This window comes from Streptomyces sp. NPDC050738 (genome assembly GCF_040654175.1).
Taxonomy (GTDB): domain Bacteria; phylum Actinomycetota; class Actinomycetes; order Streptomycetales; family Streptomycetaceae; genus Streptomyces.
This window is the reverse complement of record NZ_JBFAHN010000001.1, coordinates 282,740-338,187: the sequence shown is the minus strand read 5'-3', so window position 1 is coordinate 338,187 and position 55,448 is coordinate 282,740. Positions and strand designations below refer to the sequence as shown.

General features: G+C 71.3%; 56 protein-coding genes (2 of these 56 running past the window's edge). 37 read left to right on the top strand and 19 right to left on the bottom strand.

Going from position 1 to position 55,448, the window contains the following annotated elements; genetic code table 11:
* Positions 1-915, bottom strand: the 5' portion of a protein-coding gene (locus AB0H78_RS01555) for a nucleotide sugar dehydrogenase (RefSeq protein WP_363232158.1). Its footprint begins 360 nt before the window's first position; 915 of the gene's 1,275 nt are visible here — the first part of the coding sequence; it begins with the start codon at positions 913-915; the stop codon falls past the left edge of the window.
* A gap of 145 nt (positions 916-1,060) precedes the next feature.
* Here AB0H78_RS01555 and AB0H78_RS01550 point away from each other — a divergent pair, with 145 nt between their 5' ends.
* Genes AB0H78_RS01550 through AB0H78_RS01525 form a run of 6 tightly spaced genes read left to right on the top strand, consistent with a single transcriptional unit; the run spans position 1,061 to position 6,881 of the window.
* Entirely contained in the window at positions 1,061-2,119 is a 1,059-nt protein-coding gene (locus AB0H78_RS01550) for an NAD-dependent epimerase/dehydratase family protein (protein WP_363232157.1), read from the top strand.
* 12 nt (positions 2,120-2,131) lie between these two features.
* Positions 2,132-3,148, top strand: coding sequence for an MraY family glycosyltransferase (locus AB0H78_RS01545; protein ID WP_363232156.1), 1,017 nt, complete (start codon positions 2,132-2,134; stop codon positions 3,146-3,148).
* Positions 3,145-3,951 carry a WecB/TagA/CpsF family glycosyltransferase gene (locus AB0H78_RS01540; RefSeq protein WP_363232155.1) on the top strand — a complete coding sequence of 269 codons (807 nt, stop codon included), beginning with the start codon at positions 3,145-3,147 and terminating at the stop codon, positions 3,949-3,951. The genes AB0H78_RS01545 and AB0H78_RS01540 overlap by 4 nt, the downstream gene beginning before the upstream one ends.
* A complete protein-coding gene (locus AB0H78_RS01535) occupies positions 3,948-4,730 on the top strand; it encodes an FkbM family methyltransferase (RefSeq protein WP_363232154.1) in 783 nt (260 codons plus the stop codon). The genes AB0H78_RS01540 and AB0H78_RS01535 overlap by 4 nt, the downstream gene beginning before the upstream one ends.
* Positions 4,727-5,863, top strand: coding sequence for a glycosyltransferase family 4 protein (locus AB0H78_RS01530; protein WP_363232153.1), 1,137 nt, complete (start codon positions 4,727-4,729; stop codon positions 5,861-5,863). Before AB0H78_RS01535 ends, AB0H78_RS01530 begins: the two co-directional genes overlap by 4 nt.
* The gene (locus AB0H78_RS01525) at positions 5,841-6,881 is read left to right on the top strand and encodes an LCP family protein (protein WP_363232151.1); all 1,041 of its coding nucleotides are present in this window, start codon (positions 5,841-5,843) and stop codon (positions 6,879-6,881) included. The genes AB0H78_RS01530 and AB0H78_RS01525 overlap by 23 nt, the downstream gene beginning before the upstream one ends.
* Here AB0H78_RS01525 and AB0H78_RS01520 read toward each other — a convergent pair.
* The 7 genes from AB0H78_RS01520 to AB0H78_RS01490 are packed head-to-tail and all read right to left on the bottom strand — an operon-like array spanning position 6,839 to position 14,818.
* Positions 6,839-7,891 carry a hypothetical protein gene (locus tag AB0H78_RS01520; protein ID WP_363232150.1) on the bottom strand — a complete coding sequence of 351 codons (1,053 nt, stop codon included), beginning with the start codon at positions 7,889-7,891 and terminating at the stop codon, positions 6,839-6,841. The two genes, AB0H78_RS01525 and AB0H78_RS01520, sit on opposite strands and share 43 nt — an antisense overlap.
* 18 nt (positions 7,892-7,909) lie before the next feature.
* Positions 7,910-9,073, bottom strand: coding sequence for a glycosyltransferase family 4 protein (locus AB0H78_RS01515; protein WP_363232149.1), 1,164 nt, complete (start codon positions 9,071-9,073; stop codon positions 7,910-7,912).
* 7 nt (positions 9,074-9,080) lie between these two features.
* On the bottom strand, positions 9,081-10,547 hold the full coding sequence (locus AB0H78_RS01510; RefSeq protein WP_363232148.1) for an oligosaccharide flippase family protein: 1,467 nt from the start codon (positions 10,545-10,547) through the stop codon (positions 9,081-9,083).
* A complete protein-coding gene (locus AB0H78_RS01505; RefSeq protein ID WP_363232147.1) occupies positions 10,544-11,617 on the bottom strand; it encodes a hypothetical protein in 1,074 nt (357 codons plus the stop codon). Before AB0H78_RS01505 ends, AB0H78_RS01510 begins: the two co-directional genes overlap by 4 nt.
* On the bottom strand, positions 11,614-12,609 hold the full coding sequence (gmd, locus tag AB0H78_RS01500; RefSeq protein ID WP_363232146.1) for a GDP-mannose 4,6-dehydratase: 996 nt from the start codon (positions 12,607-12,609) through the stop codon (positions 11,614-11,616). The genes AB0H78_RS01505 and gmd overlap by 4 nt, the downstream gene beginning before the upstream one ends.
* Entirely contained in the window at positions 12,585-14,015 is a 1,431-nt protein-coding gene (locus tag AB0H78_RS01495; protein ID WP_363232145.1) for an O-antigen ligase family protein, read from the bottom strand. Before AB0H78_RS01495 ends, gmd begins: the two co-directional genes overlap by 25 nt.
* Positions 14,012-14,818, bottom strand: coding sequence for a glycosyltransferase family 2 protein (locus AB0H78_RS01490; protein WP_363232691.1), 807 nt, complete (start codon positions 14,816-14,818; stop codon positions 14,012-14,014). Before AB0H78_RS01490 ends, AB0H78_RS01495 begins: the two co-directional genes overlap by 4 nt.
* 135 nt (positions 14,819-14,953) lie before the next feature.
* On the opposite strand from AB0H78_RS01490, the gene AB0H78_RS01485 reads away from it, so the two are divergent.
* The 7 genes from AB0H78_RS01485 to AB0H78_RS01455 all read left to right on the top strand — a co-directional run bounded on the left by AB0H78_RS01485 (position 14,954) and on the right by AB0H78_RS01455 (position 22,158).
* A complete protein-coding gene (locus AB0H78_RS01485; protein ID WP_363232144.1) occupies positions 14,954-16,393 on the top strand; it encodes a polysaccharide biosynthesis tyrosine autokinase in 1,440 nt (479 codons plus the stop codon).
* Positions 16,390-17,337: a GDP-L-fucose synthase gene (locus tag AB0H78_RS01480; RefSeq protein WP_363232143.1), complete on the top strand. Its 948-nt coding sequence runs from the start codon at positions 16,390-16,392 to the stop codon at positions 17,335-17,337. Before AB0H78_RS01485 ends, AB0H78_RS01480 begins: the two co-directional genes overlap by 4 nt.
* The gene (locus tag AB0H78_RS01475) at positions 17,310-17,822 is read left to right on the top strand and encodes a hypothetical protein (RefSeq protein WP_363232142.1); all 513 of its coding nucleotides are present in this window, start codon (positions 17,310-17,312) and stop codon (positions 17,820-17,822) included. The genes AB0H78_RS01480 and AB0H78_RS01475 overlap by 28 nt, the downstream gene beginning before the upstream one ends.
* Before the next feature lie 118 nt (positions 17,823-17,940).
* Complete coding sequence (gene dnaK / locus AB0H78_RS01470) at positions 17,941-19,800, top strand: molecular chaperone DnaK (RefSeq protein WP_363232141.1); 1,860 nt, start codon at positions 17,941-17,943, stop codon at positions 19,798-19,800.
* Positions 19,797-20,471 (top strand): nucleotide exchange factor GrpE, encoded by a 675-nt coding sequence (gene grpE / locus AB0H78_RS01465; protein WP_363232140.1) that lies wholly within the window; start codon positions 19,797-19,799, stop codon positions 20,469-20,471. The genes dnaK and grpE overlap by 4 nt, the downstream gene beginning before the upstream one ends.
* Before the next feature lie 42 nt (positions 20,472-20,513).
* Positions 20,514-21,710, top strand: coding sequence for a molecular chaperone DnaJ (gene dnaJ, locus AB0H78_RS01460; protein WP_363232139.1), 1,197 nt, complete (start codon positions 20,514-20,516; stop codon positions 21,708-21,710).
* 1 nt (position 21,711) lies between these two features.
* The gene (locus AB0H78_RS01455) at positions 21,712-22,158 is read left to right on the top strand and encodes a helix-turn-helix domain-containing protein (protein ID WP_363232138.1); all 447 of its coding nucleotides are present in this window, start codon (positions 21,712-21,714) and stop codon (positions 22,156-22,158) included.
* 74 nt (positions 22,159-22,232) lie between these two features.
* Here AB0H78_RS01455 and AB0H78_RS01450 read toward each other — a convergent pair whose 3' ends face one another.
* Positions 22,233-23,891, bottom strand: coding sequence for a PA14 domain-containing protein (locus AB0H78_RS01450; protein ID WP_363232137.1), 1,659 nt, complete (start codon positions 23,889-23,891; stop codon positions 22,233-22,235).
* 111 nt (positions 23,892-24,002) lie between these two features.
* On the opposite strand from AB0H78_RS01450, the gene AB0H78_RS01445 reads away from it, so the two are divergent.
* Positions 24,003-24,662, top strand: a complete 660-nt coding sequence (locus tag AB0H78_RS01445; protein WP_363232690.1) for a DUF4232 domain-containing protein — start codon at positions 24,003-24,005, stop codon at positions 24,660-24,662.
* A 167-nt stretch (positions 24,663-24,829) separates the two neighbouring features.
* Positions 24,830-25,981 (top strand): substrate-binding domain-containing protein, encoded by a 1,152-nt coding sequence (locus AB0H78_RS01440; protein WP_363232136.1) that lies wholly within the window; start codon positions 24,830-24,832, stop codon positions 25,979-25,981.
* Positions 25,982-25,990: 9 nt separating this feature from the next.
* Here the strand turns inward: AB0H78_RS01440 and AB0H78_RS01435 are convergent, their stop codons facing one another.
* Positions 25,991-26,950, bottom strand: coding sequence for an NADP-dependent oxidoreductase (locus AB0H78_RS01435; protein ID WP_363232135.1), 960 nt, complete (start codon positions 26,948-26,950; stop codon positions 25,991-25,993).
* A gap of 71 nt (positions 26,951-27,021) precedes the next feature.
* On the opposite strand from AB0H78_RS01435, the gene AB0H78_RS01430 reads away from it, so the two are divergent.
* Positions 27,022-28,017 carry a helix-turn-helix domain-containing protein gene (locus AB0H78_RS01430; RefSeq protein WP_363232134.1) on the top strand — a complete coding sequence of 332 codons (996 nt, stop codon included), beginning with the start codon at positions 27,022-27,024 and terminating at the stop codon, positions 28,015-28,017.
* Between the two features lie 2 nt (positions 28,018-28,019).
* Here the strand turns inward: AB0H78_RS01430 and AB0H78_RS01425 are convergent, their stop codons facing one another.
* Positions 28,020-28,916, bottom strand: a complete 897-nt coding sequence (locus AB0H78_RS01425) for a sigma-70 family RNA polymerase sigma factor (protein WP_363232133.1) — start codon at positions 28,914-28,916, stop codon at positions 28,020-28,022.
* 84 nt (positions 28,917-29,000) lie between these two features.
* Here AB0H78_RS01425 and AB0H78_RS01420 point away from each other — a divergent pair, with 84 nt between their 5' ends.
* Together AB0H78_RS01420 and AB0H78_RS01415 are read left to right on the top strand one after the other, a co-directional pair.
* Positions 29,001-29,453 carry a carboxymuconolactone decarboxylase family protein gene (locus tag AB0H78_RS01420; protein ID WP_363232132.1) on the top strand — a complete coding sequence of 151 codons (453 nt, stop codon included), beginning with the start codon at positions 29,001-29,003 and terminating at the stop codon, positions 29,451-29,453.
* A gap of 31 nt (positions 29,454-29,484) precedes the next feature.
* A complete protein-coding gene (locus AB0H78_RS01415; protein WP_363232131.1) occupies positions 29,485-30,195 on the top strand; it encodes an N-acyl homoserine lactonase family protein in 711 nt (236 codons plus the stop codon).
* A gap of 8 nt (positions 30,196-30,203) precedes the next feature.
* Here AB0H78_RS01415 and AB0H78_RS01410 read toward each other — a convergent pair whose 3' ends face one another.
* The 3 genes from AB0H78_RS01410 to AB0H78_RS01400 are packed head-to-tail and all read right to left on the bottom strand — an operon-like array spanning position 30,204 to position 32,105.
* Positions 30,204-30,455, bottom strand: coding sequence for a hypothetical protein (locus AB0H78_RS01410; protein WP_363232130.1), 252 nt, complete (start codon positions 30,453-30,455; stop codon positions 30,204-30,206).
* Positions 30,452-31,582, bottom strand: a complete 1,131-nt coding sequence (locus AB0H78_RS01405; RefSeq protein WP_363232129.1) for a hypothetical protein — start codon at positions 31,580-31,582, stop codon at positions 30,452-30,454. Before AB0H78_RS01405 ends, AB0H78_RS01410 begins: the two co-directional genes overlap by 4 nt.
* A 22-nt stretch (positions 31,583-31,604) precedes the next feature.
* Positions 31,605-32,105 carry a hypothetical protein gene (locus AB0H78_RS01400; protein ID WP_363232128.1) on the bottom strand — a complete coding sequence of 167 codons (501 nt, stop codon included), beginning with the start codon at positions 32,103-32,105 and terminating at the stop codon, positions 31,605-31,607.
* Positions 32,106-32,222: 117 nt separating this feature from the next.
* Here AB0H78_RS01400 and AB0H78_RS01395 point away from each other — a divergent pair, with 117 nt between their 5' ends.
* Positions 32,223-33,368: a histidine kinase gene (locus tag AB0H78_RS01395; protein ID WP_363232127.1), complete on the top strand. Its 1,146-nt coding sequence runs from the start codon at positions 32,223-32,225 to the stop codon at positions 33,366-33,368.
* Positions 33,365-34,048 carry a response regulator transcription factor gene (locus tag AB0H78_RS01390; RefSeq protein WP_363232126.1) on the top strand — a complete coding sequence of 228 codons (684 nt, stop codon included), beginning with the start codon at positions 33,365-33,367 and terminating at the stop codon, positions 34,046-34,048. Before AB0H78_RS01395 ends, AB0H78_RS01390 begins: the two co-directional genes overlap by 4 nt.
* A 12-nt stretch (positions 34,049-34,060) precedes the next feature.
* Here AB0H78_RS01390 and AB0H78_RS01385 read toward each other — a convergent pair whose 3' ends face one another.
* Both AB0H78_RS01385 and AB0H78_RS01380 read right to left on the bottom strand, forming a co-directional pair.
* Positions 34,061-34,441: a DUF4234 domain-containing protein gene (locus AB0H78_RS01385; protein ID WP_363232124.1), complete on the bottom strand. Its 381-nt coding sequence runs from the start codon at positions 34,439-34,441 to the stop codon at positions 34,061-34,063.
* Between the two features lie 120 nt (positions 34,442-34,561).
* The gene (locus AB0H78_RS01380; RefSeq protein WP_363232123.1) at positions 34,562-35,545 is read right to left on the bottom strand and encodes a helix-turn-helix transcriptional regulator; all 984 of its coding nucleotides are present in this window, start codon (positions 35,543-35,545) and stop codon (positions 34,562-34,564) included.
* A 139-nt stretch (positions 35,546-35,684) separates the two neighbouring features.
* On the opposite strand from AB0H78_RS01380, the gene AB0H78_RS01375 reads away from it, so the two are divergent.
* Together AB0H78_RS01375 and AB0H78_RS01370 are read left to right on the top strand one after the other, a co-directional pair.
* Positions 35,685-35,882 (top strand): hypothetical protein, encoded by a 198-nt coding sequence (locus tag AB0H78_RS01375; protein WP_363232122.1) that lies wholly within the window; start codon positions 35,685-35,687, stop codon positions 35,880-35,882.
* 1 nt (position 35,883) lies between these two features.
* On the top strand, positions 35,884-36,204 hold the full coding sequence (locus AB0H78_RS01370; RefSeq protein WP_363232121.1) for a (2Fe-2S)-binding protein: 321 nt from the start codon (positions 35,884-35,886) through the stop codon (positions 36,202-36,204).
* A 92-nt stretch (positions 36,205-36,296) separates the two neighbouring features.
* Here AB0H78_RS01370 and AB0H78_RS01365 read toward each other — a convergent pair whose 3' ends face one another.
* Positions 36,297-36,674, bottom strand: a complete 378-nt coding sequence (locus tag AB0H78_RS01365; RefSeq protein ID WP_363232120.1) for a TIGR03618 family F420-dependent PPOX class oxidoreductase — start codon at positions 36,672-36,674, stop codon at positions 36,297-36,299.
* A gap of 113 nt (positions 36,675-36,787) precedes the next feature.
* Between AB0H78_RS01365 and clpB the strand changes: the two genes are divergently transcribed.
* Positions 36,788-39,382: an ATP-dependent chaperone ClpB gene (gene clpB / locus AB0H78_RS01360; RefSeq protein ID WP_363232119.1), complete on the top strand. Its 2,595-nt coding sequence runs from the start codon at positions 36,788-36,790 to the stop codon at positions 39,380-39,382.
* Positions 39,383-39,607: 225 nt separating this feature from the next.
* Positions 39,608-40,147 carry a YbjN domain-containing protein gene (locus tag AB0H78_RS01355; RefSeq protein WP_363232118.1) on the top strand — a complete coding sequence of 180 codons (540 nt, stop codon included), beginning with the start codon at positions 39,608-39,610 and terminating at the stop codon, positions 40,145-40,147.
* Between the two features lie 6 nt (positions 40,148-40,153).
* Here the strand turns inward: AB0H78_RS01355 and AB0H78_RS01350 are convergent, their stop codons facing one another.
* Positions 40,154-41,257 carry a hypothetical protein gene (locus AB0H78_RS01350; RefSeq protein WP_363232689.1) on the bottom strand — a complete coding sequence of 368 codons (1,104 nt, stop codon included), beginning with the start codon at positions 41,255-41,257 and terminating at the stop codon, positions 40,154-40,156.
* 183 nt (positions 41,258-41,440) lie between these two features.
* Positions 41,441-42,619 carry a pyridoxal phosphate-dependent aminotransferase gene (locus AB0H78_RS01345; RefSeq protein ID WP_363232117.1) on the bottom strand — a complete coding sequence of 393 codons (1,179 nt, stop codon included), beginning with the start codon at positions 42,617-42,619 and terminating at the stop codon, positions 41,441-41,443.
* 777 nt (positions 42,620-43,396) lie between these two features.
* Between AB0H78_RS01345 and AB0H78_RS01340 the strand changes: the two genes are divergently transcribed.
* The 13 genes from AB0H78_RS01340 to AB0H78_RS01280 form a co-directional block, all read left to right on the top strand.
* Entirely contained in the window at positions 43,397-43,933 is a 537-nt protein-coding gene (locus AB0H78_RS01340) for a DUF2617 family protein (RefSeq protein WP_363232116.1), read from the top strand.
* 36 nt (positions 43,934-43,969) lie between these two features.
* Positions 43,970-45,526, top strand: a complete 1,557-nt coding sequence (locus AB0H78_RS01335) for a polyamine aminopropyltransferase (RefSeq protein WP_363232115.1) — start codon at positions 43,970-43,972, stop codon at positions 45,524-45,526.
* Between the two features lie 41 nt (positions 45,527-45,567).
* Entirely contained in the window at positions 45,568-46,344 is a 777-nt protein-coding gene (locus AB0H78_RS01330) for an SRPBCC family protein (protein ID WP_363232114.1), read from the top strand.
* 13 nt (positions 46,345-46,357) lie between these two features.
* Positions 46,358-47,146, top strand: a complete 789-nt coding sequence (locus AB0H78_RS01325) for an aldose 1-epimerase (RefSeq protein WP_363232113.1) — start codon at positions 46,358-46,360, stop codon at positions 47,144-47,146.
* Positions 47,147-47,156: 10 nt separating this feature from the next.
* Positions 47,157-47,705, top strand: a complete 549-nt coding sequence (gene pyrE / locus AB0H78_RS01320) for an orotate phosphoribosyltransferase (RefSeq protein WP_363232112.1) — start codon at positions 47,157-47,159, stop codon at positions 47,703-47,705.
* 186 nt (positions 47,706-47,891) lie between these two features.
* Positions 47,892-48,914 (top strand): class II fructose-bisphosphate aldolase, encoded by a 1,023-nt coding sequence (gene fbaA / locus AB0H78_RS01315; protein ID WP_363232111.1) that lies wholly within the window; start codon positions 47,892-47,894, stop codon positions 48,912-48,914.
* A gap of 84 nt (positions 48,915-48,998) precedes the next feature.
* Positions 48,999-50,150 (top strand): MalY/PatB family protein, encoded by a 1,152-nt coding sequence (locus AB0H78_RS01310; RefSeq protein ID WP_363232110.1) that lies wholly within the window; start codon positions 48,999-49,001, stop codon positions 50,148-50,150.
* 40 nt (positions 50,151-50,190) lie between these two features.
* Positions 50,191-50,607 carry a DUF3151 domain-containing protein gene (locus AB0H78_RS01305; protein WP_363232109.1) on the top strand — a complete coding sequence of 139 codons (417 nt, stop codon included), beginning with the start codon at positions 50,191-50,193 and terminating at the stop codon, positions 50,605-50,607.
* A gap of 133 nt (positions 50,608-50,740) precedes the next feature.
* Positions 50,741-51,604, top strand: coding sequence for a DUF3152 domain-containing protein (locus AB0H78_RS01300; protein WP_363232108.1), 864 nt, complete (start codon positions 50,741-50,743; stop codon positions 51,602-51,604).
* 118 nt (positions 51,605-51,722) lie between these two features.
* Entirely contained in the window at positions 51,723-52,541 is an 819-nt protein-coding gene (locus AB0H78_RS01295; protein WP_363232688.1) for a tryptophan 2,3-dioxygenase family protein, read from the top strand.
* Entirely contained in the window at positions 52,534-53,697 is a 1,164-nt protein-coding gene (gene kynU / locus AB0H78_RS01290) for a kynureninase (protein WP_363232107.1), read from the top strand. The genes AB0H78_RS01295 and kynU overlap by 8 nt, the downstream gene beginning before the upstream one ends.
* Before the next feature lie 56 nt (positions 53,698-53,753).
* Positions 53,754-54,587, top strand: coding sequence for an alpha/beta hydrolase (locus AB0H78_RS01285; protein WP_363232106.1), 834 nt, complete (start codon positions 53,754-53,756; stop codon positions 54,585-54,587).
* Positions 54,588-54,706: 119 nt separating this feature from the next.
* A protein-coding gene (locus tag AB0H78_RS01280; RefSeq protein WP_363232687.1) for a histidine kinase crosses the window boundary here: on the top strand, positions 54,707-55,448 show its 5' portion. 533 nt of this gene lie beyond the right edge of the window; the window shows 742 of its 1,275 coding nt (coding positions 1-742); its start codon is at positions 54,707-54,709; the stop codon falls past the right edge of the window.

Here is a 55,448-nt window from a genome sequence, read left to right as displayed (position 1 = left end):
CGCGGGCATGTGCTCGTTGATCTCGTTGGCGAGCGAGACGAACTTGACGTCGTGGTCGAGCTGGCGCCGCACCTGCCACGACAGATACGACGGATCCACCGGCAGGCAGTGCCCGCCGACGCCCGGCCCCGGCAGGAACGGCATGAAGCCGAAGGGCTTCGTCGCGGCCGCCTCCACCGCCTCCCAGATGTCGATGCCGAGCGGCCGTGCGCACATCGCCAGCTCGTTGACGAGGGCGATGTTGACGTGCCGGAAGGTGTTTTCAAGGAGCTTGGTGAGCTCGGCGGTGCGCAGCGAGGAGACCGGGACGGTCCGCTGCACGATCCGGTCGTAGAAGGCCTCGACCGCCTCCAGTGCGTGGTCGTCGATCCCGGAGACGACCTTCGGGGTGTTCTCCAGACCCCAGCGCGCGTTGCCCGGGTCGATCCGCTCCGGGCTGTAACCCAGGTGGAATCCGCCGGGCCCCGCCGGCAGCCCGCTGCCCTTCTCCAGGAGCGGGAGCAGGATCTCCTCGGTCGTGCCGGGATACGTCGTCGACTCCAGGACCACCGTCGCGCCGGGCGTCAGGAGCGGGGCGAGCGAGCGGCCCGCGCTCTCCACGTAACTCAGGTCGGGCACCCCGTCCCGCAGCGGCGTCGGCACGGTGATGACGCAGACGTCCAGGCCCGCGGCGTCGGCGTACGCGGTGGAGACCCGCAGCCGGCCGGAGTCGAGCACCGCGAGCAGCCGCTCGTCGCCGATGTCCTCGATGTACGACTGCCCGGCGCCCAGTTGCTTGACGCGCTGTTCGTCGGTGTCCAGGCCGGTGACCCGGAACCCGGCCTCCGCCGCCCGGACGGCCAGCGGCAGTCCGACGTAACCCAGTCCGACGACGGCCAGATGCTGCGGGGCGGTGGCCGAGATTGCTGCGCTCATGCGGTGGTTCCCCGATCACGAGAAGCGTTCGTGTTATTCGCCACATATTGGGACATAACGAACTACGTTGTGGAGGGCTCGAGCCAGATGCCGCCCTGGCATCACCCCGATACCGCAACAAGAGCCGCAACCGAACGGGTGGCGTATGAATCCCTCGACCTCTACCTCGACCTACCTGGTCACCGGTGGCGCCGGCTTCATCGGGTCGCACCTCACCGACGCGCTCCTCGCGCAGGGCCACACCGTGGTCGTGCTCGACGACCTGTCGACCGGATCCAGGGCCAACCTCGAAGACGCCTGGCCCGACCCGCGCCTGCGCTTCATCCGCGGCTCCGTCCTCGACGAGCGCCTCGTCGACGAACTGACCGGCCGCTGCGACCGGGTGGTCCACCTCGCGGCCGCCGTCGGCGTCAGGCTGATCGTCGAGCAGCCGCTGACGTCCTTCCGCACGAACGTCCGCGGCACCGAGAACGTCATCGAGGCGGCGCACCGCCACGGCCGCCCGATCCTGCTCGCCTCCACCTCGGAGATCTACGGAAAGAACTCGGCGGGCCCGCTCACCGAGACCTCCGACCGCATCCTCGGCGCGACCTCCGTCGCCCGCTGGTCGTACTCCACCGCCAAGGCCGTCGACGAGATCCTCGCCTTCGCCTACCACCGCGAACTGGGCCTGCCCACCACGGTGGTGCGGCTCTTCAACACGGTCGGACCGCGCCAGTCCCCGGCGTACGGCATGGTCGTGCCGCGCCTGGTCCGCCAGGCCGTGGCGGGCGAGCCGCTGACGGTGCACGGCGACGGCACCCAGCGCCGCTGCTTCGCGCATGTCGCCGACGTGGTGGACGCGCTGCTGCGGCTCCTGGGCGAACCTGCGGCCGCGGGCTCCGCCTTCAACATCGGCACGGCCGAGGAGACGAGCATCGCCGACCTCGCCGCGCGCATCGTGCGGCGCAGCGGGTCGCCGTCGCCCGTCGATCTGGTGCCGTACGCGAAGGCCTATCCGACCGGCTTCGAGGACATGGAGCGCCGGCTCCCCGACACCGCGCGGCTGCGGGCCCTCACCGGCTGGCGGCCGCGCCGCACGCTCGACGACATCCTCGACGCGACGATCGCCGAAGCGCGGGCGGAGCGCACCGTGCCCTCCCCGGGGACCCCTCCCGGACCTCCGTCCGGACAACCGGCCGCGCCCGAACGCGCCCTGGCCTGACGGGTTTTGGGCATGTTGTACGGACTCGTGGCCGTCGCCGCCGCACTCTTCCTCGCCGCCCTCCTCACCGAGGGCCTGCGCGCGCTCGCCGTGCGCACCCAGGTCCTGGACCGTCCCGGCGGCCACAAGAGCCACACCCGCCCCACCCCGCACTTCGGCGGGGTCGCCGTGGTGACGGCCACGCTGACCGTCGCCCTGACCGGCCCGTGGGACCTTCCCGTGCCGCTGGTCCTGGCGGGCTGCGCCGTCGCAGCGCTCGGGCTCGTCGACGATCTGCGGCCGCTGGGGGCGCGGGTGCGGCTCGTCGTCGAGACGGGCGCCGCGGGCGTCGTCGCGTACGACATCGGGCTGACCCTCCTCACCGGTGCGCTGGCCGTCTGTTGGATCGTCTTCGTCACCAACGCCTTCAACCTGCTGGACAATTCGGATGGGGCGATGGGTGCGGTCGGCGCCGTCACCGCGCTGGGTCTGGCGCTCTGCGCGCTCGCCGAGGACCGCACCGGGCTCGCCGTGCTGCTCTGTCTGCTGGCTGCCGCGCTCGGCGGATTCCTGGTCCACAACTGGCACCCGGCGCGGATCTTCCTCGGCGACTGCGGTTCGCTCTTCACCGGTTTCGTGCTGGCCTCGGCCGCCGTCGCGGTGCACACCGCGTCGACCGCGGCACAGGCCGCAGGGTCCCTGCTCACCCTGACCCTGGTGGTCACCGCCGACACCGCGCTGGTCGTCGCCTCCCGCCGCCGCGCGGGCCGGCCGCTGCTGCACGGCGGCACCGACCACATCGCCCACCGGCTCCGCAGGCTCGGACTGACCCCGCAGGGCGCGGCGGTCGCGCTGGCTCTGGCCGCGGCGGCCGGGACGGGTGCGGGGATCCTCATCCACCGCGGGGCGCTGCCGCCGTCGGCGGCGCTGGTGTTCGCCGCCGGTGCGCTGCTCGCCGTCGTACGGCTGCTGAAGGTGCGCGTGTACGGGCCGGTGCGGCCCCGGACGTCGACCGCCCCGGCCATCGAGATCGCGGAGGTCCAGGCATGACCCACGCCACCGTCACCACCGTCGCCTGCGCGGGAATCCCCGTCACGGCGACCACCCCCGCCCTGGCCGCCGCCGAGCTGGTCGACCTGGCGGTACGCGGCGAGGCGGCCGACGTACACCTCTGCAACGCCTACACCCTGGCCCTCGCCGACAGCGACCGTGCCCTGCACCGGCTGCTGCGCGCATCGACGCTGAACCTGCCCGACGGCCAGGGCGTGGTGTGGGCCAACCGCATTGCGCACCGGGGGAGTTCACTGCCCCGGATGCGGGTCTACGGGCCCGACCTCCTCCTCGACGTGTTCCGCGAGGGCTGCCCCGCCGGCGTACGCCACTACCTCCTCGGCTCCACCCCCGAGGTCCTGGACCGGCTCGCCGCCGCACTGCGCGCCCGCTTCCCCACGGCCCGGATCGTTGGCGTCGAGTCCCCGCCCTTCCGCGAACTCACCGCTGTGGAGCGGTACTCGCAGCTGGAGCGGATCCGCGACAGCGGCGCACAGATCGTCTGGCTCGGCCTCGGCACCCCCAAGCAGGACCACGAGGCGGCCCGCCTCGCCGCCGCGCACCCCGCCGTGTACGTCGCGATCGGCGCGGCCTTCGACTTCATCTCCGGCAACAAGACCCAGGCCCCGCTGTGGATGCAGCACCACGGCCTCGAGTGGCTCTTCCGGCTCTGCAGCGAACCGCGCCGGCTGTGGCGCCGGGTGCTGTGGGGCCACCCCAGATTCATCTGGGCGGTCTGCAAAGGAACACGAACAGGCACACGGACAGGCACACGAGAAGGCACACGAAAGGGACGCGGATGACCACTCTTCTCCACCGGGTACGGAGCACGGCGCAGCGCTTCGGCATCGACATCTCCCGCTACCCGGCGTCCTGGGCGGGTCCCCAACTGGTCCAGTTGCTCAGACGGTTCGAGATCGACCTCGTGCTCGACGTCGGCGCGCACGCGGGCGGCTACGGCACGATGCTGCGCCGGTCGGGATTCAACGGCCGCATCGTCTCCTTCGAGCCCCTCAGCCGGCCGCGCGCCGAGCTGCGCCACGTCTCGGCCGAGGACCCCCACTGGACGGTTCTGCCGTACGCGCTCGGCGCCGAGAGGGGCACAGCGACCATGAACGTCGCGGGCAACGCGGGCGCCAGCAGCTCGGTCCTGCCCATGCTGGCCCGCCACCGCGCCGCCGCACCGCATGCTTCGTACACTGGTGAACAGCCCGCCGAGATGCACCGGCTCGACGAGCTGTGGGAGCAGATCGTCGCACCCGGCGAGCGGGTCTTCCTGAAGATGGACGTGCAGGGTTACGAGGACCGGGTGCTGCGCGGTGCGGGGGAGCGCGCCGCCGAGTGCTCGGGCATCCAGAGCGAGACGTCGCTCGTCCCGCTGTACGAGGGCGGGCTGCTCTTCAACGACGCGCTGGAGCAGATGCAGTCCCGGCTCGGGATGACGCTGATGTCGGTCGTCCCCGGCTTCACCGACCCGCGGACCGGACAGATGCTCCAGTGCGACATCGTCCTCTTCCGCGAGGACCGCGAGGACCGGGCCGCCCGTGAGGAAGCGCTGCCCGCCGCGAGGTCCGCACGGTGAAGCACGCCGTGATCGTCCAGCAGTACGTACCCGGCTACCGGATCGCGTTCTACCAGCATCTGCGGCGTGAACTCGCCGCGCGTGACGTCGAGTTGACGGTCGCTCACGGCCGCCCCTGGGGCAAGGACGTGAGCCGGGGCGACCAGCACGGGCTGCCCGGCGCGGTCGAACTCCCGCAGCGCACCTTCAGCTTCGGTGGGCGGCATCTCGTACGGCGCAGGCTCGGCGAGCTCGCCCACGACTGCGACGCCCTGATCGTCGGCCAGTCGCTGCACAGCCTGGAGAGCTACCGTCCGCTGCTGCGCCCCGGCGGGCCGCCCGTCGGGCTCTGGGGTCATGGATCCACGTACACCCGCACGCCCTCCGCGCCGCTGCGGGCCGCGAAACGGCTGCTCACCAACCGGGCCCGTTGGTTCTTCGCGTACACGGAGCAGGGCGCCCGGCATGTGATCGGCGAGGGGTTTCCCGAGCGGCGCGTCACGGTCGTGCGCAACGCCGTCGACACCGCGTCCCTGGCCGCCGCGTGCGGTGCGGTGACCCCGGACGAGCAGGCCGCGCTGCGGGCCGATCACGGGCTGACCGAGGGGCGTACCGCGCTGTACGTCGGAGGCCTCGACCAGGCCAAGCGCATCCCGTTCCTGCTCGCAGCGGCCCGGGCGGCGGCCGGACAGCTGCCCGGATTCCGGCTGCTGGTCGCGGGGGACGGCGCCCAGCGGACGCTCGTCGAGGCGGCTGAGCGGGCGGGTGGCCCCGTCCGGTACGTCGGCACGGCGACCGACGCCGAGAAGGCGCGGCTCGGGTCGGTCGCCGACGTGCTGATGGTGCCGGGCGCCGTGGGCCTGGTCGCGGTCGACTCCTTCGCACTCGGTGCGCCCGTCGTCACGACCCGACAGGCCGCCCACGGGCCGGAGTTCGAGTACCTGGAGGACGGCCGCAACGCCCTGATCGTGGACGGCGGCGACCCCGGCGCGTACGCCGATGCCCTCACCGGACTGCTCACCCGCCCCGAACGCCTGTGGGCGATGAGCGCGAACTGCCGTGCGGACGCGGCCCGTTACACCGTCGAGGAGATGGCCCGCAGATTCGCCGACGGAGTGGAAGGACTCACCTATGCACGACGCAGCACCCTCTGATCCCTCTGGACCCTCCGAGCCCTCTGGGACCGCACCCGACCCACAACGACGCGCGCAGCGCCGCAAGCGGATCCGGCTGGCCGCCATCGCCACCACGCTGCTCCTGGCCGCCGCGGCCGGCACCGGCTGGCTGTTGTACGAGCGCATCGACGGCGGGATCCGCACCGACGACGCCACCACCCGCGCGCTCGAAGAGGTCGCGGCAGACCGCCCACAGCACGGCCCCGGGCGGGCCCAGAACATCCTCCTGCTCGGCTCCGACGCGGAGGCGGGCGTCGGCAGCGAACGCGCCGACACCACCATGCTGCTCCACACGTCCCCGCACAGCGGCCGCTCGGCGCTGATGAGCGTGCCGCGCGACCTGCTGGTCGACATCCCCAGCTGCCGTACGCCCGGAGGCGGCCGCAGCGAGGCTCAACGCGCCCAGTTCAACTGGGCGTTCCAGTTCGGCGGGACGGCCTGCACGATCCGTACGTTCGAGAAGCTCACCGGGATCCGCGTCGATCACCATGCGGTGGTGGAGTTCTCCGGATTCAAGCGGATGGTGGACGCCGTCGGCGGGGTCGAGATGGACATCGACCAGCCCGTGCACGACCCGGAGAGCGGCATCACCCTGAAGCCGGGACACCAACGCCTCGACGGGGCGCAGGCACTGGTGTACGTACGGACCCGGCTGGGCGTCGGTGACGGGAGCGACACCCAGCGGATGGGCCGGCAGCAGCGGTTCATGCGCGCCCTGATGGACCGGTCCCTGAACGTGAGGACGCTCTCCAACCCGACGCACGCCTACCCGCTGCTGCGCGCGGCCGCGTCCTCGCTGACCTGCGACCCCGGACTCGACTCGCTCCGGGAGCTGTACGGGCTCGCGCGCCGGTCGTCGGGCGTCTCCGCGTCGGCCACCCGCTTCCTCACCCTGCCCCGGCAGGCGGCGGAGGGCGACACGGACCGCGACGAGCTCGTACAGCCCGAGGCGCGTCAGCTCTTCGCGAAGCTCCGCTCGGACCGTCCCGTCGCGTAGTCCTCGCCGAAGGCGGCCCAGGGGTCGGCGGGCGGTGCGGGGAGCGGGATGTGGGGGCCGAGCATGTGCAGGAGCGCCTGGGTCTCGGTGAGGCTCTCGGCCGCCCATCGGCTCAATTGCGCCGCCGTGTCCAGGAGTTCGCCCGGGTCCTGGGTGAGCAGGTCGCGGACCCGGTCCGCCGCGGCGCGCGGGCTGTCCATGAGGTGCAGCCCGCGGTCGGGTCCTGGCAGCCAGTCGAGGCCTGGATGGCGGGAGCCCACGTGGGGGCGGCCCGCGCACAGGGCGATGGGCAGGCGGTCGGAGAAGTAGCCGGTGTGGTCGCGGTAGCGGTTCCAGCCGACGGTGATCAGGGCCTGGCGCATCACGGCGAGCTGATCGTGGAAGGGGACGGGTCCTCGTGCGGCGGGGCCGCGCCAGCCCGACCCGTACAGCGAGATCCGTGTTCCCGGCAGTTGCTGCAACTCCCGTGCCAGTGCGTATCGTTCGCGGTCCCCCGGGATGAGTTCGACGCCGAGGTACGTCAGCCTTTTGCCGATGAGCGCGACGCCGTTCGGCGGGTGGTCGCGGTGGTCGTCGATGAAGTGCCGGGGCGCGGTGTTGGGCACGTAGCGCACGGGCCTCTTGCAGGCGCGCCTGAGCAGCGCCGCCTGCGGGCCCATGGCCACGCTGTACACCTCGTCCGCGCACCGCATCCAGGCCAGGTTCCGCTCGCGCAGCGGTTTGGTGATCCCGCCCCAGGCATCTCCCTCCCAGACGACCAGTGGGGGCGTGCCCGCCTCCCACAGCCAGTCGAGGACTTCGCGGCGGGACCAGCGATAGGACTGCGGGGACTGGACGAAGAGCAGGTCGGGCTGCTCGCAGTGGGGGAGCTTGTCCCCGGCGGCCGGGACCACGCACTCGTAGCGGATCAGGCCTTGTTCTTCGAGGTCGCGGAACGCGCGGGCGAAGCGGGTGCGCGGGTTGAGCGGGGTGGGCTCGTTGCTGACGTGCAGGACTAGTGGGGCGTCCATCGGGCGACTCCTGGTGGGTCAGGCGGTGGGCGGGAGGTGGGCTTCGAACCAGCTGACGTACGCCGCCGCTGTGGCCTGGAGCGGGAAGTGCGCCCGCACGCGCTCGGCCCCGGCGGCGCCAAGTGCCGTGCGGCGGACGGGATCCAGGGCGAGGGCGGTCATCGCGGCGGCGATCTGCGGAGGCCTGGTGATGTCCACGAGTTCGCCGCAGTCGCCGACGACCCAGGGCACCGCCCCGCTCGAGCGCCCGGCGACGACCGGGATGCCGATGCCCATGGCCTCCGCGCAGATCATCGAGAAGGACTCGACGCGGGACGGGTGGACCAGGACATGGACCTCGGCGGCCAGCCGGTCGAGCATCTCGGTGCGCGGGAGCGGGCCCGCGAACTCGACGTTCCCGGTCAGGCCGCGGTGCTCGGCCCAGGCGTGCGCCGGGCCCTGCGGGCCGTGTCCGTCGCCGAGGAGGAGCAGGCGGGCGCGGGGCAGTCGGTCGCGTACGAGGGCGAAGGCCCGGAGCAGCGCGCCGGTGTTCTTCAGCCGGCCCCAGCCCTGGGCCGCCGACGCGAAGAGCGGGGTGTCGGCGGGGGGCGGGGCCGTGGTGGTGGGGAGTTCGTCGGAGCGGATCGCGTTCGGGATGAGTTCGATGGGGGTGCGGAGGGCGAGGCAGCGTCTCAAGTGGGTGGCAACGTAAGGGCTGTTGGCGCTGACCGCGGTGGCTCGGTGTACTGCGGGTACGGCCATGGAGTGGCGCAGCCAGCGGTAGGCGGAGCGCATCTCCCAGGCGCAGCGCAAGGGGGCGTCGCGGGCGGTGACGAGGGCGGGGCGGCCTGAGGCGATCGCCGCGAGGGCGAACTCGTAGGTCCAGTGGGCGCTGATGACGTCGGCGGGGTGCGCGCGCATCGCGGCGGTCAGGGCGTGGCGTTCGGCGCGGAAGAGGTCGAGGGCGCGGTGGCGGGCGCGCGGGCGCTGGGGGGAGAGGGAGAGGCGCAGGTGCTCGCCGTCGTAGAACCGTGGCGCGGTGATCTCGCTGCTGAGCGCGTACACGGTGAGGTGGTGGCCCTGCTCCAGCCAGGTCCGTGCGAGCCAGCCGGTGGAGGGGCCGCTGTGGACGGCGGGCAGGCGGTCGGGCAGCCAGGGGGCGAGCGGCGCCAGGTCGACGGGGCCTGCGAGGCCGATGTGCATGGGTTCCTCACGGGTGGGGGTGGGGGTGGGAGTGGGTTCCTGTCGGGGCTCCGGGCCGGGCGCGTCGGGTGCGTGCCATCGCCAGGAGGGGGACGTGGTCGCGGAAGTGCGTACAGAGCGCACCGACCGAGATCAGGAGGGCCGCCGCAGAGGTGAGACGGCCGTGCGTGGCCAGCCGCGCCACCACCGCCAGGGCTGTCCCCAGCGCCGCGTGCACCGCGTGCGCTCCGAGGAGCCGGCCGACCGCGACCGTGCGCGTCCTGTGCCAGTGGGCGAGTTGGAGCGCGTGGCCCGCCAGGGGGGCCGTGAGCGTGGCCGCCGCGATCAGGGCGAGGTCGGCGCGAGTCCAGGCCGCCGCCAGGGTGGCGGCGGCCGCGGCGATCGCGGTGAGCTGCGTACGCAGGAGGGCGCCGGTGTCCTTCCGTACGGTGTCGACGGAGTTGCCGGTGGAGCAGAGCATCGCGCAGGCCGCCCCGGCCGCCAGTACGGGCACGAGCTGCGCGGCCTGGGTCCAGGCGGGGCCCAGGAGGAGCAGCAGGAGGGCGGGGCCCGCCCCTGCCAGGGCGCCGAGGCCGATGAGGCCGGCGGCGGAGGCTGCGCAGAGGACGTCGTACACAGCCTGTGGAGGAACACGCGCGGCGGCCAGGGTGGGGGTGACCGCCCGGTTCAGGCCCTGGGCGAGGACGGTCAGCGGGATGCCGGTGAGGAGGGCCGCGCGCGAGTAGTGGCCGGTGGCGGTGGCGCCGAGGGTGGTGGCGGCCAGCCAGAGCGGGGCGTTGTTGGTGGCCGACTGGACCAGGCCGTAGCCGGTGAAGAAGGTCGACGTGGCGAGGAGTTCGCGCGTGGACACCCCTTCGCCGGGCGGCAGTTGGGCGCGCCGGAGCGGGCGGGCCGCCGCCAGTGCGGTGAGGGCGGCGCCGAGCGGGAGCACAGCGGCGATCGCGTACGGGGTCCAGCCGGCGAGCAGCAGCGAGAGGCCGAGCGCGGAGCCGCCGATCTGGCCGCCCAGTTCGGCGCGGACGGCCGCACCGGGGAGGCCGGCTCTGCGCAGGGCGGCGACCGCGACCAGGGCCGCGGGCTGCACCAGGAACTGGAGGGCCAGGATCTGCAGCATGCCTGCCGTCTGGGGGCTGTTCCAGAGGGAGTTGAGCACGGGGACCGCGAGCTGGGCCGCCAGGCAGCAGGCCAGGCCCGCGAGCGCGGCCAGGGCGAGGGTGGAGCGCAGGAGGGGTGCGGTGAGGCGCTCGGCGCGCAGGACGCAGGTGGCGGGGCCCGAGTTGGCCAGATAGCCGAGCAGGACGGTGACGCTGCTGGCGGCGGCGTACGCACCGAAGGCGGCGGGGTCGAGGAGGCGTGCGGTGATCGCGGTGCAGCCGAGCTGGACGGCCATGGCGGCGGCGGAGCCCGCGTAATTCCAGGTGAGGCCGTGCAGGACGGTGTGGCGGGGGGCGGCCGTGCCGGCGGTGACGGTCATACGCGGGCTGCCGGGGCGTCGGCGAAGTGGTGCCAGGGGTCGGCTGGCGGGGCGGGGATGCCGAGCGGGCCGGTGAGCATGTGGCGCAGGGCGTTCTCGTTGGTGAGGCGGTCCTGGACCCACTCCCTGGCCGCCAGTCCCGCACGGTGCAGTTGGCCGGGATCTGAGGAGAGCAACTCCCTTGTGCGTGACGCGAGTTCACCCGGGGTCGCGACTTGGTGCAGGCCGTGCTCCGGGCCCGGCAGCCACGGCGCGTCCAGGACGCGGGAGGTGACGTGGACCCGGCCCGCGTACAGGCTGATCGGGAGCCGGTTGGAGAAGAAGCCGGGGTGGCGGCGGAAGTGGTCCCAGTTGAAGGAGAGGCGTGCGGTGCGGATGGTGTGCACCTGCCGGTCGAAGGGGAGCGGGCCCAGCGCCCCGGCACCGCGCCAGCCCGCGCCGTACACCGCGGTCCGTACCCCGCGCAGCCTGCGCACCGCCGCGACCGCGCGCCTGCGGTCGCGGGCGTCGTCGACGCGCTCGAAGAGGCCGAGGCGTACGTAACTGCCGCCGATGTGCACGGTGTCGTACGCCGCGGACTCCAGGTCCGGCACGGGTGCGTCCGTGCACAGATGGCCGGGGACGGTGTTCGGGATGTAGCGCACGGGGGCGCGCGTGTGCCGGGCGAACAGGGCGGCCTGCTCGCCGAGCGCCACGCTGAACGCCGCGTCCGCGTGCGCCAGCCAGGCCGCGGTGCCGGCCGGCAGCGGTTTGCGGCCGCCCCAGGCATCGCCCTCCCAGAGCACGACGTGCGGGGATCCCGCGGCGCGCAGGAGGGCCGCGACGTCGTCGGGCAGCCAGGGGAAGGAGCCGGGCGACTGGACGAGGACGACGTCGGGGCGGGTGGCCGCGGCGATACGGGTCAGGGCGCGCAGCGCCGGTTCGCGGCCCATCGGGAGCAGGGCGAGGGGCACGGCGGCGGTGTGGCGGAGCTCGCCCGCGGCGGCGAGCGCGGCGAAGGCGGGGCCGAAGCTCGGACGGGGGCCCGCGGCGCGGTCGTTGGAGAGCTGCAGGACGAGCGGCGGGGTCACCGGACCGCCTCCGCCTCCGCGTGGAGCTCCGCGTCCGTCATGATGCGGGCCAGTTCCGGGGCGAGGACGGTCGGGCGCCAGCCCAGCTCGCGGTCCGCCTTCGACGCGTCGCCGATCAGGTCGGGGACCTCGGAGGGCCTCAAGTACCGCTCGTCGAACCGGACATGGCGTTCCCAGTCCAGGCCCGCGCGCTCGAAGCAGAAGGTGAGGAAGTCGCGGACGCTGCAGCTGGTGCCGGTGGCGACCACGTAGTCGTCGGGGGTGGCGGTCTGGAGCATGCGCCACATCGCGTCGACGTACTCGGGCGCGTACCCCCAGTCGCGGCGCGCCTCCAGATTGCCCAGGTGCAGGAACTCCTGCTCGCCGCGCGCGATCCGGGCGGCCGCGCGGGCGATCTTGCGGGTCACGAAGGTCTCGCCGCGGCGCGGGGACTCGTGGTTGAAGAGGATGCCGTTGACGGCGTGAATGCCGTACGCCTCACGGTAGTTGCGGGTGATCCAGTACGCGTAGACCTTGGCGGCGGCGTACGGGGAGCGGGGGTGGAAGGGGGTCCGCTCGTCCTGGGGCGGGGCGCTCGTGCCGAACATCTCGGAGCTGGACGCCTGGTAGAAGCGGCAGGGCAGGCCGGTCATGCGGATGGCTTCGAGGAGGCGGGTGGTGCCCAACCCCGTTGTCGTACCGGTGAATTCGGGCTCGTCGAAAGAGACGCGGACGTGCGACTGGGCGGCCAGGTGGTAGACCTCGTCGGGCTGGATGCGCTCCAGGAGCGTGGCGATGCGCGAGCCGTCGGCGAGGTCCCCGTAGTGCAGGTGGAGGCGGGCGTCCGGGTCGTGCGGGTCCTGGTAGAGGTGGTCGATGCGGGTGGTGGAGAAGGTGGAGGAGCGGCGCATCAGGCCGTGCACCACGTAGCCCTTGGAGAGCAGGAGTTCGGCCAGGTACGAGCCGTCCTGGCCGGTGATGCCGGTGATCAGCGCTGTGCGGGTGGCGGGCATGGTGACTCCTGGTCCGGAGGGGCGGGGGTTGAGCCGTGGAGCAGTACGCACCACACGACGGTGAGCAGCAGGACCGTGGCCGAGAGCCCCCCGAGACCACGCAGCGGGGACTCCGAGGTGCAGTGCACGAGGAGCAGCGCGACCAGCGCCGTGGACAGGCCGCGGGTGGCCGGCGAGGTGCGGCGGGCCTGCACCACGAGGGCGGTGAGCAGCAGGAGGAGGCCGGTGAGACCGATCAGGCCCGAGTCGCCGAGGGTCTGCATCAGCTGGTTGTGCGCCTGGCCGATCCAAGAGTCGGCGGTGCCGAACAGGGTCCGGCGGTGGGCGGGGCCGAAGAGGCCGGGCCCGTAGCCGAGGAGCGGGTCGCGCGCGAACTCCGCGTAGGCGAGGGACCAGGCGCGGGTGCGGCCGTTCAGCTGGGCGTAGTCGCGGCCGGTGGCGGCCTGGGCGAGTGCGGTCTGTGCGGGGGCCGTCGTCAGGAGCAGCAGGCCGGCGGCGCCTGCCGCCAGGAGGGCGAGCAGGGCACGGGCGGGGACCCGGCGCCAGGCGGTGTGCAGGAGAAGGACGGTGCCCGCGCAGAGCCAGGCGGTACGGGACTGGGTCAGCACGACGGCGGTCAGGGCGGTCGCCGCGTGCACCGGCCAGGCGCGTCCCCGGGCCACGGGGGCGACTTCGAGGAGGAATGCGGCGGCGGCGAGCGGGCCCAGCAGGTTGGGGTTGGGCGACAGGCCCATCAACTGCCCCCATTCCAGGCCGAGATAGTCGCGGCTACGGGCCCCGGCGACGGGCTGGAGGAAGGCCCAGGCCGGGGCGGTGACAGCGGCGATCAGGCTGCCCCACACGTAACAGCGCAGCACGACGCGCAGGATGCGCAGTACGCGGGCGAAGGGCAGCCGGGGGGAGAGGTGGAGCGCGGCGAAGAGCAGCGGGGCGAAGGCGGCCGTGACGACCAGCCCGCCGTGCCGCCCGAACAGCCCGGACAGGACGGGGCCCAGCGCGAACGCGGCGGCCGCCAGGGCGAGATGCCTGCCGGGCAGCGCGCCCACCGTCCCGTCGGTGGCCCGCGTGCCCAGCCGGAGCAGCACGGCGACGGCCGCGAGACCGGCGACCAGCAGGAGCACCCCCTGGGAGAGGGCCAGCGCGCCGCTGCCGAGCAGGGGCGCGGCGAGATCCGCGTCGGTGGTCGTCGCCGTGAAGTGCGGAAAGAGCGGTGCGACGGCGGTGGTCCCGAGCCCGACGGCCCACAGCAGCGCGACGCCGATACGGACACCGGCTCCGGACGTACCGGCCCGCGCGGCCCCGGCCCCGGCGACCGCGACCGCCGCGCCGTACCCGGGCGCTGCCCGCACGCTCCGGGCCCGCACGCTCCCGGTCCGGGCAGGGCCGGGCGGCGGCAGGGTCGTCACCGCCCCACCGCCGCCCGCGCCGCCGTCTTCACGTACGGCGAGAGCATCAGCACCGGCGCCCGCACCCCGGTGTGCCGCGCGCAGTACACCCACCACTGGCGCGGCGGCAGTTCGCGCTGCGAGGTGACGCGGCGCAGCGCCTCGCGTACGCCGATGCCCGGCTCGCGGGAGCCGGTCAGCGGGGGGTTGCGGTCGCAGGTGCCGATGTGGCGCGGGGTGACGTAGGCGGGGATGCCGGCGCGGCGGGCGCGGTGGCCGTGGTCGTAGTCGCCCATGCCGTGGCGGAAGACCTTGTCGATGTCGCCGATGCGGTCGCGCACCGAGCGGGGGACCAGGACGACGTTTCCGTTGTACGTGTCGCAGGGCTCGGGCCGGCCGGTCGGCTCGACCAGGGCGAGGGTGCGGCCCGTGCGGCCGGAGTAGGTGGTGGCGGGGGAGCCGTGGGCCCTCGTCGCGCCCACGATCACCGCGTCCCCGCCGACCTCGGCCGCCGTGTCCAGGAGGACGGCGACGGCGTCCGCGTCGAGCACCACGTCGTCGTTGAGCCAGAGTTGGTGGTCCCAGTGCGGGGAGCCCGACATCCTGCTGTTGCGGCTGGCCAGGCGCATGCCGTGGCCCCAGTAGACGTGTGGGCCCGTCTCCATGACGTCGACGCCGGGGTGCGCCGCGCGGACCGCCCCCGCCGTGCCGTCGCCGCTGCCCGCGTCGACGAGGTGGGTGCGGACCACCGCCGAGGTGCCGCGCTGCGCGGCCAGGGCGGTGAGCGCGGAGAGGGTCTTCTCGCGCCGGTTGTGGCTGGTCATCAGTACGGCGATCTGGGGTGGTTCCACGCGGGACTCCTCGGCTCGACGAGCGCTTCATCATTGCCGGACAAATGCCATATATGTGTCTAGCCTGGCCGGGCGCGCTCCCCCGAACGACCCGATGAGGTGCACAGCTTGGAACTCCGGAGCATTCTGCGAGCGCTGGCCCGCAGCTGGCCCGCCGTCGTCGCCTGTGTCCTGCTCGGCGTCGCCGCCGGGTGGGCGGCCACCGCCATGACCACGCCCGTCTACCAGGCGCAGGTCCAGCTCTTCGTCTCGGCCCGCGCGGGCGGCGGCGGCGACGGACCGGGCAACGACACCGCCCAGCTCCAGCAGGGCAGCAGCTTCTCGCTGGCACGCGTCCAGTCGTACGCCGCGATCGTGACGAGCCGTCAGGTCACCGCCCCCGTCGTCAACGCCCTCCACCTCGACGCGACCCCCGAGCAGCTGGCGGGCCGCATCACCGCGGAGGCGCCGCTGGGCACCGTCCTCATCGACATCACCGTCGGCGACACCGACCCCCGACGGGCCGCCGAGACCGCGGACGCGGTGGCCGTGCGCTTCGCCGACGTCGTGGAGCGGCTCGAGACCCCGGACGGCTCGGAGAAGTCGGCGGTGAAACTCGGCGTCACCCAGACCGCCGCCGTCCCCACCACCCCCGTCAGCCCGCGCCCCGGCCTCAACCTCGCCGCCGGGCTGCTCGCCGGGCTGCTGCTCGGCGCCGGGACCGCGCTGCTGCGCGAGATCCTCGACACCACCTTCAAGTCGGCCGACGCGCTGGCCGAGAGCACGGGTCTGGCACCGCTCGGATCGATTCCGTACGAGAAGCAGGACGACGGCCTGCCGCTGACCGCGGTCGTCACCGGGCACACCGCGCGCGCCGAGGCCTTCCGCCACCTGCGGACCAATCTGCAGTTCGCGCAGTTCGCCCAGGGCGACGACAGGCCCCGGGTCGTCGTCGTCACCAGCTCGCTGCCGGGCGAGGGCAAGACCAGCACGGCCACCGGCCTGGCGCTCTCGATCGCCGAGACCGGCACCTCCGTCTGTCTGGTCGACGCCGACCTGCGGCGGCCGTGCGTGGCCCGCACCTTCGGGCTCGTCCAGGACGCGGGGCTGACCAGCGTGCTCATCGGCCAGGCGCGGGCCGAGGACGTCATGCAGCAGGCCGCAGGGCGTCTCGCCGTACTGACCAGCGGGCCGATCCCGCCCAACCCCACCGAGCTGCTCGCCTCGGAGCGGATGGGCGAGATCCTGCGCGAACTCGCCGACCTCTACGAGATCGTCATCGTCGACACCGCCCCGCTCCTGCCCGTCGCCGACACCGTGGGCCTCGCGCCGCTCGCCCAGGGCGCGATCCTGGTCGTACGGGCGGGAAAGACGCCCCGCGACCGGGTCAATGCCGCGGCCGACGCCCTGCGCACGGTCGGCGGGCGCACGCTGGGGACGGTCTTCTCCATGGCGCCGCTCTCCAAGCGCGCCGGATACGGCTACGGCTACGGCGACCCCACGGCCGACCAGCAGCTCGCCACCCCGCCGCGCCCGCGCGCGGAGTCCGTCCAGGAGGAGGCGAAGTGACCCGCCGCCCACTGGACCGCCACGCCCGCGTCCATGTCGCGGGCCACCGCGGCCTGGTCGGCTCGGCCGTCGTACGGGAGCTGGGGCGCGAGGGCTTCACCGACCTGCTCCTGCGCACCTCCGCCGAGCTCGACCTGCGCGACCGCGACGCGGTCCGCGCCCTGTACGCCGCCGAGCGCCCGGCCGTCGTGATCCTCGCGGCCGCCCGCGTCGGCGGCATCGCGGCCAACGCCGCGCGCCCCGTCGACTTCCTCTCCGACAACCTCCGCATCCAGCTGAACGTCCTGGACGCGGCCCGCGAGTACGGCGTCGAGCGGCTCCTCCTCCTCGGCTCCAGCTGCATCTACCCCAAGCACGCCCCCCAGCCGATCCCCGAATCGGCGCTGCTCACGGGTGCGCTGGAGCCCACCAACGACGCGTACGCCATTGCCAAGATCGCCGGCATCCTGCACATCCAGGCGCTGCGCCGCCAGTACGGCCTCCCGTACATCTCCGCGATGCCCACCAACCTCTACGGCCCGCACGACAACCTCGACCCGCGCACCTCGCACGTCCTCCCGGCGATGCTCCGCCGCACCCACGAGGCGCACCTGGGCGGGGCGCCGTCGATCACCCACTGGGGCAGCGGCACCCCGCGCCGCGAGTTCCTGCACACCGACGACCTGGCACGGGCCTGCCTCTTCCTACTGGAGCAGTACGACGGCGACGACCCGGTCAACGTCGGCACCGGCGAGGACCTGGCCCTGAGCGAGCTCGCCTCCCTGGTCGCCGGGGTCGTGGGCTATCGCGGGACCATCACCTGGGACACCACCAAGCCGGACGGCACCCCGCGCAAACTGCTCGATGTGACCCGCATCAGCGCTCTCGGCTGGAAGCCGGAGATCTCCCTGCGCGACGGCATCGAGGAGACGTACGCATGGCTGAAGACCGTGACCGCGAACTGACCGTTCTCTTTGTCTGTACGGGCAACATGCACCGCTCCGTCCTCGCCGAGCGCCTGCTCGCGCCGAAGCTGCCCGGGGCCCGGGTGCACAGCGCGGGCACCGAGGCCGACGAGCGGGTGGGAATGGATCCCGCCACCCGGTCTGTTCTCCGTCAACTGGGCGGTGAAGGCGGGGAGTTCACCTCGCGCAGGCTGACCGCGGCGATGGTGGCCGGGGCGGACCTCGTACTCGGGATGGAGCGCGAGCACCGCGAGGCGGCGGTACGGCTCTCGCCCGTGTCGCTGCGGCGGTGCTTCACGTTGAAGGAGTTCCTGAGGCTCGGCGGGGACGCGGGGCAGCGGGGCGCGGTGGCGCCCGTGCCGGCGTCGGTGGACGGGATCACCGATCCGTGGGGGCAGCCGTACGACGTCCTCCAGGCCTGCGCCGAGGACCTCGACCAGCTGACCGGCGAGGTGGCCACCCTCCTGACCAGGGGGAATGACTAGTTGCGCATAAGGCGTGGATAAAAGTTGAGTGGGGTCGACTCAGCTCTGTTGACGCGCTGGGATCTCTCATGCATCCTTGAGTCAGTTCCACTCAAGTCAGTCTGTTGGAGGATTCACCATGGCACGTGCGGTCGGCATCGACCTGGGCACCACTAACTCCGTCGTCAGTGTTCTTGAAGGCGGCGAGCCCACCGTCATCACCAACGCAGAGGGCGCCAGGACCACGCCGTCCGTCGTCGCCTTCGCCAAGAACGGCGAGGTGCTCGTCGGCGAGGTCGCCAAGCGCCAGGCAGTCACGAACGTCGACAGGACGATCCGTTCCGTCAAGCGCCACATGGGCACCGACTGGAAGATCGACCTCGACGGCAAGAGCTTCAACCCGCAGCAGATGAGCGCCTTCATCCTGCAGAAGCTCAAGCGCGACGCCGAGGCGTACCTGGGCGAGAAGGTGGCCGACGCGGTCATCACCGTCCCGGCGTACTTCAACGACTCGGAGCGCCAGGCGACGAAGGAGGCCGGCGAGATCGCGGGCCTCAACGTCCTGCGCATCGTCAACGAGCCGACCGCCGCAGCCCTGGCGTACGGCCTCGACAAGGACGACCAGACGATCCTCGTCTTCGACCTCGGTGGCGGCACCTTCGACGTGTCCCTCCTGGAGATCGGTGACGGCGTCGTCGAGGTGAAGGCCACCAACGGTGACAACCACCTCGGTGGTGACGACTGGGACCAGCGCGTCGTCGACTACCTGGTGAAGCAGTTCGCCAACGGTCACGGCGTGGACCTCGCCAAGGACAAGATGGCTCTCCAGCGTCTCCGCGAGGCCGCGGAGAAGGCGAAGATCGAGCTGTCCTCGTCCACCGAGACGACGATCAACCTGCCCTACATCACGGCGTCCGCCGAGGGCCCGCTGCACCTGGACGAGAAGCTCACGCGCGCCCAGTTCCAGCAGCTCACGGCCGACCTTCTGGACCGGTGCAAGTCGCCGTTCCACAACGTCATCAAGGACGCGGGCATCGCGCTCAGCGAGATCGACCACGTCGTTCTCGTCGGTGGCTCGACCCGTATGCCGGCCGTCGCCGAGCTCGTCAAGGAGCTCACCGGTGGCCAGGACGCCAACAAGGGCGTCAACCCGGACGAGGTCGTCGCCATCGGCGCAGCCCTTCAGGCCGGTGTGCTCAAGGGTGAGGTCAAGGACGTCCTGCTCCTCGACGTGACCCCGCTGTCCCTCGGTATCGAGACCAAGGGAGGGATCATGACCAAGCTCATCGAGCGCAACACCACGATCCCGACCAAGCGTTCCGAGATCTTCACGACGGCCGAGGACAACCAGCCGTCCGTCCAGATCCAGGTCTACCAGGGCGAGCGCGAGATCGCGGCGTACAACAAGAAGCTCGGGATGTTCGAGCTGACCGGTCTGCCGCCGGCCCCGCGCGGTGTCCCGCAGATCGAGGTCGCCTTCGACATCGACGCCAACGGCATCATGCACGTCACGGCCAAGGACCTCGGCACGGGCAAGGAGCAGAAGATGACCGTCACCGGTGGCTCCTCGCTGCCGAAGGACGAGGTCAACCGGATGCGCGAAGAGGCCGAGCAGTACGCGGACGAGGACCACAAGCGCCGCGAGGCCGCCGAGTCCCGTAACCAGGGCGAGCAGCTCGTCTACCAGACCGAGAAGTTCATCGCGGACAACGCGGACAAGGTCCCGGGCGACGTCAAGACCGAGGTCGAGGAGGCCCTCACCGAGCTGAAGGAGAAGCTCAAGGGTGAGGACACCGCCGAGATCCGTACGGCCACCGAGAAGGTCGCCGCCGTCTCGCAGAAGCTCGGCCAGGCGATGTACGCCAACGCCGACCAGGGTGCCGCCGCTGCCGGTGACGCCCCGGGCGCCGAGCAGGCCGCCGACGCCGCGGACGACGTCGTCGACGCCGAGATCGTGGACGACGAGAAGCCCGACTTCGGCAAGGGTGGCGCCGCATGACCGAGGAGACTCCGGGCTTCGACGAGAAGCCCGACGTCCCCTCCGGCGCCAACCCCTCGGACGCCGAGCCGAACGCTGCCGAGTCCGACACCGACTCCGTGAACGCGGAGAAGGAGTCGGGCCCGGCGGCCCCGGCCGGGGACGCAGCACAGGACATCGCTCTGACTGCCCAGCTGGACCAGGTGCGTACCGCGCTCAACGAGCGCACCGCGGACCTCCAGCGACTGCAGGCGGAGTACCAGAACTACCGCCGCCGTGTGGAGCGGGACCGGGTCACGGTCAAGGAGCTCGCTGTCGCGACGCTCCTGTCCGAGCTCCTTCCGACCCTCGACGACATCGGCCGCGCCCGTGAACACGGCGAGCTGGTGGGCGGCTTCAAGTCGGTCGCCGAGTCGCTGGAGACGGTCATCGCCAAGATGGGCCTCCAGCAGTTCGGCAAGGAGGGCGAGCCCTTCGACCCGACGATCCACGAAGCCCTGATGCACTCGTACGCGCCCGACGTCACCGAGACGACGTGCGTCGCGATCCTGCAGCCGGGGTATCGCTTCGGGGAGCGCACCATCCGTCCCGCGCGCGTCGCGGTGGCGGAGCCCCAGCCGGGTTCTCCGGCCAAGGACGAAGCGGCGTCCGCGTCGTCCGACGAGGACACCAATGGCCCCGAAGAGGGCTGACAGCACAGCGGTATCGGTCGACCGGAAGGAGGGACGTCGCTGATGAGTACCAAGGACTTCGTTGAGAAGGACTACTACAAGGTCCTCGGCGTCCCGAAGGACGCCACCGAGGCCGAGATCAAGAAGGCGTACCGGAAGCTCGCCCGCGAGTTCCACCCGGACGCCAACAAGGGCAATGCCGAGGCGGAAGACCGCTTCAAGGAGATCTCCGAGGCGAACGACATCCTCGGGGACCCCAAGAAGCGCAAGGAGTACGACGAAGCGCGTGCTCTCTTCGGCAACGGCGGGTTCAGGCCCGGCCCGGGCGCCGGCGGCGGCTCCTTCAACTTCGACCTGGGCGACCTCTTCGGAGGCGCCCAGGGCGGGGCCGGACAGGGGCAGGGCCAGGGCGCGGGCGGCTTCGGCGGCGGACTCGGGGACGTGTTCGGGGGCCTCTTCAACCGGGGCGGCGCGGGTACGGGCCAGCGGGTCCAGCCGCGCCGCGGCCAGGACATCGAGTCCGAGGTGACGCTCAGCTTCACCGAGGCGGTGGACGGGGCGACGGTCCCGCTCCGGATGTCCTCGCAGGCTCCCTGCAAGGCGTGTTCGGGCACCGGCGACAAGAACGGCACACCCCGCGTGTGCCCGACCTGCGTCGGCACCGGCCAGGTCTCGCGCGGCTCCGGCGGCGGCTTCTCGCTCACCGACCCGTGCGTGGACTGCAAGGGCCGCGGCCTCATCGCCGAGAACCCCTGCGACGTCTGCAAGGGCTCGGGCCGCGCCAAGTCGTCTCGTACGATGCAGGTCCGCATCCCCGCCGGTGTCACCGACAACCAGCGGATCCGGCTGCGCGGCAAGGGCACTCCGGGTGAACGGGGCGGCCCGGCGGGCGACTTGTACGTCGTCGTCCATGTCGACTCCCACCCGGTCTTCGGCCGCAAGGGCGACAACCTCACTGTCACGGTGCCCGTCACCTTCACGGAGGCGGCGCTCGGCGGCGAGATCAAGGTCCCCACGCTGGGCGGCCCCCCGGTCACGCTGAAACTCCCGGCCGGCACCCCCAACGGGCGCACGATGCGCGCCCGCGGCAAGGGCGCCGTACGCAAGGACGGCACCCGCGGGGACCTGCTGGTCACCGTCGAGGTCGCCGTACCCGCCGAGCTGGACGACAAGGCGCGCGAAGCGCTGGAGTCGTACCGCGAGGCGACCGCGGATACCGATCCGCGGGCGGAGCTGTTCGAGGCCGCGAAGGGAGCATGAGATGGACGGCCGACGACGCAACCCCTATGAACTGACCGACGAGTCACCGGTGTACGTCATCTCGGTCGCCGCTCAGCTCTCGGGTCTGCACCCGCAGACCCTCCGCCAGTACGACCGTCTCGGCCTGGTCTCCCCCGGCCGCACGGCCGGGCGGGGCCGGCGCTATTCGGCCCGCGACATCGAACTGCTGCGCGCCGTGCAGCAGTTGTCGCAGGACGAGGGCATCAACCTGGCGGGCATCAAGCGCATCATCGAGCTGGAGAACCAGGTCGCGGCCCTGCAGGCGAGGGTGGCCGAACTGTCCTCCGCCGTCGAGGGTGCGGCGGCGGCGATGCAGCAGCGCGAGGCGCAGGTGCACGCGTCCTACAGGCGGGACCTGGTCCCGTACCAGGACGTGCAGCAGGCGAGCGCGCTGGTGGTGTGGCGGCCCAAGAGGCCCAAGGATTAGCGCGGATCACCGTGCGTCATGCACGCGGAAAGGGCCGGAGAGTCTCTCGACTCTCCGGCCCTTTCGCGTATCGCTCAGCGGTTGACCATGAACTCCAGCCCGCTGCCCTGCGCGCCGCTGCGCCCATAGACGTCCACGGCGAAGACGGAGATCATGCAGGGACCGTTGTACGGGGGAGTCCAGGTGATGGTGGACGTCGTCGCCATCCCACCGAGCCCACTGTCGCCGCAGGCACCGGAGATGTTCCAGGCGTACCCGCGCAGCAACCGCTTCTCGTCGCCTGCACCGGGCTTGACCGTGACGGTGATCGGCGAACGGGTGGTCCCCGACGAGACCAGCGTCAGCCGCGGCGGGAGCGGCCCGGTCGCGGTGGCCGGGGTGAGGCGGTCGACGGTGGCCGCGGGGGAGGGCACGGACTCGGCCCCCTGCTGGTCGACGGCGGCGACGTAGTAGTACGCACTGCCCTGCGGGGCGGAGCGGTCGTCGTACGACGTGTCCGATGCCCCGGCACTGCCCAGGAGGGTCCAGGCGCCCGTGGCGCTGGTCCGGCGATAGACGCGGAAGCCGGTGACCGCCGTGTCGGGGTCCGCCGCCGGCGTCCAGACGAGGTGGGTGAGCGCGTCGACGGGCTCGCCCTGTACCGCGGACGGGGCGGGTGCGGTGGATGCCCCGGGGCGTGTGACGGTCACGGGGTCGGAGACCGGGGAGATGTTCCCCGCGCCGTCGATCGCGTGCACGGTGTACGTGTAGGCCGTCCCGGCGTCGGCGACGGTGTCCGCGTAGGACGTGCCGAGGACGAGCGCGGGCCCGTCAGGATCAGGCTGTCCGGAGGGCGCCGCCCAGACCTCGTAGTGATGGACGTCCGTCGAGGAGGCCCGCCAGGTGAGGGAGTTGCCGGCGGTCGTGCCCAGCGCGGACAGGCCGAGCACCCGGTCGGGCGCGGTCTTGTCGACGGTGGCGACGGGCAGGTCCGCGGTGCCGGTGGATTCGCGGCCGGCTTTGTCGTAGGCGCGGGCCTCGTAGTAGAAGACCTGGCCGGTGGCGGGTGTGGCGTCGGCGTACGAGGTGGCGGTGGTCTGCGCGACCCTCGTGTACGTCGTCGTGCCCTGGAGACGGCGGTACACGCGGTAGCCCGCGAGGTCCATCTCCGGGCTCTTGGCCCAACTGACCGTCGCCTTGCGGGTGGTGGTGCTGTACACCGCCTTGATGCCCGCCGGGGTGAGCGGCGCCGTCGTGTCGTACGTCGCCGAAGTCCTGGGCGCGTAGGTGAACTTGACGTTCGCGTTGCCCGTCCAGGCTGCGAAGTCGATGCGGAGGGTGTGCTTGCCCTTGGGGATCGTGAGGTTGAGCGTCTTCCTCTGGGTCGTCGAGACGTTCTTCCAGAGGTCGATCTTGCGTACACCGTCGAGGTAGACCCGGATCCCGTCCTGCGACTCGGCCGTGAAGGCGAAGGGGCCGCCGGAGCCGAAGTCGCGCGACAGGGACCAGCGCATGGACCAGTTGTCCTTCGCGATGCCCGAAAGGGGCGAGCCCGAGCCGTAGTTCTGGTTGATCGCGTCGTCGCAGTCGGTCTTCTTCGGGGTGCCGGAGAGGCTCGTGTTCGCGTAGAAGGTCCGCGTGAAGTAGTTCGGCTTGCACGTCACGGTCGCGGCCTCGGCGGCAGCCGGCAGTGCGAGTCCGCCGGCGACGGTGACGCCCGCCGTCAGCAGGGCGGTGCGCAGACGCATGGTCATAGAGGGAGGGCTGCTCTCGGCTGGTCTCTGTGGCACCAGGGTGTGGGGGGAGCGCCGGAGGTGATCTTTTCATGGGGGTGGAGGGGCGGCAATGGAATGATCGGGGGCGTGATGATTTCGATACGGCGGTCCGTGCCCGCCCTCGCCGCTCTCGCGGTGCTCACCGCGGCAGGGGCGACGGCCTGTACACCCCCCGGCGAAGGGGTGCCGACGGCGGACGAATCGGGTGGGCGTCCCTCGGCCTCGGCCACGGACTTCCGGGTGCATGCCGATCCGCTGCCGACGGGTCCCGACGGGAAGCCCACGCTTCCGCAGGCCTCCAGGGACACCTCGCCAGGTGCGGCGGGCGTCGACTGCACGGGGAAGCAGGGGCTGGTCATCACGCCGGAGCGGGTGAACGCCGCGATGGGATTGCGTGCCATGGGATTCACGCTCACCAACTGCGGTGGCCGTCCGCTCGCCCTGAACGGCTACCCGGACCTGCGCATCCTGGACGCGGACCGCAAGCCGGTCACCCCGGCCGCGACGCCTTCGCCGTACGAGAAGAAGCCCGCCCCCGTCACCCTGCTCTCCGGTGAGAGCGCCTCGTCGTCGGTGGTCTGGCGGAACACGGTGACGGATGCGACCGTGACCGCCACCGTCGGCCGCTATCTGCGGATCGCCCCGGCGGCCGGGGACGCGGCGCAGACCGTGAGTTCCGGCGAGCTCATCGACCTGGGCAACACCGGGAAGGCGCAGGTCACTCCGTGGGTGCGGCAGCGCGCACGGTGAGAGCGGGCGGAGCGGGAGGTTCCACTCGGCGCCGTCGTCACACGGGAAGCACGGAATGTTCTTTTCTGTCTCGTTAAGTGGCTGCCTCTTGACGGTGGCGTGAAGGCGGCGTTGGCTTTCAGCCACCTGGGTCGCAGCGCTGCGCCCTTGTCCGGAAGGCACGTGTTGTGAACACCCGTAACACCCCTCAGAACCACCATGTCCGTCTGCGTCGTACGGCCATAGCCCTGGTCTCCTCGGCGGCGGCCCTCTCCCTGTCCGCCTGCTCGGCCATCGACGCGTTCGGTGACGGCGGCAAGGGCACGGCCGGTCCCACGAAGGGAAACGATGTCACGGTGGGTCTGCTCCTTCCGGAGACGGAGAACTCGCGTTACGAGAAGTTCGACTACCCCATCATCAAGAAGCAGGTCGCGAAGCTGACCGACGGCCAGGGGAAGGTCGAGTACGCCAACGCCGCGTCGGACGAGAAGAAGCAGAAGAGCCAGCTCCAGCGCATGATCGACGACAAGGTCGACGCGATCCTGCTCGACGCGGTGAACTCCAAGTCCATCGCGAGCGGCGTGAAGGCGGCCCAGGACGCGGGCATCCCCGTCATCGCGTACGACCGGCTGGCCGAGGGGCCGATCGACGCGTACGTCTCGTTCGACAACGAGCTGGTCGGCGAGGCGCAGGGCGGGGCGATCCTGAAGGCGCTGGGCTCCCATGCGTCCAGCAGCAAGGTCGTGATGATGAACGGCTCGCCCTCCGACCCGAACGCGGCCCAGTTCAAGCAGGGCGCCCTCTCCGAACTCCAGGGCAGCGTCCAGATCGTGAAGTCGTACGACACCAAGGACTGGAAGGCGGAGAACGCCGCGGCCAACATGAAGAAGGCGATCGCCCTCGTCGGTGCGCATGACATCGATGCCGTGTACGCCGCCAACGATGGCCTGGCGGGCGCCGTGATCAACGCCCTGAAGGACGCGGGCGTCGACGAGATCCCGCCGGTCACCGGCCAGGACGCGGAACTCGCGGGCGTGCAGCGGGTCATCTCGGGCGAGCAGTACATGACCGTCTACAAGCCGTATCCGGACGAGGCGTCCGCCGCCGCCGAGATGGCCGTGCTCAAGGCGCAGGGCCGGAACTTCGAGTTCGAGGCACTCGCCGCCGACACGATCGACAGCCCCACGAAGAAGGGCGTCCTCTACCGGATGATCCCCGTGGTCACCCTGACGAAGGCCAACGTCAAGACCACCGTGGTCGCCGACGGCATCTACACGGTCAAGCAGATCTGCACGGCGAAGTTCGCGACGGACTGCACGGAGATCGGCCTGCGGAAGTAGCCCGCACGCTCAGGCCACCGTGAGGACGATCTTGCCTGTCGTACGGCCCGACTCGCCGATCTCATGCGCCTTCGCCGCCTGCGCGAGCGGCAGCACCGTGTCGATCGCGACGCGGAGGCTGCCCGCCTCGACGAGCGCGGTGATCTCGTCGAGGCCGGCGTGGTCGGGCTCGACGATCGTGAAGACGGCGCGCTTGCCCGAACGGGCGGCCACCGGGGCCAGTTCGACCTCCGCCGGTGACGCGATCGAGAGCACGAGGCCGCCGGGGCGCAGCGTTTCGAGGGAGCGCGGGCCGTACTCCCCGCCGATCGCGTCCAGCACGATGTCGATGTCGGCGACGGCGGTCTCGAACCGCGTCCGCGTGTAGTCGATCACCTCGTCGGCGCCGAGCGCGCGCACGAAGTCGTGCTTGGCGGCGCGGGCGGTGCCGATGACGTACGCCCCGCGCGCCTTCGCGATCTGCACGGCGACGTGTCCGACGCCGCCCGCCGCCGCGTGGATCAGGACGCGCTGCCCCGGCTGTACGTCGGCCGCGTCCACCAGCGTCTGCCAGGCGGTGAGCGCCACGACGGGCAGGGCGGCGGCCTCCACATGGGAGATCCCGGCGGGCTTGCGGGCGAGGTGGCGGGCGGGGGAGACGACGAACTCCGCGTAGGCGCCCGCGGCCCGGGGCAGCAGCGGCATGCCGTACACCTCGTCGCCCACCGTGAACGTGCTGACGCCGAGGCCGACTTCCTCCACCGTCCCCGAGACGTCCCAGCCGAGCGGCACGGGCGCACCACCCGTCAGCCCGCCGGTGGCCCGGTGCCACCAGTCGGTCGGGTTGACGCCGGCCGCGTGGACGCGGACCAGGACCTCGGAGGGGCCGGGTGCGGGGCGCTCCACCTCGACGAGGCGCAGGACTTCGGGGCCGCCCAGGGTCTCCTGGCGGATGGCGTTCATGGTGGGGGCGGTCTGTGTGGTGGTCATGTGGATCAGCCTGGACGAACGGACACGCACATTCGAGTGGCCGGATGGCCACAGTGTGGAAGGATCTGGCCATGGCCAGCTCACCGCACCGCGTCGTCGTCCTCGCCCTCGAAGGTGTCTATCCCTTCGAACTGTCCATCCCGGTAAGGATCTTCGGTACGGCGGAGGCCCCGGACGGCTCTCCGCTGTACGAGGTGATCACCTGCAGCGTCGACGGAGCCCCGGTCCGCACCAGCGCCGACTTCACGATCAACGTCGAGCACGGCGCCGAAGCGATCGCGACCGCGGACACCCTGGTGATCCCGCCCTTCGAGTGCGGCATCGGCGACGAGGAGCGCGACTGGCTCCCCGCACCGGTCGCGGCGGCCCTGGCGGGCCTGCGTCCGGGTGCGCGCACCGTCTCGATCTGCACGGCGTCGTACGTCCTGGCCGCCGCGGGTCTGCTCGACGGACGCCCGGCGACCACCCACTGGAACGAGGCGCCCCACTTCCAGCGCGCCTTCCCCCAGGTGAAGGTCGACGCCGGCGTCCTGTTCATCGACGACGGCGACGTCCTGACGGCGGCCGGCGTCGCCGCGGGCGTCGACCTCTGCATGCACCTGCTGCGCCGCGACCACGGCTCGGAGGTCGCGAACCGGGTGGCCAGGCTCTGTGTCGTACCGCCGTGGCGCGAGGGCGGCCAGGCCCAGTACATCGAACGCCCGCTGCCCGAACCGGCCGCCGCGACGACGACGGCGACCCGGGCCTGGGCACTCGGCGAGCTCCAACGCCCCATCGCCCTGGGCGAATTGGCGGCACACGCGCGCATGTCCGTCCGTACCTTCACGCGCCGGTTCCGCGAAGAGGTCGGCATGACCCCCGGCCAGTGGCTCACCCAGCAGCGGGTGGAGCGGGCCCGCCGCCTCCTGGAGACGACGGACCTGGGCGTCGACCGGGTGGCGGACGAGTCAGGCTTCGGTACGGCGGCCTCGATGCGCCAGCATCTGGTGGCGGCCATCGGGGTGTCCCCGATGGCGTACCGGCAGACGTTCCGTGCGGCGGGAGACCGTACGGCGGTGGCGCGTTGAGCTCAGTCGGCGGGGAGTGACGCGGCGATCGCCGCGAGGCGCTCCGGGTCCGCGACGAGGTTGATCTGGACGACCTTGCCGCCGGACACCGTGAACGCCATGAGCGCGCTCGGACGGCCCTTGACCGTCGCGAAGAGACCGACCTCGCCGTTGATGAGGACCAGGCGCGAGTACGGCGCGTTGCGCGAGAAGGTGACGGCACCGCTCGCCACGGCGGTCGCTCCCCGTACGAGACGGGACAGGGCACCCGCACCGGCGTCCACCCGGAAGACGATGTCCGGGTCCAGGACCGAGACCAGCGCCTCGAAGTCCCCGTCGCGGGCGGCCGCCATGAACGCCTCGACGACCTCGCGCTGGAGCGCCTGGTCCGGCTCGGGGACCGGCGCCGAGCCCTCCACCTTGCGGCGGGCGCGGCTGGCGAGCTGACGGGTGGTGGCCGGGGTGCGGTCCACGATGGCGGCGATGTCGTCGAAGGGGACGGCGAACATGTCGTGGAGTACGAAGGCGAGCCGCTCGGCCGCCGGCAGGGTGTCCAGGACCACGAGGAGCGCCAGGCCGACCGCGTCCGCCTGGATGACCTCCTGCTCCGGGTCGACGACCGCCGTGTGCGCCGGATCGAGGCGGCTGACCGACGCAGGGTCGGGGATGTGGGTGTCCAGGAGGTCCTCGCGGCGGGCCTTGCGCGTACGCAGCATGTCCAGGCAGACGCGGCCGACGACCGTCGTGAGCCAGCCGCCGAGGTTCTGCACGGCGGAGAGGTCGGTGCGCTCGGCCCTGAACCACGACTCCTGGACCGCGTCCTCGGCCTCGGCGACCGAGCCGAGCATGCGGTAGGCGACCGCCCTGAGATGGGTGCGGTTCTCCTCGAAGCGCTCGGCCAGAAGATTCTTCTCGTCCACTGTCACATTCCCCCGTCGCGATCCGTCAGTGCTGTGTACGGACGAAAACAGACTGTTCGGAAAGCTTACGAAGGAGTACCGATCATGAAGGCACGAATGACGAACCCGGCCCAGGTCGTTCCCGGCGCGATGACCGCCATCCTGGACCTGGTGAAGGCGATCGAGAAGAGCGCGGGATCCGGGGTCGTGATGGAGCTCGTGCACATGCGCGTCTCCCAGATCAACGGATGCAGCGCCTGCGTCGTCGGAGGTATTCCCGGCGCCAAGAAGGCCGGGGTGACCGAGGACCAGCTGCACGCGGTCGCCGTCTGGCGCGAGGCCCCGTACTTCAGCGACGCCGAGCGCGCGGCCCTGGAGCTGGCCGAGTCCGCGACCCGACTGGCAGACAGTGCGGGCGTTCCCGACGACGTCTGGGACGCGGCCGCCGACCACTTCACCGAGGACGAGCTCGCCGCGATCATCCTGATGATCGGCCTGACGAACCTCTTCAACCGGCTCAACGCCACGACCCGGCAGGTCGCGGGCGCCACCTGGTAGGCGGGCGGGGCCGGTTGGCAGTATGGGGCGGATGGTGACCTTCAGCGAACCACCCCCTGTACGCCGGCTGGATCTGGGGTACTTCGTACGCCCCGCTTCCGAAACGGGAAGCGGGGAGCCGCGCGTCGAGCCGGTCCTGGCATATCTCGTACGGCACGAGGACGGCCTCCTGCTCTTCGACACGGGGATCGGGGACGCCGGCCCGGAGGCAGAAGCCCACTACCGCCCGCACCGCAGACCTCTTCAGGAGGCCCTGGCGACAGCCGGCGTGGACGTCGCGGACATCACCCAGGTCGTCAACTGCCACCTCCACTTCGACCACTGCGGCGCCAACCCGCTCTTCCCCGCCACCCCCGTGTTCGTCCAGCGCGAGGAGCTGGCCACGGCCCGGCTCGGGGAGTACACCGCCGGCCAACTGGTCGAGTTTCGCGGGGTGTTGTACGAGGAGCTCGACGGCGAAGCCGAGATCCTGCCGGGTGTCCTGATCCTCCCGACCCCCGGCCACACCGCGGGCCACCAGTCCCTCGCGGTACGCGCCCCCGACGGCACGGTGGTGCTCGCCGGGCAGGCCCACGACTTCGCCTCGCACTTCGCCTCGGCCCAGCTGGCCCGCCGTGCCGCCCTGGAGGGGGTGGCGGGCCAGCTGCCCGGGTATCCCGGCTGGCTGGACCGTATCGCCGCGCTCGACCCGCGCCGCGTGCTCTTCGCCCACGACAACTCGGTCTGGGAACCGGCCGGTTGAGGTTGAGGTCAGGGCTCGCAGGTGCGGGACTGGCCCGAGCAGAGGTGGTCCTCGTCCGGGGGCGGGTCGTCGAGGCTGTTCCAGCCCACGACGGCGGCGTACACGGCCCAGAGGATGAAGGCGCTGCAGGACAGCATCATCACCCACAGGGCGGCCTTCTTGGCCGTGGCCGTACGGCGGGACGCGTGCACCTCCGGGCGCGGATCGGACCCGGATTCCGTACGACGCCCCAGGTGACGTCCGGTGTGGCGCTTGCTCATGCCGTCGTCGTCATCTCGTCCGAGCTGCCCACGACATCGAAGTCCCGTGCGGTGCCGACGGTGTTGAGGTGGGCGATGTCCGCCTGCTCAAGGTCGGTGTTGAAGGGCTTGGGAAGCCCCGAGTGCTGGGTGCGCCGGTGCTCGCTCGGGGTGCCCCAGTCGTACCGCTTCTGCACCTCGACGTGGTACGTGATCGTGTCCCCGTGCTTCTCGCCGACCGTGCGGTACTGCATGTGGTTGAGCGCGTAGTACCAGTCCATGCTCTTGTCGCCGTCCGCCGGGTCGGGCGCGGTCGACTGCCACTCGGTGGTGAAGGGACCGTCCGGACGCTTGCGCACATCGGAGTCGAGGGTCTTGTCGACATCCTTCTGGAAGGCCGGGATGTCCTTCATCATCTGCTGCGGCTCGACCTCGACGGTCTTTCCGCTGCCGTCGAGATAGTGCTGCACCAGACCCGCCGCGTTGACCATGCCCTTGGCGTTGAGAGCCGCGCCCATGTTGTTGAGCTGGTTGTGGACCTTGCGGTCGTGGGCGGTGGCGTCCTGGCTGTCGAAGGCGCGGTTCTCGGTCTCGAAGTTGTCCGTCGTACCGAAGATCACCTTGAGGCTCAGCGTCAGCCACTCGTCGTCCGCGGCCGCCTTCTTCAGCAGGGCCTTGGCCTGCTCCTCGATGGAGTGGGCGGTCTTCGCGCGGTCGTCGGCCACCCGCACCGACTCGGGATCGGAGGGGTCGGTGAGCGACGACCAGGCGACCGAGCCGTCGTCGTTGATGGTGATGCCCTTCTCCTGCCCCTGCCGCCGCAGCTCCAGGGCCGCCTTCTGGTGCCCCGCAAGTCCCTTGACCCCGCCGGTGCTTCCCGCGGCCCCGTCCGCCTCCTCGTCGATGAACTTCCGCAGCGCCTTGACCTCCTGGTCGAGCGCTCCGAGGTCCATGTGCACGCGGCCGCAGTACGCCTCGGCCGCATCCCCGCCCTCCCCCTTCCAGGTCTCCTCCCGCAGCGGCTTCAGGACCTGGTCGCCGAAGCCGTCCTGGGCGTCGGCCACCACCCGGTGTATCTGCTCCCAGAGCTGCGCGAACTTCTCCAGGCCCGCGACATCGAGTTCGATGAGCCGGTTGAACGTCACCATGAGGTTGCTGTCCCTGTCCTCTTCAGCCGCGGAAGTACGCGGCGTTGGTGGTCTCGAGGTCGTCGTACGCGTCCGCGCAGACACGGAAGTTGTCCGCGCCGCGGTGCAGCCGGTCGCGTATCAGCTGGTTGATGTCCTCCCAGCGGCCCTGCATCTCGTCGATGCTGGACGCGAAGTCCCATCCCTTGGCCGACCATCCGAGCGCCTTCGCCGCGTCCGCCGCCGGACCGATCAGCCGGGCGAGCGCCTCGGCCACCTGGTCGCAGTCGGACGCCCTGTGCCGCAGCCAGTTGGGGTCCACCCACAGGTCGGGGTCCACCTCCCACTCCGGCCTGGGCGTGGGCGAAGGGTTGGGGGAGGGGGACGGCGTGGGTGACGGTGTGTCGTCACCGCTCCCGCCGCCGCCCGGCGGGGACGGGGGCGGGGTGAGGCCCGGCGACGGGGTCGGCGAAGGGCCCGAGGTGATGCCCACCTGGCTCACCGGCCCCGATACGTCGAGGCGTTGGTGCGGTACGTCGGTCATGGAGCCCCCGTGGTTGGTGTGTTCACGATCAACTCCACGGTACGACGCCTCGTCAGCCCCCGGTCGTACGCCCTCGGGCTCATGTCCCGCCGCAGGCCAGAGGGTTACTGTCGCACCATGGTGATGAGACGCGGGGAGCTGGGCCGCATACGGACCGCGCTGTCCTGGTGCGGGGCGCTCCTCTGCGCGCCGCTCATGCTCGTCGTGGTGCCACCGAGCCCGCACGAGCGGGCCGACGGCGTGGTGGCGCTCGCGGCGGGCGCCCTCACGGCCCTGTGCCTCGGGCTGCTGCGGCGCAGGCCGCTGGCCGCGCTGGTGTTCCTGCTCCTCGGGTCGGCCGTCGCGGCGGCTTCGCACCCCTCGTGGCCGGTCACCTACCTCCTGCTGTTCGTGGACGTCTCCGTCGTCGGCTACATCGTGGCGACCAGGCCGCGGCAGAACGGGGCGGTGGCCGCCGTGCTCACCCTGCTCGTGCAGATCTTCGACACCGCGTACGTTCCGATCGGCCTGAGCTCTGCCGCGATTCCCGCACTCGCGGTCCTCGCCGCCTGGCTGCTCGGGAACTCCTTCCGCGAGCGCCGCGAGCACGCGGCGGAACTGGCATCGCGGTCGGCGGTACAGGCGGTCACCGACGAACGGCTGCGTATCGCAAGGGAGTTGCACGACATGATCGCGCACAGCATCGGGGTGATCGCCATCCAGGCGGGGGTCGGCAGCCGGGTCATCGACACCCAGCCGGCCGAGGCCCGCAACGCGCTCACCACCATCGAGACCACCAGCCGCGAGACCCTGGCGGGCCTGCGCCGCACGCTGGGCGCCCTGCGCCGTACGGACTCCGGTACGGACACCGCCCCGCTCGACCCCACCCCCGGCCTCGCGGAACTGGACCGGCTGGTCGCCTCCACGCGGGACGCGGGGGTGCGCGCGGCCGTCGACTGGCAGGGCGAGCGGCACCGGCTGCCCGCCGACATCGACCTGGCCGCGTTCCGCATCGTCCAGGAGGCGCTGACCAATGTCGTACGGCACGCGGGCACCCAGGAGTGCCGCGTGACGATAGACGTGCGCGATCCGGAAGCCCTGGCCCTCGCGGTCGTCGACGAAGGAAAGGGAGGCCTCGTGGCCGCTGGCGGCTTCGGCCTGATCGGTATGCGCGAGCGAGTGGCGCTGCTGGCGGGGGAGTTCACGGCGGGCCCCCGTGCCGAGGGCGGCTTCCGGGTGGCCGTACGGCTGCCGCTGCCCGCCGGGACGGAGGCGGCCCGATGACGGCGACCGCGCCCATTCCCCTGCCCATCCGTATCGTCCTCGCCGACGACCAGCCCCTGGTCCGTTCCGGCCTGCGCGTGCTGATCAACGACACCGCGGGGATCGAGGTGGCAGGCGAGGCGGGCACCGGCGCGGAAGCGGTCGAACTGGCGGCGTCGCTCGCCCCGGACGTCGTGATGATGGACATCCGTATGCCCGGCATGGACGGCATCGAGGCCACCCGGCGGATCACGGCGGCGGGCGCGCGTCCGCACGTCCTGGTCCTGACGACCTTCGACGACGACGAGTACGTCTATGCGGCCCTGCGCGCCGGAGCCTCCGGCTTCCTGGTCAAGGACATGGCCCTGGAGGAGATCATCGGAGCGATCCGGGTGGTCGCCGCGGGTGATGCCCTGATCGCCCCGAGCGTCACGCGACGCCTGATCGGCGAATTCGCCTCACGTCCCGAACCGGCGCCACCCGTACGGGAGTTGGCGGCCATCACGGAGCGCGAGCGCGAGGTGCTCGGTCTGGTGGGCCGCGGTCTGTCGAACCAGGAGATCGCCGCCCGGCTGCACATCACCGTCGCCACGACGAAGTCGCACGTGGCGAGGCTGTTCACGAAGCTGGACGCACGTGACCGCGTCCAGCTCGTGATCATCGCGTACGAGACGGGGCTGGCGGCCCCGCCGAGGGGATGACGGCTGCCGGGCTCAGACGCGGGCGTCCCAGATGGTGTTGAGCTTGCCCTGGTAGTACAGCGGCATCAGGCCGAAGACGAAGAGGAGCAGCACACCGACGCCACCGGAGCAGTCGGAGGTGACACCGGCCGCGCCCTGCGCCTGGGCGATGCGGGAGCCGGTCCTCGCGACGGAGACGAACGGCGGGACGATCAGGATGGAGCCGAGCGTCACGGCGAGCAGGGCCTTGCCCGGGCTGACCTCGATCGTCGGGTCGATCTCCTTCACCTGCTTGTTGACCTTGTAGTACCAGACCATCCAGTAGATGCCGAACGTGATGAGCGTGAGCAGCCAGACCCCGACGGGGCTGGAGCTCTTGCCCGCGGGCGCCTGGGTGTGGGTGTCGGTGGACATGGATCTCCCCGGTAGCGGTGGTGCTGAAGTTCCCTCTGAGGTGGGGGGAGGGGGATTCAGGAGCGTACGGGGTGTCAGATGTGATGAGGGTGTGAAGGCCGTTACGGATCCATCACGAAATCAGGAGCCGCTCTCCTGCGCCAGGATTCCGGACTGGGCGATGAGATAGCCGAGTTGGGCGCGGCTGCCGCTGCCCAGCACCGCGGCGAGTTTGGCGATGTGGGCGCGGCAGGTCCGTACGTTCATGCCCAGCCGGCGCGCTATCGCCTCGTCGACGTGCCCCTCGATGAGGAGCTTGGCGATGGAGTGCTGGATGTCGGTGATGCCGTCGGGGGCGGTCTCGTAGGGGGCGCCGGCGCTCAGGGGGACCGCGCGGCCCCACATGAACTCGAAGACCTTGATGAGGTAGCGGACAAGGCTCGGGTGGCGGACTTCGAGCGCGACCTGCTGGTCTTCGCGTACGGCGATGAAGGCGACCGTCTCGTCGCAGATGACGAGCCGCTCGACGAGCTCGTCGATCGTGCGGTACTCGACCTTGCCGTTGGAGAGCTGGTCGACGTAGGCCAGCTTCTTCGGGTTGTACCGGGCGGTGTGCTGGTAGAGCGTCCGTATGCGCACGCCGCGCTCGATCAGCGGCCGGTCGCGCTCCAGGCCCAGCAGGAGGCTGCGTTCGGAGATGTGGAAGCTCGGCTGGACGGTGAGCATTTCCGTCTGGCACTGGATCGTGGACAGGTTGAGCGCCGCGTTGATCCGTTCGCTGCCTTCGAGGACGGTGATGGAGTGGGCGGAGGCCGCGTCCTGTGCGCTGAGGTTCATGAAAGGCTCGAAAGCATCGGCCAGTTGGATGGACAACCGCCTGCGCTCCGTGATTTCACGTTCTATGGGGTTGAGCCGTCGCGCGAGGGCGACCGACGGCGGGACCGGGCAGAGCCAGTTCGGGTCGGCGGGGTCGGCGTGCAAAAGGGCGGAATCCAGCAGGCAGGGGGCAGATTTCACGTCCACGCGGGCGACCCGACCGGTGCGCAGGGCGTGCGCGTAGAGCCGACTGCCCTCGTCGCACAGATCGGTTGCTGCATGGGGATGTATCGCTTTGGCCTGATTCATTGTGAAATCTCCACCCCCCAGGGTCCTGCAGGTGCAGGAACATGATGCATCGATTGTGTGGCCATGACGTGCCTGAATAAGCCATCGTCTTACTCAGTGAGCGGGGGAAGGGGACCTTCAAGTGAGGACGAAGTCGACTATGGGTAAGAAACTGCTTCGCCTGGCGCCTGCCGCCGCTTTCGCAGCCCTACTGGCCTTCGGGGCTCTGGGTGGCCTCTCCAACGCGAAGAGTGATGTTCGCGCCGACAGCTCGTGGCCGTCGATCGGCGCGTCCACCAACGGCGCCGACGACAGCTCTTGGCCCGTGGCCCCGTCGGGCGACGGGTCCGGGAACTGAGATGACGACACCACCCGACGACAGAACCTTCCGTCGGGAAATGGCGACCGCCTACCGTTCCGGCTGGCACTTCATCGATCTGGGTTCGGCCATTCCCCACCGCGGCGACTCGCTGATGGTCACCCTGTTCGGCGAGCCGATCCTGGTCGTGCGCGAAGAGGACGAGGACGTCAGGGCCTACCGATGTCTCCGCAAGCCCAGGGGCGCCCCACAGCCCGTGCGCTGCGCCATCCGGTACGGCATGGTCTTCGTCAATCTCGACCGGCGCGACCACCAGCTCATCGAGCCCGACACCAATCAAGCCATCCCCCGCAGTGCCTGAAGCGATTCCCCCGTCGTTGTAAATCGCTCAGGCGCTTCCCCCACACAGCGGCGCCACCGTGACCTGAACACGGTGGCGCCGCTGTGCTGCGTTCAGCTGTTTCCCAGCGTCCGGTCCACCGTGATCTCGATGAGGATCCGGTCCGGGTTGGGTGCCGGGGTGCGCCCGTACCGCACCGCGTAGCGGCTCACCGCGTCGGCGATCGCGTCCTGCCCGGTCCGTACGACCGCCCGCCCCTCCAGCGTCGCCCACCGCCGGCGGTCCACCTGGCAGACCGCGACCCGTGCGTCGGCGGCGGCGGCCAGGACATGGGCGACCTTGCGCGACGTTTTGTTGGCGATGATTCTGGCCACCCCCTCCTCCGGGTCGTACGTCACGCCCACCGGCACCACATGCGGTGTGCCGTCGGGGCGGAGTGTGGTCAAGGTGCAGAGATGGTTCTCACGCCAGAAGCTGGCCATGGTGGTCATGGGGGCGAATGTATCCACCTCACCTTGAGTGGAATAGACTCAACTTTGTACAGGTTGACGCAGTCATAGATGGCAGAGACAGAGCCCCTATCCGCTAGGAGGAGAGAGCACACGTGGAAGCAGAGCTGACCAACAAGAGCCGGGACGCGATCAACGCGGCCACCAGCCGGGCCGTGTCCGGCGGGCACCCCGACCTGACCCCCGCCCACCTGCTGCTCGCCCTCCTGGAGGGTGAGGACAACGCGAACATCACCGACCTGCTGGCCGCGGTCGACGCGGACCAGGCCGCCGTACGTAAGGGAGCCGAGCGGATCCTGTCCGCGCTGCCCTCCGTGGCGGGCTCCACGGTCTCGCCGCCGCAGCCCAACCGCGACCTGCTCGCCGTCATCGCCGACGCGGACCGGCGCGCCAAGGAGCTCGGAGACGACTACCTCTCCACCGAGCACCTGCTCATCGCCATCGCGGCCAAGGGCGGCCCGGCCGGCGACGTACTGTCCGACCAGGGAGCGACGGCCAAGAAGCTCCTTTCGGCATTCGAGACCAGCAGGGGAGGGCGCCGGGTGACCACTCCCGACCCCGAGGGCCAGTACAAGGCTCTGGAGAAGTTCGGTACGGACTTCACGGCCGCGGCCCGCGAGGGCAAGCTCGACCCGGTCATCGGGCGGGACGCGGAGATCCGCCGCGTCGTGCAGGTGCTGTCCCGGCGTACGAAGAACAACCCGGTCCTCATCGGTGAGCCCGGCGTCGGCAAGACGGCCGTCGTCGAGGGGCTGGCCCAGCGCATCGTGAAGGGCGACGTACCCGAGTCGCTCAAGAACAAGAAGCTGGTCTCGCTCGACCTGGGGGCGATGGTCGCGGGCGCCAAGTACCGCGGCGAGTTCGAGGAGCGGCTGAAGACCGTCCTCTCCGAGATCAAGGAGAGCGACGGCCAGATCATCACCTTCATCGACGAGCTGCACACCGTCGTGGGTGCCGGCGCCGGCGGCGACTCCGCCATGGACGCGGGCAACATGCTCAAGCCGATGCTGGCCCGCGGCGAGCTGCGGATGGTCGGCGCGACGACCCTCGACGAGTACCGCGAGCGCATCGAGAAGGACCCGGCGCTGGAGCGCCGCTTCCAGCAGGTGCTGGTCGCCGAGCCGACCGTCGAGGACACGATCGCGATCCTGCGCGGGCTCAAGGGCCGGTACGAGGCGCACCACAAGGTGGTGATCGCGGACTCCGCGCTGGTCGCCGCCGCGACCCTCTCGGACCGGTACATCACCTCGCGCTTCCTCCCCGACAAGGCCATCGACCTCGTCGACGAGGCCGCGTCCCGCCTCCGTATGGAGATCGACTCCTCGCCCCTGGAGATCGACGAGCTGCAGCGCTCCGTCGACCGCCTGCGCATGGAGGAGCTCGCCCTCAAGAACGAATCCGACGCCGCCTCCAAGCAGCGCCTGGAGAAACTGCGCCGCGACCTCGCCGACAAGGAGGAGGAGCTGCGCGGTCTGACCGCACGCTGGGAGAAGGAGAAGCAGGGCCTCAACCGCGTCGGTGAGCTGAAGGAGAAGCTCGACGAACTGCGCGGCCAGGCGGAGCGCGCCCAGCGCGACGGCGACTTCGACACCGCCTCCCAGCTGCTGTACGGGGAAATCCCCGGCCTGGAGCGGGAGTTGGAGGAGGCCGCCGAGGCGGAGGCCGAGGTACGGACCGACACCATGGTCAAGGAGGAGGTCGGCCCCGACGACATCGCGGACGTGGTCGGCTCCTGGACCGGCATTCCTGCGGGACGCCTCCTGGAGGGCGAGACGCAGAAGCTCCTGCGCATGGAGGACGAGCTCGGCAAGCGGCTGATCGGCCAGAGCGAGGCCGTGCAGGCCGTCTCGGACGCGGTGCGCCGTACGCGCGCGGGAATCGCCGACCCCGACCGGCCCACCGGCTCGTTCCTCTTCCTCGGCCCGACCGGTGTCGGCAAGACCGAGCTGGCGAAGGCGCTCGCCGACTTCCTCTTCGACGACGAGCGGGCGATGGTCCGCATCGACATGAGCGAGTACGGCGAGAAGCACTCCGTGGCACGGCTGGTGGGTGCGCCGCCCGGGTACGTCGGCTACGAGGAGGGCGGCCAGCTGACGGAGGCCGTGCGCCGGCGACCGTACAGCGTGGTGCTCCTCGACGAGGTCGAGAAGGCCCACCCCGAGGTCTTCGACGTGCTGCTGCAGGTCCTCGACGACGGCCGGCTGACCGACGGCCAGGGCAGGACGGTGGACTTCCGCAACACCATCCTGATCCTGACCTCCAACCTCGGCAGCCAGTACCTGGTCGACCCGCTGACCAAGCCGGAGGAGAAGAAGCAGCAGGTCCTGGAGGTGGTCAGGGCGTCCTTCAAGCCGGAGTTCCTCAACCGCCTCGACGACCTGGTCGTCTTCTCCGCCCTGTCGCGCGACGAGCTGGCGCACATCGCCGAGCTCCAGATCGGCCGCCTCGCGAAGCGGCTCGCGGAGCGCAGGCTCACGCTCGACATCACGCCCGAGGCGCTGGCCTGGCTGGCGGACGAGGGCAACGACCCGGCCTACGGGGCGCGGCCCCTGCGCCGCCTCATCCAGACGGCGATCGGCGATCGGCTGGCGAAGGAGATCCTCGCGGGCGAGGTCACGGACGGTGACACGGTGCGCGTGGACCGGTTCGAGGACGGCCTGGTCGTAGGCAGGGCAGAAGCAAAGGAATAAGCCCGCAGCGGGCTGCATCCCCCGGGGGACGACCCCCGGACCCCCGGCCGGAGGTTCGTCGCGAATAAGCCCGCAGCGGGCTGCATCCCCCGGGGGACGACCCCCGGACCCCCGGCCGGGGGTCCGTCGCGAATAAGCCCGCAGCGGATAGTGCCCGGCGGGGGTTGCCAGCCCCCGCCCGGCATGGGGGAGGATGGCGGGACTCGTACCGAAGGGCTCCAAGACATGAGCATCGACCCGTCCTCCATTCCGAACTTCGGGGGCCAGCCCGATCCGCAGGCCGGACCGGCGGGCCCCGTCGTTCCCGACCAGGACCTGGTCAAGCAGCTCCTCGAGCAGATGGAGCTGAAGTACGTCGTCGACGACGAGGGCGACCTCGCCGCGCCGTGGGAGGAATTCCGCACGTACTTCATGTTCCGCGGCGAGGACGACCAGCAGGTCTTCTCGGTCCGGACGTTCTACGACCGTGAGCACAAGATCGAGGAGAAGCTCCAGCTCCTCGAGCTGATCGACGACTGGAACCGCCGCACCCTGTGGCCGAAGGCCTACACGCACACCCACGACGACGGCTCGGTCCGTCTCATCGGTGAGGCGCAGATGCTGATCGGCACCGGCGTCAGCCTGGAGCACTTCGTCTCCTCGACGGTGAGCTGGGTGCGCGCCTCGATCGAGTTCGACAAGTGGCTCGTCGAGCAGCTCGGCCTGGAGCAGGACCTGGAGTCCGGCACCGAGGGCGACGAGAAGCCCGAGGGCGACGAAGCGTAAGAGCCTCTAAAGAGGCATGTGCGCGCTGGTCAGCAGATACGCGCCATAGCTCAGCGAAAGCCCGGCGAGGGCCGTGATCACCACGATCGCGGTCCTCGGCCGGGCTTTTGCCATGGCGAGCGCGAGCGGGATCAGCAGCGGGAAGGCGGGCAGCAGGAAGCGCGGCTTGGACTCGAAGAAGCCGGCGCCGCCGACCGCGACCAGGAGCAGGGCGCCGGAGTAGATCAGCAGGGCCAGGGGCGGGCGCTCCAGGATGAGCAGTACGTACAGGAGCACCGCGGCGCCGACGATCAGCGCGCTCACCGTGAGGACCACCGGTGCGGGGCGCAGCAGCAGGTCCCGGCCGAGCCGCAGCCAGCCTGCGCCGAAGTCGAAGCGCGAACCCCACTTGTCCTGGACGGCGAAGTAGCCGCCCAGGAGGTCTCCCTTGCGGGCGCCGACCCACAGGACGAATCCCGCCCAGCCGAGCGGCGCGAGCAGCCCGGCCGCCCAGACGCGCGGGGTGCCCCGGCTGCGTACGACCTCGTACAGGGCGGCCGCGCACACGGCCGCGGCGACCGCGTAGCCGTTGGGCCGCGACAGTCCGGCGAGCGCCGCCAGACTGCCCGCCCAGAGCCAGTGGCGGGCGAGCAGCGCGTACAGGGACCAGACGGCGAGTGCGGTGAGCACCGGCTCCGTGTACGCCATGGACAGGACGATCGCGTGCGGCAGCAGCCCCCAGAGCAGCACGAGCAGGGTCGCGGTCCGCCGTCCGTACAGCCGCTCGCCCGTCGCGTAGATCCCGCAGGCCGCGGCTGCCGCCGAGGCCCAGGAGACGAGGAGGCCCGCGCCGCCGCCGGTCACCGGGAGGACGGTCGACACGGCCTTGATGAGCGCCGGGTAGAGCGGGAAGAAGGCCAGGTCGCTCTGGACGTCGCCGTTGGGGTAGCGGAAGGTGCGGGCGCCGTAGCCGTGCGCGGCGATCGAGGTGTACCACTTGGCGTCCCAGCTGTCGCCGATGACGGAGAGCGGGCTGTGCCCCAGGTGCCAGGTCCAGAGGGCGAGCACGGCCAGTCCCGTCAGCCGCACCGCCGCGAACAGCCCGAGCGCGGGGGCCGCACGGCGCAGCAGCGCGGGATGGCGGCGTGCGGTGGCGGGCGCCGGCCGGGTCTCGACGGCAAGGTCGGCGGACAGGGGAAACCTCCGGGCGGCGTACGGGGTCGGACAGACCGACCTTCCGTGCTCACCGGGGAGTGCGCGAGCCCAGGCGGGCCGACCGGGTGGACTGCGCCTTCCGCGGCCGCAAAACCCGTGTCAGGAAAGTCCCTTGAGCCGGTCCACCGCGTCCTGGAGGACCTCGGTGCGCTTGCAGAACGCGAAGCGTACGAAGGGGGCGCCCTGGTCGCGGTGGTCGTAGAAGACCGCGTTGGGGATGGCGACCACGCCGCAGCGCTCGGGGAGCGCGCGGCAGAAGGCGAAGCCGTCGCTCTCGCCGAGCGGGCGGATGTCGGTGGTGACGAAGTAGGTGCCTGCGGGCTTGTAGACCTCGAAGCCGGCCGCCGTGAGCCCGTCGCTCAGCAGGTCGCGCTTGGAGCTCAGATCGGCGCGGAGGTTCTCGAAGTAGGTGCCGGGCAGGCGCAGGGCCTCGGCGACCGCGTACTGGAAGGGCCCTGCGGAGACGTACGTGAGGAACTGCTTGGCCGAGCGGACGGCGGTGATCAGGGCGGGGGACGCGGTCGCCCAGCCGACCTTCCAGCCGGTGAAGGAGAACGTCTTGCCGGCCGAGGAGATGGTGACCGTGCGCTCGCGCATGCCGGGGAAGGAGGCGAGCGGGAGGTGTTCGGCGCCGTCGAAGGTGAGGTGTTCGTAGACCTCGTCGGTGATGACGAGGAGGTCGCGCTCGACCGCGAGGGCGGCGATTGCTCCCAGCTCCTCGCGGGTGAGGACGGTGCCGGTGGGGTTGTGGGGGGTGTTGAGGAGGATGAGGCGGGTGCGGTCGGTGATCGCGTCGCGGAGCTCGTCGAGGTCCAGGTGGTAGGCGCCTTCGCGGGGGCGCAGCGTCACCGGGACGCGGGTGCCGCCGGCCATGGCGATGCAGGCCGCGTAGGAGTCGTAGTACGGCTCCAGGGCGATCACCTCGTCGCCCGGCTCCACGAGGGCGAGGAGCGACGCGGCGATGGCCTCGGTCGCGCCCGCCGTCACCAGGACCTCGGTGTCGGGGTCGAAGGCGAGGGCGTAGCGGCTCTGCTGGTGGGCGGCGATGGCGGTGCGGAGTTCGGGGACGCCGGGGCCCGGGGGGTACTGGTTGCCGCGGCCGTCGCGGAGCGCCCGTACCGCCGCCTCCCTGATCTCCTCGGGGCCGTCCGTGTCGGGGAAGCCCTGGCCGAGGTTGATGGAGCCCGTGGAGAGGGCGAGTGCGGACATCTCGGCGAAGATCGTCGTACCGAACTCGGCCAGGCGGCGGTTGAGCAGAGGGCGCGTCATGGCGGCCATCCTGCGCCGAACCTCTGGAGTTGCTCAACTCTGCTTTGGGCGCGAGAAGGCGGGGGCATCCCCCCTCCACGCAAGGCGCGCGAGGAGCGGGAGCCCGCTGAGGGGCCGCTTCGGGGGAGGAAAGGACGGTGGGGGCGATGCTCGCTTTCATCTTCGGGCTGATCGTGCTGGTCGTGGTGTTCAGGGTGATGGTCGGCTTCATGCGGAGGCGGCGGGTGGCCAGAGGGGGTGCTCCCCTCCGGCGGCGTTCGCACCGTGGGAGTTCGAGCGCCGCGGCAGGCGGCAGCTGGTGGGCGGGGGACAGCGGTTCGGGCTCCGGCGGGGACTCGGGAGGCTCGGGAGGTCACCACTCCGGCGGCCACTCCTGCGGTGGCGGCCACTCCTGCGGGGGCGGCTCGTCCTGCGGTGGTGGCGGGGGATGCGGTGGTTCCAGCTGACACGGGGCAGCTGATTCCACCGGGCATCCCGGACGACGCGCCCGGCGGGGCCAACTCCCGCCGGGCGCGTTCCGGTTGACCCGTTTGTTGAACGTATGAACCGTGAAGCCCCCGAGGGGATGGAAACCCCGTCAAGTTGGGTAAAAATGCTGTGAGCGCCACGCACTTCATGATTCCCTCGCAGTTGAATGAAGAAGTAGCCCTCGGACCTGAAGCAGCCTCCTGAGCAATCGAGCAGGTCTGCGATACGGCCCCGAGCAGGCGTCCCCACCACCCCAGACACCCCTCCCGGGGAGACCCCGGTCCACCCCGCTACACGTGTGTTTTGCGGAGCCCCTCCATGCTCACGACCCTGAAGACCGCCTACACCGACACGCGCGCCGCCGACCTTGCCTGGGCCTTGGGCCGGGAACCGCTGCCCGCCCTGGCCACACTCGACCTCGAACTGGCTGGAGCCAAGCTCCAGATGAGGCTCCTCGGCGCCTCCCACCAGGTACTTCTGGAGGAGGACAACGGCATCTGTTCCGAGACGGTCGCCTGTATCCCCGGGAGCAGCACCCCTTTACCGCTGGGCGTCGCCAAGAGCGTCGGCGACTGGGAGTACGAGTTCGCCGCGTGCGTCGAGACGCTCTCGCCGGGCGCGTTCGGGGGGCGCGCGCAGGAGCTGCTCGCGCTGGTCGCCGACCATCCGAACGGGCTTGCGGGTACGTTTCCCGGCTCGCCCCATGCCTTCACCGCCATGCTGGCGCAGCGCCGCGAAGGGCAGGTGACCTGGCGCACCTGGCATGCGTATCCGCAGGAAGGCCAGCTGGTGGTGACCCGCACGCGCATCGGCGCGCGGAATCCTGCCAGACCGGTATTGCACCCTTGTGGGTGACACGTCGTGAGTGTTTCGTGACGTAGCGTTCCCATCATGATCGACCGGTCCGTGTCCCCCGAGACCCAGGGCGCACGGCTGTCCGTCACTCCGGCGACCGGCCGGACACTTGTTCTCGCCACGGTCTTCATCTGTGCTGCCTGTGGGCTGGTGTACGAGCTGGAGCTCGTCGCCCTCGCCTCCTATCTCATCGGCGACTCGGTCACCCAGGCCTCCGTGGTCCTGTCCGTGATGGTCTTCGCGATGGGCATCGGCTCGCTCCTCGCCAAGCGGCTGCGCTGCCGTGCCGCCGTCGGCTTCGGGCTGATCGAGGCGGCGCTGGCGCTGGTGGGCGGCACGTCGGCGCTCGTGCTGTACGCATCGTTCGCCTGGCTGGGCGGCGCCCGCTATGCGCTGGTGGCCTTCTCGCTCGCCATCGGTGTGCTGATCGGCGCGGAGATCCCGCTGCTGATGACGCTGATCCAGCGGGTGTCGCGGCAGGACGCGGGCGGTGCGGTCGCCGACCTCTTCGCTGCCGACTATGTGGGCGCGCTGGTGGGGGGCCTGGCCTTCCCGTTCCTGCTGCTGCCGATGCTGGGCCAGCTGACGGGGGCGCTGCTGACCGGCGCGGTCAACGCGGTGGCGGGCGGGGCGCTGGTGCTCTGGCTGTTCCGGCGGGATCTGACGGCGCGTTCCCGGTGGTGTCTGATCGCCGCCAACGTGGCGGTGCTGAGCGTGCTCGCCACGGCGACGGTCATGGTCGGCGACTTCGAGGACGCCGCACGGCGCGCGGTGTACGGGGCGCAGGTGCGGGTCGCGGTCCAGACCGACGTCCAGGAAGTGGTCCTCACGGGCCCCGAGCGCGGCCCCCTCGACCTCTTCCTGGACGGCCGGCTGCGGGTGAACGGCCTCGACGAACACCGCTACCACCAGGCGCTGGTCCGCCCGGCGATGCGCGGACCGCATGCGCGCGTGCTGATCCTGGGCGGCGGGGACGGTCTGGCCGCCCGGGAGGTGCTGCGGTACGCAGACGTGCGGTCGCTGACGCTGGTGGAGCTGGACCCCGGGGTCGAGAAGCTCGCCCGCACCGACCCGGCGCTCTCCGCGCTGAACGCGCACGCCTACCGCGACCCCCGGCTGCACGTCGTCACCGCGGACGCCTTCACCTGGCTGCGCTCGCCCGGCCCCCCGCACCAGGCCTACGACGTGGTGATCTCCGACCTGCCCGATCCCGGGATCACCCCGAGCACCAAGCTCTACTCGGAGGAGTTCTACGGCCTGGCGGGCCGGGTCCTGGCGCCGGACGGCCGTATCGCCGTCCACGCGGGCGCGGTCGCCGCCCGCCCCCACACCTTCTGGACGGTGGTCGCCACCCTCCGCTCGGCGGGCCTGCACCCCCTCCCGTACTGCGCGAAGGGCCGCCTCTCGGGTTTCACGGCGGGCCCCGACCGGGCCTCGGGGGCGGGCGGTGCACCGGGCGACTGGGGCTTCGTGCTCGCCTCGCGTACGCAGCCGAGCCTGGGACCCCTGCGGACCGAGGCCTGGTCGCCGGTGGTGACGAAACCGCTCAAGCTGCCCGCATCGACCTTGGTGCACCCGAGATACGGGAGCTAAAGGACTGACGTGTTCCGGGTCTCTGAGTAGGCTCGGGTTCCATGGAGCATGAGGTGTTCGTTCCGGTTCCGGCAGAGTCCCTCCGACGGGTCCTGGCGGACCCCGCCCGTGTCGCACGCTGCGTCCCCGGGTTCCAGCAGGACGCCGACGGCGACAGCGGCCCGCTCGCCGGGCGGCTGAAGGTCCGCGTCGGCGGTCACACGATCACCTACCGCGGCGCCCTGCGCATCGGCGCCCAGGACGGCGGCTTCGCCGTCGAGGGCGAGGGCACGGAGGCCCGCGGATCCGGCGCGGTGAAGCTGTCGCTGACGGTACGTCTGACCGATTCGGACGGCGGTACGACGCTGACGTTCGCCGGTACGGCCCGCGGCGAGGGCCGGATCGCCGAGCTCGACGACGCGTCCGCGCTGGCGTCGGCGCACCGCCTCCTCGACCGGTTCGCGGACCGGCTGGGCGCGGAGGAGGTGCCCGCCACGGAGGAACCCGAGCCCGAGCCCGAGGCGCCGGTCACCGTGTTCGAGACGGAGATTCCGCCGCCCTCGCTGGACGCCCTGGCCGAGGCGGAGTTCGTACCGCTCGACTCGCCGCTGGACGTACCGCTCGACGAGGAGCCCGCCGAGGCCGCACACGCGCGCCGCACGATGATCGGCCGCAGCGCGGAGGAGGTCGACCACGCCCCGCCGCGCGGCCGTTACGCCCCCGTGCCGCCGCCCGCGTCGGCGACGGCCTCCGCGACGCTGCGCTGGGCGGCCCCCGCGGCGGCGCTCGCGCTCGCCTCCGCGGTCGTGGTCGGGCGTGCCCTGCGGCGACGCCGGTAGGTAGTGTCGTGGTGTGAGTAGCGAAGAGGTCCGGCTCGCTGCCGGCGACGTCGAGTTGACCGTGAACCCCGAGAACGGCTGCCGTATCGGCAGCCTGCGGATCGGCGGGACCGAACTCCTGCGGCAGGGGGAGAAGTACGGCTGCTTCCCCATGGTCCCGTGGTGCGGGCGCATCGAGCACGGCCAGTTCAGAAACGGCGGCGAGCGGCACCAGATGCCGCTCAACTCCCCGCCGCACGCCATCCACGGCACCGGCCGCAACACGGCCTGGAGCACGGCCCGTATCGAGAAGGCCGCCGCGGCCTTCACCTACGACCTCGCCGACCCGTGGCCGTACACCGGCAAGGTCACGCAGACTTTCGAGCTGACCGAGGACTCCGTCACGATCGCCATGGGCGTCGAGACGTACGACGACTCCTTCCCGGCCCAGGCGGGCTGGCACCCCTGGTTCAACCGCAGCCTCGGCGGTGAGGACGTCACGATCTCCTTCGACGCCGAGTGGCAGGAGGAGCGCGGTGAGGACCACCTCCCCACCGGCCGCCGCATCGAGCCGCTTCCCGGCCCCTGGGACGACTGCTTCGGGATGCCGTACGGCGTCGACGTGACCCTCACCTGGCCGCAGCAGCTGGAGCTGAACGTCAAGAGCCGCGCCGAGTGGGTCGTCGTCTACGACGAACAGGCCGAAGCCGTCTGCGTGGAGCCCCAGTCGGGCCCGCCGAACGGCCTCAACACCCACCCCCGCCTGGTCACCCCGATCGACCCCCTGGAGATCGCGACGACCTGGTCGTGGCGGCGACTCTAAACTCGTGGTCATGACTGACGACGCACGCGGCGACCTGCTGCAGCACATCAAGGACAAGGCCGTCGTGCACGGCAAGGTGACGCTCTCCTCGGGCATCGAGGCCGACTGGTACATCGACCTGCGCCGCATCACGCTGGACGGCGCCGCCGCCCCGCTGGTCGGCCAGGTCATGCTGGACCTCGTCGCCGACCTGGAGTTCGACGCGGTCGGCGGTCTGACCCTGGGCGCCGACCCGATCGCCGACGCCATGCTGCACACCGCCGCCGCCCGCGGGCGCGCGCTGGACGCCTTCGTCGTACGCAAGGCCGCCAAGCAGCACGGCATGCAGCGCCGCATCGAGGGCCCGGACATCAAGGGCCGCCGCGTCCTGATCGTCGAGGACACCTCCACCACCGGCGGCTCCCCGCTGACCGCCGTCGAGGCGGCCCGCGAGGCCGGCGCCGAGGTCGTGGCGGTCGCGACGATCGTGGACCGGGACACGGGCGCCGCAGCGAAGATCACCGAAGGGGCGAAGGTCCCCTACCTCTTCGCGTACGCACAGGGAGATCTGGGCCTTTAGGCCCCCAAGGGCTCTGACCTGGCAAAACACCGAGGGGGTGGTCGTTTCACGTGAAACGACCACCCCCTCGGCCCATCTGCCAGGTGGAGTAAGACCAAGAGTCTGGAAAGATGGGCCCCGACGATGACGTCGCCCCCAGGTCAGGGACCCGCAACACACACCCGCACATAGCCAAGGAGCGGACAGATGCCCATCGCAACCCCCGAGGTCTACAACGAGATGCTGGACCGGGCGAAGGCAGGCAAGTTCGCCTACCCGGCCATCAACGTCACCTCGACGCAGACCCTGCACGCCGCGCTGCGCGGTTTCGCGGAGGCCGAGAGCGACGGCATCATCCAGATGTCCACCGGCGGTGCGGAGTTCCTGGGCGGCCAGTACAACAAGGACATGGTGACGGGCTCCGTCGCCCTGGCCGAGTTCGCGCACATCGTCGCCGAGAAGTACCCGGTCACCGTCGCGCTGCACACCGACCACTGCCCCAAGGGCAAGCTGGACGGTTACGTCCGCCCGCTGCTCGAGGTCTCCGCGGCGCGCGTCGCCAAGGGTCTCAACCCGCTGTTCCAGTCGCACATGTGGGACGGCTCGGCCGAGACCCTCGCCGACAACCTGGCCATCGGCCAGGAGCTGCTCGCCAAGGCCGCCGCCGCGAAGATCATCCTCGAGGTCGAGATCACCCCGACCGGTGGCGAGGAGGACGGCGTCAGCCACGAGATCAACGACAACCTCTACACCACGGTCGAGGACGCGCTCCGCACCGCCGAGGCCCTCGGCCTGGGCGAGAAGGGCCGCTACCTCCTGGCCGCCTCCTTCGGCAACGTCCACGGCGTCTACAAGCCGGGCAACGTCGTGCTCCGTCCCGAGCTGCTGAAGGACCTTCAGGAGGGTGTCGCCGCCAAGTACGGCAAGGCGTCCCCGTTCGACTTCGTCTTCCACGGCGGCTCCGGCTCGACGGCCGAGGAGATCTCCACCGCGCTGGAGAACGGCGTCGTGAAGATGAACCTCGACACCGACACCCAGTACGCCTTCACCCGCCCGGTCGTGGACCACATGTTCCGCAACTACGACGCGGTCCTGAAGGTCGACGGCGAGGTCGGCACCAAGTCGCTGTACGACCCGCGCACCTGGGGCAAGGCCGCCGAGGCGGGCATGGCCGCGCGCGTCACCGAGGCGTGCGCGAACCTGCGCTCCACGGGCACGAAGATCAAGTAAGCAGTCCGGCCAAGCGGTTTCCGTACGACGGGCCCGGCACCCCGCACCAGGGTGCCGGGCCCGCGTCATGTTCGATGGGCAGCCATGAGCACCTATGACTTCGACACCCCGGTCGACCGGCGCGGCACCTCATCCGTCCAGTGGGACGGCGTCGCCGACCGGTTCGGCGTCGACGGGCTGCTGCCCTTCACCATCTCCGACATGGATTTCGCCTCGCCGCCCGAGGTCCTCGCCGCACTCCAGGAGCGCCTCGCGCACGGGGTGTTCGGCTACACGGACTGGCGCTACGGGGACTTCCTGCCGGCGATCCGGCACTGGTACGCGACCCGTTACGACACCGACCTCGACCCCGGGAAGATCGTCTACGGCCCGTCCGTCCTCAACCAGCTCTCGCAGCTGCTGCGGATGTGGACCGTGCCCGGTGACGGCATCGTCGTCCACACCCCCACGTACGACGGCTTCACCAAGGCGATATCCGGCCTCGGCCGCGAGCTGCGCGGCGTCCCCGTCGGCGACGAGGCCGCCCTGGAGCGGGAGCTGGCCCGCCCCGACAGCAAGGTGCTGCTGCTCTGCTCGCCGCACAACCCGACCGGGAAGGTGTGGACGGACGCCGAACTGACCGCGTTCGCCCGCCTCGCCGAGCGGTACGGAACCGCCGTGATCAGCGACGAGATCCACGCCGACTTCGTCCACGACGGGCGCCGCCACCTCCCCTGGACGCGGTACGGCAGCGGACGCTGGGCCGTGATCACCTCCGGCTCGAAGGCCTTCAACTTCCCCGCGCTGACCGGCAGTTACGGCATCATCGGCGACCCGGACGACCGGAGCGCGTACCTCAGGCGCATGGAGACGGGCGAGGGGCTCGCCTCGCCCGCCGCGCTCTCGCTGACCGCGCACATCGCCGCGTACCGCCAGGGCGCAGGGTGGCTGGACGAGGTGCGGGCGTACACCGCGGGGAACCTCGCGATGGTCGCCGACCGCCTCGGCGAGGCCTTCCCCGCACTGGGCTGGCAGCCGCCCGAGGCCGGTTATCTCGCCTGGATCGACCTCCGCCCCCTGGGTGTGGACGACGAGGCGCTCCAGCGGGAGCTCGTCGACACCGAGAAGGTCGCGATCATGCGGGGCTCGGTCTATGGCGCGGACGGTTTCGTACGGCTGAACGTGGGCTGCCCCCGGGCCAAGGCGGAGGCGGGTGTGGACGCGCTCGTACGGGCGCTGCGCAGACTGAAGGGCTGACGGGTCCCGGCGGGGTCCGCGGCCAGGCAGACTGGGGGTCATGCCTATTCACAAGGACCTTCTCGGGGGCCCGCCCCCCACCCACCTGCCCGACGACCCGGAGCCGCGCGAGCTGCTCGCGGCCGGCACCGCGCCCGCCGAGGTCGCCGCGAAGTACCCCTCGTCCTCGCTGGCCTGGGCCCAGCTCGCCGACGACGCCTTCGAGCGCGGAGGCGCCGTCGAGTCGTACGCGTACGCCCGTACCGGCTACCACCGCGGCCTGGACGCCCTGCGCCGGGCCGGCTGGAAGGGCCACGGCCCGGTGCCGTGGGAGCACGAGCCCAACCGCGGCTTCCTGCGCGCCCTGCACGCGCTGGCGCGTGCGGCGCAGTCGATCGGTGAGCAGGAGGAGTACGAGCGCTGCTCGTCCTTCCTGCGCGACTCGTCGGAGACGGCGGCGGAGACGCTCGGCCTGTGACAGAACCCGTACATGGGAGGCCCGTACGTGTGTACGGGCCCCCTGTACGATCACTGCTCCATACATTCACAGCTGGCGCAGAGGCCCCACACCTCTCCTCCCACCTCCAGCACGGAGCGGGGAGAAGTGTGTCGTGGGTCAGCGTGGAGCCGCCCGGAGCAGTCGAGGCGGCCGCCGTCGCGCCAGACGCCGCAGTCCGTTCGCGCGTGCACTGCTGATCGCAGGCCCCCTGGCCGTTCTCGCACTGATCGCCGGCGGGCTGCTGGCCGCCAGGAACGGCGACCTCGCGGACACCGCCGACGCGGGCTCCGCCCCCGAGACCGTACGGGCCGCGCCACCGCCGCCTTCCCCTACGCCGTCGCCGTCCCCGTCGGTGACCAAGACGAAGACCAAGACCAAGCCCAAGGTCACGCCGAAGAAGACCACGGTCCCGGCGTCGGGACCCGGCACCTTCACCTCCGCCACGCTCCACGGCGATGCCGTCGGTTCGGGGCCCCTGCACCGCTACCGCGTCCTGGTCGAGGACGGCTCCGGCGTCGACGCGAACCAGGCCGCCACCGAGATCCAGACCATCCTCGCGAACCCGCGCAGCTGGGCCGCGCACGGTCGCGGCACCTTCCAACTGGTCTCGTCGGGCGCCGACTTCGTCTTCCGTATCGCCACCCCGTCCACCGCCGACCAGCTCTGCCTGCAATCGCTCGGCGTGCACACCCACGGCGAGCTGAACTGCGAGATATCCGATGGCGTCGTGGTCAATCTGCGTCGCTGGCAGCTGGGCTCGCCGCAGTTCGCGGGGCCCCCGGCGCAGTACCGGCATCTGATCATCAACCATGAGGTCGGCCATGCGATCGGCTATCACTCGCACATGGCCTGTCCGGGCGCCGGGAAACCCGCCCCGGTGATGCAGCAGCAGATCAAGGGCCTCGACGGCTGCCGCTCGAACGCTTTCCCGTACGACGAAAATGGGACTCTCGTCACGGGCCCGACCGTCCCCTGAGCGCTTGCCGTGGAGCGCTCGGCCACGGATGATTCGGGTGGGGACCGGGGCTCCGATGCCTACTGGAAGGGGCGGACCGCTACCCGGACACATGCACAAGGAGACAGCGATGTCCGAGATGTCCGAAGAGACCCCAAATCTCGACTTTGCGGGGACGACCCCGTACGAGGACTACGTCCAGGCCGACGTCCTCACCCACCTCCAGCACCTCCGCTCGGACGACCCCGGCGAGATGGTCTTCCTGGTCACCACCCAGGTCATGGAGCTGTGGTTCACCGTCATCGTCCACGAGTGGGAGACCGCGACGCACGCGCTGCGCCGTGACGATCTGCCCACGGCGATGGCCGCGCTCAAGCGCTCCACCTACGAACTGGAGTCGCTCAACGCCTCCTGGCGGCCGCTCGCGCAGCTCACGCCGGGACAGTTCAACGCGTACCGCAGCGCGCTCGGCGAGGGCTCGGGATTCCAGTCCGCGATGTACCGGCGGATGGAGTTCCTGCTCGGCGAGAAGTCCGCGTCGATGCTGGTCCCGCACCGGGGCGCGGCGCGCGTCCACGCGGAGCTGGAGAAGGCGCTCCAGGAGCCGAGCCTGTACGACGAGGTGCTGAGCCTCCTCGCCCGGCGCGGTCACGCGATCCCCGAGGCGGTTCTCACCCGGGACCTCGCGCGCAAGTACGAGGCGTCCCCGGAGGTCGAGGCGGTCTGGGCGGCGGTCTACGCGGCCCCCGACCAGGACACCGAACTGGTCCGCCTGGGCGAGGCGTTGACCGATGTCGGCGAACTGGTCTGGCGATGGCGCAACGACCACCTGGTCGCGACGCGCAGGGCGATGGGCTCCAAGGTCGGCACGGGCGGCTCCGCCGGGGTGTCCTGGCTGGAGAAGCGCGCCACGAAGAACGTGTTCCCCGAGCTCTGGACGGCGCGCAGCCATGTCTGACACGAAAGCGGCGGCGCTGGACGCCGCGGACGAACTCGCCAAGTGCCGCGAGCTGTTCGCCCTGGACGAGAGCGTCGTCTACCTCGACGGGAATTCGCTGGGGGCGCTCCCGCGCCACGTCCCCGCCCGTATGCAGGACGTGATCGCCCGCGAGTGGGGGCAGCTGCGCATCCGCTCCTGGGAGGAGTCGGGCTGGTGGACCGCTCCCGAGCGCATCGGGGACAGGATCGCGCCAATCGTCGGCGCTGCGAGCGGCACGACCGTCGTCGGTGACTCCACAAGTGTCAATGTCTTCAAGGCACTTGTGGCCGCGATCCGCATCGCGGACGCGACGGGCGGCCCGGTCCGCGACGAGGTCCTCGTCGACGCCACCACCTTCCCGACCGACGGGTACGTCGCCGCCTCGGCGGCCCGGATGACCGGCAAGCGCATGGTGCCGTACACCCCCGGTGATCCGATCGGCCCCCGTACGGCCGCCGTGCTCGTCAACCACGTCGACTACCGCAGCGGACGCCTCCACGACCTGCCCGGCATCACCGCCGCCGCGCACGAGGCGGGCGCCCTCACCGTCTGGGACCTCTGCCACAGCGCGGGCGCGCTGCCGGTCGGGCTCGGGGCGCACGGCGTGGACTTCGCCGTCGGCTGTACGTACAAGTACCTGAACGGCGGCCCCGGTTCGCCCGCCTTCCTGTACATACGGCCCGACCACCAGCCGTCCTTCGACTCCCCGCTCCCTGGCTGGAACTCGCACGCCGACCCCTTCGGCATGACCCCGGACTTCAGCCCCGGCGACGGCGCGGTGCGCGGCCGGGTCGGGACCCCCGACATCCTGTCGATGCTCACCCTGGAGTCGGCGCTGGACGTCTGGGACGGGGTGTCGATCGAGGCCGTACGGGCCAAGTCCCTTGCCCTGACGGACTTCTTCCTGGAGCACGTCTCCCTGGAGACGGTCACCCCGCTCGCGCACGCCGAACGCGGCAGCCAGGTCTCGCTGCGGTGCGCGGACGCGGGCGCGGTGATGAAGGAGCTGATCGCGCGGGGCGTCGTCGGCGACTTCCGGCAGCCCGACATCCTGCGCTTCGGCTTCACTCCGCTGTACGTGGGGTTCGCGGACGCGGAGCGGGCGGCTGCCGTTCTGGGTGAGGTGCTCGCCTGATACCGTCCCCGCTGGTCAGGGACAACTGACCTTGCACACCAAGAGGTTGGAGCACCATGTCGGAGGCATCCGAGGCCGAGTCGGCCTTCTCGCATCCTGCCGTCGAGCCCGATGCCACGGCTGCCTACGGTGAACACCCCGACCAACTGGTGGACTTCTACGCGCCGGCACCGCACGGCGGCGAGGGCGGCGGACCCGTCCCCCTCGTCGTCGTCCTGCACGGCGGCGCCTGGCGGCAGCGCGTCGACCGTACGCACATCACGCCCTTCGCGGCGTTCCTGGCCGGCCGCGGCCTCGCCGTCGCCGTCGTGGAGTACCGGCGCGGCGGGGACGCGGAGGGCAGCGCGGGCCGCTGGCCCGACACCCTGGACGACGTGGCGGCGGCGCTGGACGCGCTGCCCGCTCTCGTACGGGAACACCTGCCGCGCGCCGATCTGCGCCGCACCGTCCTGACCGGGCACTCCGCCGGGGGGCACCTCGCCCTGTGGGCGGCGGCCCGCCAGGAGCTGCCCGCCGAGGCGCCCTGGCACCGGACCACACCGCCCTTCCGCGGCGTGGTCGCGCTCGCGCCGATCGCACACTTCGCGCGCGCCCGCGAGCTGGACGTCTGCGACGGAGCGGTGGACGCCTTCCTGGGGGCGGAAGGCCGGGCGGAGTGGGCCGACCCGGCACTGCTCCTGCCCACCGGCATCGCGACCAGCGTCGTCCAGGGGCGTCTCGACGAGACGGTCCCGATGGAGGTCGGCGAGGCGTTCGTGGACGCGGCGGCCAAGGAGGGCGAGGTGGTCGGGCTGACCCTGCTCGACGGGGTCGCCCACTTCGCGCTGATCGACCCGGCGGCGGACGCGTGCGCGGTGGTTGCGGAGGAGATCGCGCAGCTGGCCTGGTAGGAGGCCCGGCAGTACGCCCGGTAGTACCTGAGGAGGACCCCGCAGGATCCGTATCAGTGCTGACGACGTCACCCGTATGGCCGCCTACGGTTGTGTACGTGAACGAGAGAACCGAGTCGATGACGGCTCGCAGCCCAGAGCTCCGGGTGGCCGCAGGTGCCATCGCCGGACTGCGCGAGGACCTGTGCCAGGACCCCTTTGCCTACCGCCCGCTGGAACCCCTGCGGACGAGGGGCGCGCTGACCAGGCGGCTGAAGTGGGCCCCGCACATCCTGGTGCTCGGGGCGGCGGCGATCACGCTGATGCTCGGCCTCGTCACCAGCAACGAGGGCGGGCCCCTGGGGCTGCTGAGCGCGCTCGTCTCGGCCGGCGCCGTCGCGCTGACGCTGCTCAGGCCGGTCGGGGCGTGGTGGATCGCGCTTGCCGTCTCGCCGCTGGCCGCGATCTTCGGAGCCGGGTGGACGAGCGGGGGGTGGGTGCCCGCCTCGTCCTTCGCGTATCTGGTCGTGTTCGTGGTGGTCGGGGTCCGTACCCGGCCGCGTACCGCCGTCGGGATGTGGGCGGTCACGGTCGCGTACTCCGTGCTCGCCGCGTGGATCCTGGACGACGGCCGCTCCGGTCTCGCGTCCGTGATGATTGTCGTCAGCGGGATGCTGCTCCTGGTCGTCGCGCTGGTGACCAGCCGCAGGCAGGCCGCGCAGGAGATCACCGTCCAGCGGCAGGTCACCGCGGTCGAACGCGAGCGGCGCACGCTCCTGGAGGAGCGCACCACCATCGCCCGTGAGCTGCACGACGTCGTCGCCCACCACATGTCGGTCGTCGCGATCCAGGCGGAGGCGGCTCCGTACCGGGTGGAGAACC

Coding starts and splice junctions, on each gene's coding strand:
- AB0H78_RS01510 (WP_363232148.1), bottom strand. CDS start 10,547: ATGACCGTCACCGCCGGCACGGCCGCCCCCCGCCACACCGTCCTGCAC.
- AB0H78_RS01295 (WP_363232688.1), top strand. CDS start 51,723: ATGTCCGAAGAGACCCCAAATCTCGACTTTGCGGGGACGACCCCGTAC.
- gmd (WP_363232146.1), bottom strand. CDS start 12,609: ATGCCCGCCACCCGCACAGCGCTGATCACCGGCATCACCGGCCAGGAC.
- fbaA (WP_363232111.1), top strand. CDS start 47,892: ATGCCCATCGCAACCCCCGAGGTCTACAACGAGATGCTGGACCGGGCG.
- AB0H78_RS01390 (WP_363232126.1), top strand. CDS start 33,365: ATGACGGCGACCGCGCCCATTCCCCTGCCCATCCGTATCGTCCTCGCC.
- dnaK (WP_363232141.1), top strand. CDS start 17,941: ATGGCACGTGCGGTCGGCATCGACCTGGGCACCACTAACTCCGTCGTC.
- AB0H78_RS01305 (WP_363232109.1), top strand. CDS start 50,191: ATGCCTATTCACAAGGACCTTCTCGGGGGCCCGCCCCCCACCCACCTG.
- AB0H78_RS01435 (WP_363232135.1), bottom strand. CDS start 26,950: ATGACCACCACACAGACCGCCCCCACCATGAACGCCATCCGCCAGGAG.
- AB0H78_RS01545 (WP_363232156.1), top strand. CDS start 2,132: ATGTTGTACGGACTCGTGGCCGTCGCCGCCGCACTCTTCCTCGCCGCC.
- AB0H78_RS01430 (WP_363232134.1), top strand. CDS start 27,022: ATGGCCAGCTCACCGCACCGCGTCGTCGTCCTCGCCCTCGAAGGTGTC.
- pyrE (WP_363232112.1), top strand. CDS start 47,157: ATGACTGACGACGCACGCGGCGACCTGCTGCAGCACATCAAGGACAAG.
- AB0H78_RS01525 (WP_363232151.1), top strand. CDS start 5,841: ATGCACGACGCAGCACCCTCTGATCCCTCTGGACCCTCCGAGCCCTCT.
- AB0H78_RS01405 (WP_363232129.1), bottom strand. CDS start 31,582: ATGGTGACGTTCAACCGGCTCATCGAACTCGATGTCGCGGGCCTGGAG.
- AB0H78_RS01285 (WP_363232106.1), top strand. CDS start 53,754: ATGTCGGAGGCATCCGAGGCCGAGTCGGCCTTCTCGCATCCTGCCGTC.
- AB0H78_RS01490 (WP_363232691.1), bottom strand. CDS start 14,818: ATGACCAGCCACAACCGGCGCGAGAAGACCCTCTCCGCGCTCACCGCC.
- AB0H78_RS01385 (WP_363232124.1), bottom strand. CDS start 34,441: ATGTCCACCGACACCCACACCCAGGCGCCCGCGGGCAAGAGCTCCAGC.
- AB0H78_RS01475 (WP_363232142.1), top strand. CDS start 17,310: ATGGCTGAAGACCGTGACCGCGAACTGACCGTTCTCTTTGTCTGTACG.
- AB0H78_RS01380 (WP_363232123.1), bottom strand. CDS start 35,545: ATGAATCAGGCCAAAGCGATACATCCCCATGCAGCAACCGATCTGTGC.
- AB0H78_RS01455 (WP_363232138.1), top strand. CDS start 21,712: ATGGACGGCCGACGACGCAACCCCTATGAACTGACCGACGAGTCACCG.
- AB0H78_RS01415 (WP_363232131.1), top strand. CDS start 29,485: ATGGTGACCTTCAGCGAACCACCCCCTGTACGCCGGCTGGATCTGGGG.
- AB0H78_RS01410 (WP_363232130.1), bottom strand. CDS start 30,455: ATGAGCAAGCGCCACACCGGACGTCACCTGGGGCGTCGTACGGAATCC.
- AB0H78_RS01355 (WP_363232118.1), top strand. CDS start 39,608: ATGAGCATCGACCCGTCCTCCATTCCGAACTTCGGGGGCCAGCCCGAT.
- AB0H78_RS01345 (WP_363232117.1), bottom strand. CDS start 42,619: ATGGCCGCCATGACGCGCCCTCTGCTCAACCGCCGCCTGGCCGAGTTC.
- AB0H78_RS01515 (WP_363232149.1), bottom strand. CDS start 9,073: ATGCACATCGGCCTCGCAGGCCCCGTCGACCTGGCGCCGCTCGCCCCC.
- grpE (WP_363232140.1), top strand. CDS start 19,797: ATGACCGAGGAGACTCCGGGCTTCGACGAGAAGCCCGACGTCCCCTCC.
- AB0H78_RS01335 (WP_363232115.1), top strand. CDS start 43,970: ATGATCGACCGGTCCGTGTCCCCCGAGACCCAGGGCGCACGGCTGTCC.
- AB0H78_RS01520 (WP_363232150.1), bottom strand. CDS start 7,891: ATGGACGCCCCACTAGTCCTGCACGTCAGCAACGAGCCCACCCCGCTC.
- AB0H78_RS01540 (WP_363232155.1), top strand. CDS start 3,145: ATGACCCACGCCACCGTCACCACCGTCGCCTGCGCGGGAATCCCCGTC.
- dnaJ (WP_363232139.1), top strand. CDS start 20,514: ATGAGTACCAAGGACTTCGTTGAGAAGGACTACTACAAGGTCCTCGGC.
- AB0H78_RS01370 (WP_363232121.1), top strand. CDS start 35,884: ATGACGACACCACCCGACGACAGAACCTTCCGTCGGGAAATGGCGACC.
- AB0H78_RS01330 (WP_363232114.1), top strand. CDS start 45,568: ATGGAGCATGAGGTGTTCGTTCCGGTTCCGGCAGAGTCCCTCCGACGG.
- AB0H78_RS01450 (WP_363232137.1), bottom strand. CDS start 23,891: ATGACCATGCGTCTGCGCACCGCCCTGCTGACGGCGGGCGTCACCGTC.
- AB0H78_RS01310 (WP_363232110.1), top strand. CDS start 48,999: ATGAGCACCTATGACTTCGACACCCCGGTCGACCGGCGCGGCACCTCA.
- AB0H78_RS01445 (WP_363232690.1), top strand. CDS start 24,003: ATGATTTCGATACGGCGGTCCGTGCCCGCCCTCGCCGCTCTCGCGGTG.
- AB0H78_RS01535 (WP_363232154.1), top strand. CDS start 3,948: ATGACCACTCTTCTCCACCGGGTACGGAGCACGGCGCAGCGCTTCGGC.
- AB0H78_RS01375 (WP_363232122.1), top strand. CDS start 35,685: ATGGGTAAGAAACTGCTTCGCCTGGCGCCTGCCGCCGCTTTCGCAGCC.
- AB0H78_RS01550 (WP_363232157.1), top strand. CDS start 1,061: ATGAATCCCTCGACCTCTACCTCGACCTACCTGGTCACCGGTGGCGCC.
- AB0H78_RS01395 (WP_363232127.1), top strand. CDS start 32,223: ATGGTGATGAGACGCGGGGAGCTGGGCCGCATACGGACCGCGCTGTCC.
- kynU (WP_363232107.1), top strand. CDS start 52,534: ATGTCTGACACGAAAGCGGCGGCGCTGGACGCCGCGGACGAACTCGCC.
- AB0H78_RS01365 (WP_363232120.1), bottom strand. CDS start 36,674: ATGACCACCATGGCCAGCTTCTGGCGTGAGAACCATCTCTGCACCTTG.
- AB0H78_RS01400 (WP_363232128.1), bottom strand. CDS start 32,105: ATGACCGACGTACCGCACCAACGCCTCGACGTATCGGGGCCGGTGAGC.
- AB0H78_RS01420 (WP_363232132.1), top strand. CDS start 29,001: ATGAAGGCACGAATGACGAACCCGGCCCAGGTCGTTCCCGGCGCGATG.
- AB0H78_RS01340 (WP_363232116.1), top strand. CDS start 43,397: ATGCTCACGACCCTGAAGACCGCCTACACCGACACGCGCGCCGCCGAC.